This is a genomic window from Pseudomonas sp. P9_35, assembly GCF_034008205.1.
GTDB classification, from domain to species: Bacteria; Pseudomonadota; Gammaproteobacteria; order Pseudomonadales; family Pseudomonadaceae; genus Aquipseudomonas; species Aquipseudomonas kilonensis.
Genome location: NZ_CP125373.1, coordinates 2,624,035 through 2,681,705 on the forward strand (window position 1 = coordinate 2,624,035; position 57,671 = coordinate 2,681,705).

Annotated in this window: 45 protein-coding genes, 1 tRNA gene and 3 pseudogenes (2 of these 49 only partly in view); 30 read left to right on the forward strand and 19 right to left on the reverse strand. The window is 57.2% G+C overall.

What is annotated here, in order from left to right:
* Positions 1 to 156, reverse strand: partial view of a PAS domain-containing sensor histidine kinase gene (locus QMK47_RS11675; protein WP_320390222.1) — the beginning only. 2,382 nt of this gene lie to the left of the window's left edge; the window shows 156 of its 2,538 coding nt (coding positions 1–156); its start codon is at positions 154 to 156; its stop codon lies beyond the left edge, outside the window.
* Positions 157 to 288: 132 nt separating this feature from the next.
* Here QMK47_RS11675 and QMK47_RS11680 point away from each other — a divergent pair, with 132 nt between their 5' ends.
* A complete protein-coding gene (locus tag QMK47_RS11680; protein ID WP_258690831.1) occupies positions 289 to 1,407 on the forward strand; it encodes a PilT/PilU family type 4a pilus ATPase in 1,119 nt (372 codons plus the stop codon).
* A gap of 118 nt (positions 1,408 to 1,525) precedes the next feature.
* On the opposite strand, the gene QMK47_RS11685 is transcribed toward QMK47_RS11680, so the two are convergent.
* The 10 genes from QMK47_RS11685 to QMK47_RS11730 all read right to left on the reverse strand — a co-directional run bounded on the left by QMK47_RS11685 (position 1,526) and on the right by QMK47_RS11730 (position 14,738).
* Positions 1,526 to 3,481, reverse strand: coding sequence for an acetoacetate--CoA ligase (locus QMK47_RS11685; protein ID WP_320390223.1), 1,956 nt, complete (start codon positions 3,479 to 3,481; stop codon positions 1,526 to 1,528).
* Positions 3,482 to 3,639: 158 nt separating this feature from the next.
* Positions 3,640 to 4,416, reverse strand: coding sequence for a 3-hydroxybutyrate dehydrogenase (gene hbdH / locus QMK47_RS11690; RefSeq protein ID WP_063321984.1), 777 nt, complete (start codon positions 4,414 to 4,416; stop codon positions 3,640 to 3,642).
* A gap of 7 nt (positions 4,417 to 4,423) precedes the next feature.
* Positions 4,424 to 5,815, reverse strand: coding sequence for a GntP family permease (locus tag QMK47_RS11695; protein ID WP_253473456.1), 1,392 nt, complete (start codon positions 5,813 to 5,815; stop codon positions 4,424 to 4,426).
* Between the two features lie 301 nt (positions 5,816 to 6,116).
* Positions 6,117 to 7,532: a sigma-54 interaction domain-containing protein gene (locus QMK47_RS11700; RefSeq protein ID WP_253473459.1), complete on the reverse strand. Its 1,416-nt coding sequence runs from the start codon at positions 7,530 to 7,532 to the stop codon at positions 6,117 to 6,119.
* A gap of 144 nt (positions 7,533 to 7,676) precedes the next feature.
* A complete protein-coding gene (locus tag QMK47_RS11705; protein WP_253478483.1) occupies positions 7,677 to 9,257 on the reverse strand; it encodes an ABC transporter ATP-binding protein in 1,581 nt (526 codons plus the stop codon).
* Between the two features lie 25 nt (positions 9,258 to 9,282).
* Positions 9,283 to 10,305, reverse strand: a complete 1,023-nt coding sequence (locus QMK47_RS11710) for an ABC transporter permease (protein ID WP_214509108.1) — start codon at positions 10,303 to 10,305, stop codon at positions 9,283 to 9,285.
* Positions 10,305 to 11,363 (reverse strand): microcin C ABC transporter permease YejB, encoded by a 1,059-nt coding sequence (locus tag QMK47_RS11715; protein WP_253473465.1) that lies wholly within the window; start codon positions 11,361 to 11,363, stop codon positions 10,305 to 10,307. The genes QMK47_RS11710 and QMK47_RS11715 overlap by 1 nt, the downstream gene beginning before the upstream one ends.
* Positions 11,363 to 13,231: an extracellular solute-binding protein gene (locus QMK47_RS11720; protein ID WP_258690833.1), complete on the reverse strand. Its 1,869-nt coding sequence runs from the start codon at positions 13,229 to 13,231 to the stop codon at positions 11,363 to 11,365. The genes QMK47_RS11715 and QMK47_RS11720 overlap by 1 nt, the downstream gene beginning before the upstream one ends.
* A gap of 258 nt (positions 13,232 to 13,489) precedes the next feature.
* Positions 13,490 to 13,771, reverse strand: coding sequence for a peptidylprolyl isomerase (locus QMK47_RS11725; protein ID WP_003200262.1), 282 nt, complete (start codon positions 13,769 to 13,771; stop codon positions 13,490 to 13,492).
* 97 nt (positions 13,772 to 13,868) lie between these two features.
* Positions 13,869 to 14,738: an esterase/lipase family protein gene (locus QMK47_RS11730; protein WP_253473471.1), complete on the reverse strand. Its 870-nt coding sequence runs from the start codon at positions 14,736 to 14,738 to the stop codon at positions 13,869 to 13,871.
* A 410-nt stretch (positions 14,739 to 15,148) separates the two neighbouring features.
* On the opposite strand from QMK47_RS11730, the gene QMK47_RS11735 reads away from it, so the two are divergent.
* Positions 15,149 to 16,123, forward strand: a complete 975-nt coding sequence (locus QMK47_RS11735) for a hypothetical protein (protein WP_320390224.1) — start codon at positions 15,149 to 15,151, stop codon at positions 16,121 to 16,123.
* 155 nt (positions 16,124 to 16,278) lie between these two features.
* Here QMK47_RS11735 and QMK47_RS11740 read toward each other — a convergent pair whose 3' ends face one another.
* Complete coding sequence (locus tag QMK47_RS11740) at positions 16,279 to 17,349, reverse strand: 3-deoxy-7-phosphoheptulonate synthase (RefSeq protein WP_320390225.1); 1,071 nt, start codon at positions 17,347 to 17,349, stop codon at positions 16,279 to 16,281.
* 616 nt (positions 17,350 to 17,965) lie between these two features.
* Here QMK47_RS11740 and QMK47_RS11745 point away from each other — a divergent pair.
* From QMK47_RS11745 to QMK47_RS11775, 7 genes are all read left to right on the forward strand, one after another.
* Positions 17,966 to 18,727, forward strand: a complete 762-nt coding sequence (locus QMK47_RS11745; protein WP_258690837.1) for a carbon-nitrogen hydrolase family protein — start codon at positions 17,966 to 17,968, stop codon at positions 18,725 to 18,727.
* Positions 18,728 to 18,734: 7 nt separating this feature from the next.
* The gene (locus QMK47_RS11750; RefSeq protein ID WP_253473480.1) at positions 18,735 to 19,169 is read left to right on the forward strand and encodes a GNAT family N-acetyltransferase; all 435 of its coding nucleotides are present in this window, start codon (positions 18,735 to 18,737) and stop codon (positions 19,167 to 19,169) included.
* A gap of 127 nt (positions 19,170 to 19,296) precedes the next feature.
* The gene (uvrY, locus tag QMK47_RS11755) at positions 19,297 to 19,938 is read left to right on the forward strand and encodes a UvrY/SirA/GacA family response regulator transcription factor (protein WP_003200277.1); all 642 of its coding nucleotides are present in this window, start codon (positions 19,297 to 19,299) and stop codon (positions 19,936 to 19,938) included.
* A gap of 2 nt (positions 19,939 to 19,940) precedes the next feature.
* Entirely contained in the window at positions 19,941 to 21,764 is a 1,824-nt protein-coding gene (uvrC, locus tag QMK47_RS11760; protein WP_018608068.1) for an excinuclease ABC subunit UvrC, read from the forward strand.
* Positions 21,765 to 21,796: 32 nt separating this feature from the next.
* Positions 21,797 to 22,357: a CDP-diacylglycerol--glycerol-3-phosphate 3-phosphatidyltransferase gene (gene pgsA / locus QMK47_RS11765; RefSeq protein WP_003200282.1), complete on the forward strand. Its 561-nt coding sequence runs from the start codon at positions 21,797 to 21,799 to the stop codon at positions 22,355 to 22,357.
* A gap of 63 nt (positions 22,358 to 22,420) precedes the next feature.
* Positions 22,421 to 22,496, forward strand: a tRNA-Gly gene (locus tag QMK47_RS11770).
* Positions 22,497 to 22,721: 225 nt separating this feature from the next.
* A complete protein-coding gene (locus tag QMK47_RS11775) occupies positions 22,722 to 23,021 on the forward strand; it encodes an Arm DNA-binding domain-containing protein (protein WP_320390226.1) in 300 nt (99 codons plus the stop codon).
* 208 nt (positions 23,022 to 23,229) lie between these two features.
* Here QMK47_RS11775 and QMK47_RS11780 read toward each other — a convergent pair.
* Together QMK47_RS11780 and QMK47_RS11785 are read right to left on the reverse strand one after the other, a co-directional pair.
* Positions 23,230 to 23,560 (reverse strand): annotated as a pseudogene (locus QMK47_RS11780) (type II toxin-antitoxin system RelE/ParE family toxin).
* Positions 23,561 to 23,562: 2 nt separating this feature from the next.
* Positions 23,563 to 23,853: a type II toxin-antitoxin system ParD family antitoxin gene (locus QMK47_RS11785; RefSeq protein ID WP_320390227.1), complete on the reverse strand. Its 291-nt coding sequence runs from the start codon at positions 23,851 to 23,853 to the stop codon at positions 23,563 to 23,565.
* Between the two features lie 624 nt (positions 23,854 to 24,477).
* Here QMK47_RS11785 and QMK47_RS11790 point away from each other — a divergent pair.
* The 20 genes and pseudogenes from QMK47_RS11790 (at position 24,478) to uilS (ending at position 49,933) form a co-directional block, all read left to right on the forward strand.
* Positions 24,478 to 27,189 carry an Ig-like domain-containing protein gene (locus tag QMK47_RS11790; protein WP_320412953.1) on the forward strand — a complete coding sequence of 904 codons (2,712 nt, stop codon included), beginning with the start codon at positions 24,478 to 24,480 and terminating at the stop codon, positions 27,187 to 27,189.
* Positions 27,161 to 27,259 (forward strand): annotated as a pseudogene (locus QMK47_RS28700) (hypothetical protein); the annotation flags it as partial. The gene QMK47_RS11790 and the pseudogene QMK47_RS28700, both read left to right, overlap by 29 nt.
* A 9-nt stretch (positions 27,260 to 27,268) precedes the next feature.
* Positions 27,269 to 30,553 (forward strand): Ig-like domain-containing protein, encoded by a 3,285-nt coding sequence (locus tag QMK47_RS11795; RefSeq protein ID WP_320412954.1) that lies wholly within the window; start codon positions 27,269 to 27,271, stop codon positions 30,551 to 30,553.
* Between the two features lie 159 nt (positions 30,554 to 30,712).
* Positions 30,713 to 31,399, forward strand: coding sequence for a response regulator transcription factor (locus tag QMK47_RS11800; protein ID WP_320390229.1), 687 nt, complete (start codon positions 30,713 to 30,715; stop codon positions 31,397 to 31,399).
* Positions 31,400 to 31,975: 576 nt separating this feature from the next.
* Positions 31,976 to 34,267 (forward strand): type I secretion system permease/ATPase, encoded by a 2,292-nt coding sequence (locus QMK47_RS11805; protein WP_320390230.1) that lies wholly within the window; start codon positions 31,976 to 31,978, stop codon positions 34,265 to 34,267.
* Positions 34,264 to 35,535 carry an HlyD family type I secretion periplasmic adaptor subunit gene (locus tag QMK47_RS11810; RefSeq protein ID WP_413817774.1) on the forward strand — a complete coding sequence of 424 codons (1,272 nt, stop codon included), beginning with the start codon at positions 34,264 to 34,266 and terminating at the stop codon, positions 35,533 to 35,535. The genes QMK47_RS11805 and QMK47_RS11810 overlap by 4 nt, the downstream gene beginning before the upstream one ends.
* A 2-nt stretch (positions 35,536 to 35,537) precedes the next feature.
* Complete coding sequence (locus QMK47_RS11815; protein WP_320390231.1) at positions 35,538 to 36,980, forward strand: TolC family protein; 1,443 nt, start codon at positions 35,538 to 35,540, stop codon at positions 36,978 to 36,980.
* 304 nt (positions 36,981 to 37,284) lie between these two features.
* Positions 37,285 to 37,857 (forward strand): fimbrial protein, encoded by a 573-nt coding sequence (locus tag QMK47_RS11820; RefSeq protein WP_320390232.1) that lies wholly within the window; start codon positions 37,285 to 37,287, stop codon positions 37,855 to 37,857.
* 83 nt (positions 37,858 to 37,940) lie between these two features.
* Complete coding sequence (locus tag QMK47_RS11825; RefSeq protein ID WP_320390233.1) at positions 37,941 to 38,471, forward strand: fimbrial protein; 531 nt, start codon at positions 37,941 to 37,943, stop codon at positions 38,469 to 38,471.
* Positions 38,472 to 38,568: 97 nt separating this feature from the next.
* Positions 38,569 to 41,085 (forward strand): outer membrane usher protein, encoded by a 2,517-nt coding sequence (locus tag QMK47_RS11830; RefSeq protein ID WP_320390234.1) that lies wholly within the window; start codon positions 38,569 to 38,571, stop codon positions 41,083 to 41,085.
* Between the two features lie 91 nt (positions 41,086 to 41,176).
* Positions 41,177 to 41,929, forward strand: a complete 753-nt coding sequence (locus QMK47_RS11835; protein ID WP_413817775.1) for a fimbria/pilus periplasmic chaperone — start codon at positions 41,177 to 41,179, stop codon at positions 41,927 to 41,929.
* Between the two features lie 38 nt (positions 41,930 to 41,967).
* A complete protein-coding gene (locus QMK47_RS11840; protein ID WP_320390235.1) occupies positions 41,968 to 42,606 on the forward strand; it encodes a fimbrial protein in 639 nt (212 codons plus the stop codon).
* A gap of 9 nt (positions 42,607 to 42,615) precedes the next feature.
* A complete protein-coding gene (locus QMK47_RS11845) occupies positions 42,616 to 43,113 on the forward strand; it encodes a fimbrial protein (protein WP_320390236.1) in 498 nt (165 codons plus the stop codon).
* Positions 43,114 to 43,127: 14 nt separating this feature from the next.
* Positions 43,128 to 43,610 carry a fimbrial protein gene (locus QMK47_RS11850; protein ID WP_320390237.1) on the forward strand — a complete coding sequence of 161 codons (483 nt, stop codon included), beginning with the start codon at positions 43,128 to 43,130 and terminating at the stop codon, positions 43,608 to 43,610.
* The gene (locus QMK47_RS11855) at positions 43,607 to 44,098 is read left to right on the forward strand and encodes a fimbrial protein (protein ID WP_320390238.1); all 492 of its coding nucleotides are present in this window, start codon (positions 43,607 to 43,609) and stop codon (positions 44,096 to 44,098) included. Before QMK47_RS11850 ends, QMK47_RS11855 begins: the two co-directional genes overlap by 4 nt.
* Before the next feature lie 14 nt (positions 44,099 to 44,112).
* Positions 44,113 to 44,655: a fimbrial protein gene (locus QMK47_RS11860; protein ID WP_320390239.1), complete on the forward strand. Its 543-nt coding sequence runs from the start codon at positions 44,113 to 44,115 to the stop codon at positions 44,653 to 44,655.
* 35 nt (positions 44,656 to 44,690) lie between these two features.
* On the forward strand, positions 44,691 to 45,197 hold the full coding sequence (locus QMK47_RS11865) for a reverse transcriptase domain-containing protein (protein ID WP_320390240.1): 507 nt from the start codon (positions 44,691 to 44,693) through the stop codon (positions 45,195 to 45,197).
* A 119-nt stretch (positions 45,198 to 45,316) separates the two neighbouring features.
* Complete coding sequence (locus tag QMK47_RS11870; RefSeq protein ID WP_320390241.1) at positions 45,317 to 45,943, forward strand: response regulator transcription factor; 627 nt, start codon at positions 45,317 to 45,319, stop codon at positions 45,941 to 45,943.
* Positions 45,944 to 47,444: 1,501 nt separating this feature from the next.
* Complete coding sequence (locus QMK47_RS11875) at positions 47,445 to 48,119, forward strand: hypothetical protein (protein ID WP_320390242.1); 675 nt, start codon at positions 47,445 to 47,447, stop codon at positions 48,117 to 48,119.
* 944 nt (positions 48,120 to 49,063) lie between these two features.
* Positions 49,064 to 49,933: a UilS family quorum-quenching N-acyl-homoserine lactonase gene (gene uilS, locus QMK47_RS11880; protein ID WP_320390243.1), complete on the forward strand. Its 870-nt coding sequence runs from the start codon at positions 49,064 to 49,066 to the stop codon at positions 49,931 to 49,933.
* A 295-nt stretch (positions 49,934 to 50,228) separates the two neighbouring features.
* Here uilS and QMK47_RS11885 read toward each other — a convergent pair whose 3' ends face one another.
* From QMK47_RS11885 to QMK47_RS11900, 4 genes and pseudogenes are all read right to left on the reverse strand, one after another.
* Positions 50,229 to 53,825: a transporter substrate-binding domain-containing protein gene (locus QMK47_RS11885; protein WP_320390244.1), complete on the reverse strand. Its 3,597-nt coding sequence runs from the start codon at positions 53,823 to 53,825 to the stop codon at positions 50,229 to 50,231.
* Positions 53,826 to 53,906: 81 nt separating this feature from the next.
* A pseudogene (locus QMK47_RS11890) lies at positions 53,907 to 54,308 on the reverse strand (response regulator transcription factor); the annotation flags it as partial.
* A 140-nt stretch (positions 54,309 to 54,448) separates the two neighbouring features.
* Positions 54,449 to 55,222, reverse strand: coding sequence for an OmpA family protein (locus QMK47_RS11895; RefSeq protein WP_320390246.1), 774 nt, complete (start codon positions 55,220 to 55,222; stop codon positions 54,449 to 54,451).
* A gap of 11 nt (positions 55,223 to 55,233) precedes the next feature.
* A complete protein-coding gene (locus tag QMK47_RS11900; protein WP_320390247.1) occupies positions 55,234 to 55,650 on the reverse strand; it encodes a DUF4398 domain-containing protein in 417 nt (138 codons plus the stop codon).
* A 320-nt stretch (positions 55,651 to 55,970) separates the two neighbouring features.
* On the opposite strand from QMK47_RS11900, the gene QMK47_RS11905 reads away from it, so the two are divergent.
* Positions 55,971 to 57,164, forward strand: coding sequence for an EAL domain-containing response regulator (locus QMK47_RS11905; protein WP_320390248.1), 1,194 nt, complete (start codon positions 55,971 to 55,973; stop codon positions 57,162 to 57,164).
* Between the two features lie 252 nt (positions 57,165 to 57,416).
* Here the strand turns inward: QMK47_RS11905 and QMK47_RS11910 are convergent, their stop codons facing one another.
* On the reverse strand, positions 57,417 to 57,671 hold the 3' end of the coding sequence (locus QMK47_RS11910) for a hypothetical protein (RefSeq protein ID WP_253473487.1). It continues 1,017 nt past the right edge of the window; 255 of the gene's 1,272 nt are visible here — the last part of the coding sequence; the start codon falls outside the window, past its right edge — the gene reads right to left on this strand; the stop codon is at positions 57,417 to 57,419.

Here is a 57,671-nt window from a genome sequence, read left to right on the forward strand (position 1 = left end):
CCACAGCAAGGCCATCGCCATGGGCGAATGGAGCATGATGTCCACGGCGGTGCGCAGGCTCTGGGGCCAGTTCTGGGCAGCGCCCAGCGGGGTCAGGGCCCAGTCCATCTGGCTGATCAGGCGCTGTGTATCGCTGCCGGCGGGTGTCGCGTTCATCAGGCGACCCCTGGCTGTCGTGTCTGTGCCACGGCGTCGACTATCCTCAGAAGAGGGTACATGCGGGTGGGTCTGAAGGGGTTCATGTTCGGCTCAGCTTGTTTCATTGATGTCTCGCGGAAGTTTCAGTCCATGGAAATCGATCCGTTGTTGCGAATCCTGGCGAGCCAGAATGGTTCCGACCTTTACATGTCCACGGGTGCGCCACCGTGCGCGCGCTTCGAGGGGGTGATCAAGCCCTTGGGTAACGAGGCGTTCAAGGTCGGCGACATTGCCAGGCTCGCCGAGTCTCTGATGGACGCCGAACAGCGCCTTGAGTTCGATCGGGAGTTGGAAATGAACCTGGCGATCTCCCTGGCCGGTGTCGGGCGGTTCCGGGTCAATATCTTCAAGCAGCGCAATGACGTGTCCATGGTGATTCGCAACGTCAAGCTGGACATCCCGCGCTTCGAAGACCTGAAACTGCCTCGAGTGCTTTTAGACACCATCATGCAGAAACAGGGGCTGATGCTGTTCGTCGGTGCGACAGGCTCGGGCAAGTCGACCTCCCTGGCGGCGCTGATCGATTACCGCAATCGCAACAGCAGCGGCCACATCATCACCATCGAGGACCCGGTGGAGTATATCCATCGGCACAAGAAATCCATCATCAATCAACGGGAAGTCGGTGTCGACACCCGCAGTTTCCATGCAGCCCTGAAAAACACCCTGCGCCAGGCGCCGGACGTGGTGCTGATCGGCGAAATCCGCGACCGGGAAACCATGGAGCATGCCTTGGCGTTTGCCGACACCGGGCACCTGGTGATTTCCACCTTGCATGCCCATAACGCCAACCAGGCCCTGGACCGGGTGATCAATTTCTTCCCGGAAGAACGCCGGCCGCAGTTGCTCATTGACCTGGGCAACAACCTCAAGGCGTTCGTCTCCCAGCGCCTGGTGCGTACCCGCACCGGCCAGCGACGAGCGGCGGTGGAGGTCATGCTGGGCTCGCCGACGGTGGCCGACCTGATCCGGCGCAACGAGCTCGGCGAGCTCAAGGGCATCATGGAGAAGTCAGAGGAACTGGGGATGCAAACCTTTGATCACGCGCTGTTCAACCTGGTGGTCGAAGGCGCCATCGATGAGGAAGAAGCGCTGAAGAATGCCGACTCGGCGAACAACCTGCGGTTGCGGTTGAAGTTGCATAGCGAGTCGGGGGCGGCGGCGCCACCGGTCGATCCGGCGGCGGGTGAGTGGGGGTTGATGGATTGATTGTTTTAAAGGGAAACCGCGTTATCGTTCATCGCGAGCAAGCTCGCTCCCACAGTGGATCTGCGGTGATTGGCAGACCCATGTGGGAGCGAACTTGCTCGCGATGAGGCCCTGACGGTCAGCTCGCCAGCTCCGGCCGATCCCGAAACTGCTCCAAAGCCCCAGGGTTGGCCAAGGCATCGGTGTTCTTCACCACCTCGCCATGCACCACATTGCGCACCGCCAGCTCCACCACCTTGCCGCTGATGGTTCGCGGAATATCACTGACCGCGAGGATCTTCGCCGGTACATGACGCGGTGTGGTGTTGGCCCGGATAACCTGGCGGATCCGTTGCGCCAAGGCTTCATCCAGTGTCACGCCATCGCGCAGGCGCACGAACAGCACCACCCGGACATCGCCCTGCCATTGCTGGCCGATGGCGACGCAGTCCAGCACTTGCTCGACTTTTTCCACCTGCCGATAGATTTCCGCGGTGCCGATGCGCACGCCGCCAGGGTTGAGCACGGCATCGGAGCGGCCATGGATCAGGAAACCGCCGTGGGGCAGTTCCTCGGCGTAGTCGCCTTGGGCCCACACGCCGGGAAACTGGGCGAAGTAGGAGGCGCGAAGCTTTTCCTGCCGAGGGTCGTTCCACAAACCAATGGGCATCGCCGGGAAATGCCGGGTGCACACCAACTCACCTTTTTCACCAATGACCGGGTTGCCGGCCTCGTTCCAGACCTGCACGGCCATGCCCAGGCTCTTGCCCTGCATCTCGCCCCGGCGCACCGGCGACAGCGGGTTGCCGTTGACGAAGCACGACACAATGTCGGTGCCGCCAGACATCGAGGCCAGGCAGACATCGGCCTTGAGGTCGCGGTACACGTAATCGTAGCTATGGGGGGCCAGCGCCGAACCGGTGGAGAGCAGGGTTTTCAGACTGTCCAAACGGTGCGTCTGGCGTGGCTTGAGGCCCTCGCTTTCCAGGGCAGCGAGGAACTTGGGGCTGGTGCCGAAGACGCTGATGCGCTGCTGGTCGATCAGGTCCAGCAAGCGCTCGGGGCCGGGGTGGAACGGCGAACCATCGTAGAGCACCACCGTGCTGCCCACGGCGAGGGCCGACACCAGCCAGTTCCACATCATCCAACCGCAGGTCGTGTAGTAGAACAGCCGATCCTCGGGCCCGAGGTCGACATGCAGGCCATGTTCCTTGACGTGTTGCAGCAGCACGCCACCGGTGCCATGGACGATGCATTTCGGCACCCCGGTCGTGCCGCTGGAATACAGGATGTATAGAGGGTGATCGAAGGGCACGCTGACGAACGCCGGTTCGCCACCGCTTTGATAAAAGTCGCTCCACAAGGCGACAGCGGCCGGGGTCTTGAAGTCTTCGACGCGGGCGTCAGGCTGGGCATAAGGCAACACGATCAGTTGCTGCAGCGACGGTAGCCGTTCAAGGATTTCGTTGACCTTGGCTCGCTGGTCGATGACCTTGCCAGCATAGCGATAACCGGCGCAGGTGATCAGCACCTTGGGTTCGATCTGGCCGAACCGGTCGATGACGCCTTGGGTACCGAAGTCCGGTGACGAGCACGACCAGATAGCGCCCAGGCTGGTGGTGGCGAGCATGCCGACCAGGGTCTGCCAGGTGTTGGGCAGGCAAGCGGCAACTCGATCGCCCAGGGTGACGCCAGCGGCTTTCAGGCTTGTTTGCAGGCCAGCGACATGGGCGGCGAGTTCGGCCCAGGTCAGTTGTTCCTGGCCGCCGTTTTCGTCGAGCGCCACCACCGCGACGGCGTCATCGCGGCGGCGCAGCAGGTGCTCGGCGAAGTTCAGTGTGGCGCCAGGGAACCACTGGGCGCTGGGCATTTGCGAACCTTCCACCAACACCGCGTCGGGCGCTTGGTGAAAGCGAATCTCGAAGAAATCGACAATGGCCTGCCAGAAGGCTTCGCGCTGGTCGATGCTCCAGGCGTGCAGGGCCGGGTAGTCGTGCAGTTGCAGGTGATGTCGCGCGTTGACGAACTGGCGAAAGGCGTTCATGCGCGACTGGGCGATGCGTTCGGGGCTGGGTTGCCAGAGGATGTCGGACATGGGGTGCCTCTTATTCTTTTGTCGGGCCTGACGATCGTTCCTACGCTCTGCGTGGGAATGCCTCTGGGGACGCTCCGCGTTCCGTTCTTGGGACGCAGAGCGTCCCTGTCTGCATTCCCACGCAGAGCATGGGAACGATCAGTATCCAGTAGTGAGGGTTATTGAGCCAACCACCCACCATCGATATTCCACGCCGCGCCGCGCACCTGGCTGCCGGCTTCGCTGCACAGGAACAGCACCAGTTCCCCCAGTTGCGGCGGGGTGACGAATTCCAGGGACGGCTGTTTCTCGGCCAATAGATCGTGCTGTGCCTGTTGCGGATCGACGCCGGCGGCAATGCGATCGTCGATCTGTTTTTGCACCAGTGGCGTCAGCACCCAGCCCGGGCAAATGGCGTTGCAGGTCACGTTGCTGGTGGCGGTTTCCAGGCCGACCACCTTGGTCAAGCCGATCACCCCATGCTTGGCCGCGACATACGCCGCCTTGCCCACCGAGCCGACCTGGCCGTGCACCGAGGCGACGTTGATAATCCGCCCCCAGCCCTTGGCACGCATGCCCGGCAGGCTCAGGCGGGTGGCGTGGAACACCGAGGACAGGTTGATGGCAATGATCGAGTCCCAGCGCTCCACCGGGAAATCCTCCACGGCGGCCACGTGCTGGATTCCGGCGTTGTTCACCAGGATGTCCACGCCGCCGAACTCGCGCTCGGCGTAGGCGAGCATGTCGGCGATCTGCGCCGGGTCGCTGACATCGGCCGGATGATGACCGACCTTGCCACCGAACTGTTTCACCTCGGCGATCACCGCCGAGGCATCGCCAAAGCCGTTGAGGATCAGGTTGGCCCCGGCCTTGGCCAGGCTCAGGGCAATGCCCAGGCCGATGCCGCTGGTAGAGCCGGTGACCAGGGCGGTCTTGCCCGAAAGAGTGGTTGTCATGGGAACCTCACACAATGCCAGTGGCGTAGAACACACCGATCACCACGAAGACCGCGAGGGTCTTGATCAGCGTAATGCAGAAAATGTCTTTATAGGCTTCGCGGTGGGTCAGCCCGGTCACCGCCAGCAGGGTAATCACCGCGCCGTTGTGCGGCAGGGTGTCCATGCCGCCGCTGGCCATGGCCGCCACCCGGTGCAATACCTCCAGGGGAATGTTGGCGGCGTGGGCAGCGTTGATAAAGGTTTCGGACATCGCCGCCAAAGCGATGCTCATGCCTCCCGAGGCGGAGCCGGTGATGCCCGCCAGCAGCGTGACGGTCACTGCTTCGTTGACCAGTGGGTTGGGAATGCTCTTGAGCCAGTCGGCCAGCACCAGGAAACCCGGCAAGGATGCGATGACCGCGCCGAAGCCATATTCCGACGCAGTGTTCATCGCCGCCAGCAACGCGCCGCCCACGGCGCTCTTGCTGCCTTCGGCGAGTTTGCTGCGAATGGCCCGGAAACCGAACAGCAGGACCATGATGATGCCCACCAGCAACGCCGCCTGCACCGCCCAGATCGCGGTGAGCTTGGCGATGTCGCTGGTCACTGGCGTCGCCATGCCCGGCAGCGCCAGGCTGTGGGTCTTGCCATACCACTGGGGAATCCACTGGGTGAACAACAGGTTCATGAGCCCTACCGCCAGCAGTGGCGAAACGGCGATCCAGGGGTTCGGCAGCTTGATGTCTTCGGCGGTTTCCGGCTCGTTGCGCAACTCGGTGCCGTAGCCTTCGCCCACGCGCTGGGCCTTGTTGCGCTGGCGTTGCAGGAACAGCATGCCGAGGCTGAACACGAAGATCGTACCGATCACACCCAGCCACGGTGCGGCCCAGGCCGTGGTGTTGAAGAACGTGCTGGGGATGATGTTCTGGATCTGCGGCGTGCCGGGCAGGGCGTCCATGGTGAACGAGAACGCGCCGAGGGCGATGGTGGCCGGGATCAGGCGCTTGGGGATATTACTCTGGCGGAACATCTCGGCGGCGAACGGGTACACCGCGAACACCACGACGAACAGCGACACGCCGCCATAGGTCAGCAAGGCACAGACCAGCACGATCACCAGCATGGCCTGGCGCGTCCCCAGCAAGCGAATCGCCGCGGCGACGATGGAGCGGGAGAAGCCCGACAGCTCGATCAACTTGCCGAACACTGCGCCGAGCAGGAACACCGGGAAATACAGTTTGATGAAGCCGACCATTTTTTCCATGAACACCCCGGTGAAGGCGGGAGCTACGGCGGACGGGTCGGTGAGCAGGACGGCGCCGAGAGCGGCGATGGGGGCAAAGAGGATAACGCTGTAGCCACGGTAGGCGGCGACCATCAGCAGCGTGAGGGCTGCCAAGGCAATGATCACACTCATGGTGTGTCTCCTGGATTGTTATTGTTGTGGTGAAGCTGTGGAGGGGGCTTTAGCGAGTTTTGTGCCAGGTGTGTAACTGGCTGAAATATAAAGACTTTATTTGCTGTTTTAGGGTGAGGAGGGACTGTTTGTCTCTGTTTTGAGATTTTTTTGGGTGTGCAGGCCTCATCGCGAGCAGGCTCGCTCCCACAGTTGACCGCGTACTTCAGAAGAACCCCAATACCTGGTGGGAGCGAGCTTGCTCGCGATGAGCGCAAAGCGCTCCAAAAGCACAAGTCTATATTTTGAGAATTGAGTCTCTCTATTGAGACTCGGCAATCCCCAACGCCACCATCTTCTTGTACAACGTCGACCGTCCCAACCCCAACCGCTCGGCCGCTTCAACCACTTTGCCCCCGCATTGCGCAAGGGTGGTTTCGATCAACTGTCGGTCGAAGCGCGCCCGGGCCTGGCTGAAAGTTTCTTGCGGCAACGGTTCCAGGCTCGGGCTTGCCGTGTGGGTTACCGGTATGAACGTGCCGATGGCAGCGCGGATGTCTGGCGCCGTGAGCACCAGGTCATCACTGAGCAGCGCGGCCCGTTCCAGCACGTTGCGCAGTTCGCGGATGTTGCCCGGCCAGGCATGTTGCCGCAGCAGGTCGAGGGCGGCGTGGTTCAGTTCATGCTGGCTGCGCAGTTCTTCAAGGATCGCTTCGCTCAGGGCCGGCAAGTCCTCCAGGCGTTCGCGCAACGGCGGGACCTGGATCGGCAGCACGTTGAGGCGGTAATACAGGTCGGCGCGGAACTCTCCGCGCTTGATCGCCGCTTCCAGGTCCATGGAGGTGGCGGCGATTATGCGCACGTCGCTTTGCAGCACCTCGTTGGAGCCCACCGGTTCGTATTCCTTTTCCTGGAGCACGCGCAGCAGTTTGCTTTGCAGCGGCAGCGGCATGTCACCGATCTCGTCGAGGAACAGCGTACCGCCCTGGGCGATCTGCAGTTTGCCGGCGCGGCCCTTGCGGTCGGCCCCGGTAAACGCCCCTGGCGCGGTGCCGAAGAATTCGGCTTCCAGCAGCGATTCAGGAATCGCTGCGCTGTTGATGCTGACGAACGCCTTGTGGGCGCGCGGCGAAGCACTGTGGATGGCCTGGGCCAGCAGTTCCTTGCCGGTGCCGGTTTCGCCGAGCAGCAGCACCGGCGAATCGGCGCTGGCGCTGCGCCGGGCGCGACGCTTGACCTCAAGGCCGGCGTTGCTGGTGCCAATGAAATGGGCAAAGTTGTACTTGGTCTGGCGCGCCCGCAGCAGCGAGCGGGTGGAGGCCAGTTCTTCCTGCATGCTCAGGTAGCGCTTGAGCATCGGGGACAGGCTGCGCAACTCATCGAACAAGGCAAAGCCGATGGCACCGATCACCGCACCCGCGCTGTCGTGGATCGGCAGGCGCATCACCACCAGGGGTTCCTTGGGCGTGTCCTGCATGTCCAGCAGGATCGGGCGCCCGGTGCGCACCACTTCACGCAGCAGGCTGCCGGGAATCACGCTTTCGCACGCCCGGCCAATCGCCTCCTGCGCCGAGTTCAGGCCGAAGCGGCGGGCGTAGCGTTCGTTCATCCAGACGATATTCGCGTCACGATCGACAATCACCGTGCCTTCGCTGGACTGCTCGATGATTTCGAACAACGAACGGATCGCCAGCGTGCGGACGCGCTTGTAATCCTTGAGGCTTTCGGTGGGGTTCATGGTCGGGTCCGGATTGTGTGTTGCTTGTCAGGTCCTCATCGCGAGCAAGCTCGCTCCCACAGTTGATCTTCAGTGCGACGCAGACCACTGTGGGAGCGAGCTTGCTCGCGATGGGTGCGACACGAAGCTATGCCATGCGCCGCATTATGCCCACCCCGGATGCGCCGCCGCCAACAGCTCCTTCGTATAAGGATGCTGGGGCGAGTCGAACACGTCATGACTGGCGCCTTGTTCGACCACTTTGCCGTCCTTGATCACGATCATGTCGTGGGCCAAGGCACGGACCACCGCCAGGTCGTGGCTGATGAACAGGTAGGTCAAGTCGTACTTCTCCTGGAGCTGACGGAGCAGGGCGACGACTTGTTTCTGCACGGTGCGGTCCAGTGCCGAGGTGGGTTCGTCCAGCAGAATCAACGCTGGCTTGAGCACCAAGGCCCGGGCAATGGCGATGCGCTGGCGCTGGCCGCCGGAGAACTCGTGGGGGTAGCGATGACGGGTCGAAGGGTCGAGGCCGACCTCCTTGAGGGCCTGGATCACTCGGGCTTCACACTGTTCGGGGCTGGAAGGCTGGTGGACCTCCAGGCCCTCGCTGATGATCTGCTGCACCGACATGCGCGGGCTGAGGCTGCCGAACGGGTCCTGGAACACCACCTGCATCTGCTTGCGCCATGGCCGCAGCGCCTTGTGCGACAGCTGATCGAGGGCCTGGCCCTGGAAGTGGATGCTGCCTTCGGAGTCGATCAGCCGCAGGATCGCCTGGCCGAGCGTGGACTTGCCGGAACCGGACTCGCCGACGATACCCAGGGTCTTGCCGCGCTGGATGCTCAGGCTGATACCGTCCACGGCGCGCAAGTATTCCTTGCGCCGGAACAGCCCGCCGCCCAAGGGAAAGCTCACGCGCAGGTCCTGTACCTGCAACACGTTTTCGCGCTCGTCCCGGGGCAGGGCTTCGCCTTCCGGTTCGGCGTGCAGCAGTTCGCAGCTGTAGGGATGTTTCGGTGCGCTGAACAGGGTTTCGCAAGGCGCCTGTTCGACGATTTCTCCCGCCTTCATCACGCACACCCGTTGGGCGATGCTGCGCACCAGGTTGAGGTCGTGGCTGATCAGCAGCAAGGACATGCCGAGCCGTTGCTGCAACGACTTGAGCAGCAGCAGGATCTTGCGCTGCACGGTCACGTCCAGCGCGGTGGTCGGTTCGTCGGCGATCAACAGCTCCGGCTCGCAGGCCAGGGCCATGGCGATCATCACCCGTTGCCGCTGGCCGCCGGACAGTTGATGGGGATAGGCCTTGAGGCGTTCGGCTGGTTTCTGGATACCCACCAGGGCCAGCAGTTCCAGAATGCGCTGGCGCGCCGCCTTGCCGCCCAGGCCCCGGTGCAGCATCAGGGTTTCACCGATCTGCTTCTCGACGCTGTGCAGCGGGTTCAGCGAGGTCATCGGCTCCTGGAAGATCATCGCGATCCGGTTGCCGCGCAACTCCCGCAGCGTCTTGGCCTCGGCGCCCAGCAGTTCCTGGCCGCGATAGCGAATGCTGCCGGTGGTGCGGGCTTCTGTCTCGGGCAGCAATTGCAGGATCGAGTGGGCCGTCACCGACTTGCCGGAGCCGGACTCGCCCACCAGGGCCAGGCACTCGCCGGGGCGGATGTCCAGGCACAGGTTGCGCACCACCGTCTGGTCGTTGAAGGCCACGCTCAGGTCGCGGATTTCGATCAGGTTGTCGCTCATCTCAAGGTTCTGCTTCATGGCCGTTTCATGATCGTGGGTCGAACGCGTCTCGCAACGCCTCGCCGATAAACACCAGTAGAGAAAGAATCAGCGCCAGGGTGAAAAACGCCGTCAGCCCCAACCACGGCGCTTGCAGGTTTTGCTTGCCCTGGGCGATCAGTTCCCCCAGCGACGCGCTGCCGGCCGGCATGCCGAAGCCGAGGAAATCCAGGGCGGTGAGGGTGGAGATCGCCCCGGTGAGGATGAAGGGCAGATAGCTCAGGGTGGCGTTCATCGCGTTGGGCAGGATATGCCGCACGATCACCTTGCGGTCCGACAAGCCCAGGGCCCGGGCGGCTTTCACGTATTCCAGGTTGCGCCCGCGCAGGAACTCGGCGCGGACCACGTCCACCAGGGCCAGCCAGGAAAACAGCGCCATGATCCCCAGCAGCCACCAGAAGTTCGGCTCCACGAAGCCGGACAAGATGATCAGCAAGTAGAGCACCGGCAGCCCGGACCAGACTTCCAGCAAGCGTTGCCCGAGCAGATCCACCCAGCCACCGTAATACCCCTGCAACGCACCGGCGGCGATACCGATCAGCGTGCTGATGGCGGTCAGGGCCAGGGCGAACAGGATCGACACTCGCGCACCGAAGATCACCCGGGCCAGCACGTCCCGGGACTGGTCATCGGTGCCCAGCCAGTTCACGGTCGAGGGTGGGCTCGGGGCCGGCTGGTTGAGGTCGTAATTGGGTGTGTCGTCGCTGAACGGGATCGGTGGGAACCACAGCCAGCCGCCGTCCTTGTGGATCAGGTTCTGCACATAGCTGCTGCGGTAGTCGGCCTGGAACGGCAGCTGCCCACCAAATTCCTGTTCGGTATGGCGCTTGAACACCGGGAAATACAGCGAACCCTGGTAGCTGACCACCAGCGGCTTGTCATTGGCGATCAATTCGCCGCCCAGGCTCAGGATGAACAGGCCGATGAACAACCACAGCGACCACCAGCCCCGACGATTTTTCTTGAAACGTTCGAAGCGCCGACGGCCCAAGGGGGAAAACTTGAACATCAGGCGTTCCTCGCGGCGAAGTCGATGCGCGGGTCCACCAGGGTGTAGCAGAGGTCGCCGACGAGTTTGATCAGCAGGCCGAACAGCGTAAAGATGAACAACGAGCCGAACACCACCGGGTAGTCGCGAGACACTGCGGCCTCGTAGCTCATGCGGCCCAGGCCGTCGAGGGAGAAGATCACCTCGATCAGCAAGGAGCCGGCAAAGAACACGCTGATGAACGCCTGGGGAATGCCGGATACCACCAGCAGCATCGCATTGCGGAACACGTGACCGTAGAGCACCCGCTGTTCGCTCATGCCCTTGGCTCGCGCGGTGACCACGTACTGACGGGTGATTTCATTGAGGAACGAGTTCTTGGTCAGGATCGTCAGGGTGGCGAAGCCGCCGATCACCAGCGACGTGACCGGCAGCACCAGGTGCCAGAAGTAATCGGCGATCTTGCCCAGCGTCGACAGTGACTCGAAGTTATCCGACACCAGCCCGCGTACCGGAAACCAGTTCAGCGAGGTGCCGCCGGCGAACACCACGATCAGGAACATCGCGAAGAGGAACGCCGGCATCGCATAGCCAATGATGATCGCCGTGCTGCTCCACACATCGAATGCCGAGCCGTGACGCACCGCCTTGCGGATGCCCAGGGGGATCGACACCAGGTACGTGATCAGCGTCGCCCAGAGCCCGAGGGAAATGGTCACCGGCATCTTTTCCAGGATCAGGTCAGTGACCGTTGCGCCGCGGAAGAAACTCTTGCCGAAGTCCAGGCGAGCGTAGCTGCTGAGCATCAGCCACAGGCGTTCGTGAGCCGGTTTATCGAAGCCGTATTGTTTCTCGATGTCCTTGATCAGTTGCGGATCCAGGCCGCGACTGGCGCGGGAGCTGTTGGTCATGGTGTTGCCTGAACCGCCGACACTGGTGCCGCCGATGCCTTGCAGGTGGGCGATGGCCTGTTCCACCGGCCCACCGGGTGCGGCCTGCACGATAACGAAGTTCACCAGCAGGATAATCACCAGCGTGGGGATGATCAGCAGCAGGCGCCGCGCGATATAAGCCCACATCAATGCGGCCCTCCGGGTGTGCCGCGTTTGATGCGTTCGGCGCGCATCTGCTCGTTGGTCAATGGTGTGGTGCTCACTTCCCACCAGCTTTCGATGGCTTCGTCATTACTGGCCTGAACTTTCGGGATGCCGAAGCGGTTCCACCACACGGTCGAGCTGCCCGGCGGGTAATAGTTGGGGATCCAGTAGTAATTCCATTGCAGCACCCGGTCCAGGGCGTGGGCATGACGCAGCATGTCGGCTTGGGTGGTGGCCTTGACCAGCCCGTCGATCAGCGTGTCCACCGCCGGGTTCTGCAAGGCCATGTAGTTGTTGGCCCCCGGATCGTTGGCGGCCGCCGAGCCGAAGTAGTTGTAGAGTTCCATGCCCGGCGATGTGCTGACGGGGTAGCCGGTGATGATCATGTCGTAGTCGCGGCTCATGAGGCGATTGACGTACTGGGACGCGTCGATACGACGGATGCTCATGTCGATGCCGATTTGCGCCAGGGTTCGTTTATAGGGCAGCAGCAGGCGGTCGATACCGTTCTGGCTGTTCAGGAACGTGAAGCTCAGTGGCTCGCCCTCGGCATTCACCAAGCGGTCGCCGTCGGGTTTCCAGCCGGCCTGTTCCAGCAGCGCCAGGGCTTGCAGTTGCTTGTCGCGGATCACGCCGCTGCCGTCGGTTTTCGGGGCCTGGAAGACTTGGGTGAAGACTTCGTCGGGAATCTGTCCGCGCAACGGCTCGAGGATCGCCCGTTCGCCGGCATCGGGCAGTTCTCGAGCAGCGAGTTCAGTGTTGGAAAAGTAACTCTGCTGACGCACATAGACGTTGCGCATCATCTGGCGATTGCTCCATTCGAAATCCCAGAGCATCGCCAGGGCCTGGCGCACACGACGATCCTGGAACTGCGGTTTTTGCAGGTTGAAGACGAAACCCTGGGCGGTCTGGGGAGCCTCGGTGGCCAGGTGAGCCTTTTGCAGGCGACCGTCGTGCAGGGGCGGGCTGTCATAGCCGATGGCATAGCCGGTGGCGGAGAACTCGCGATTGTAGTCATAGGCGCCGCCGCGCAGCACCTGGCGGGCCACATCGGTGTCGCCAAAATACTCGATGCTGAAATGGTCGAAATTGTAGAGACCACGGCTGACCGGCAGGTCCTTGCCCCACCAATCGGCATTACGTTCGAAGGTAATGCTACGCCCGGAATCGACTTTGCTTACCCGGTAGGGGCCACTGCCCAGCGGGGCCTCGTAGCCGCCGCCGTTAGCGAAGTCGCGGGTCTTCCACCAATGTTCGGGAAAGACCGGCAAGGTAGCGATGTCCAGGGGCAGGGTGCGGCTTTCGTTGTTCTTGAAGTTGAAGCGCACGGTGCGCTCGTCCTCGACCACGACGTCCTTGACCGCCGCGAATTGGGTGCGATAGCGCAGGCTGCCCTGGGTCATCAACAGCTCGAAGCTGTAGCGCACGTCCTGGGCGGTAATGGGTTTGCCATCGGCGAAGCGCGCCTTCGGGTTCAGGTAGAAGCGCAGCGACAGGCCATCGTCGGCCCGCTCCATCTTCTGCGCCACCAGGCCGTAGACGGTATAGGGCTCATCCAGCGAGCGCTGGGCCAGTGGCGAATACAGCATCCCGTCGATCTGGCTGACGCCGATGCCTTTGTCGATGTAGGGCAGGATGTGGTCGAAGTGGCCGATCTCGACGGCCGAGCGGCGCAGGGTCCCGCCTTTGGGGGCCTGGGGATTGGTGTAGGCGAAGTGGCCGAAGCCTTCGGCGTATTTGGCCGGTTCGCCATAGACGGTCAGGGCATGTTGCGGTGCTGCATCGACGCCGACGGCGCCTGTCAGCAGGACCACGGCAGTCAATAGCAGGGAAGGGAACGCCAGTCGCATTGTCAGCCTTAAAGCCGGGTGATCGATGACACGATTTGTACGCGAGCGGCGCCTGGATCGCCAGCCCTTGTGGAGAAGGGATTTATCTGTGGGAGCAAGACCTGTGGGAGCAAGGCTTGCCCGCGATGGCCGCGCCACGGTCCAACAGCTAAGCCGCGTTATCGTTCATCGCGGGCAAGCCTTGCTCCCACAGCGGGGATAAATCCCCTCGCCATAATGAATCACATCACCCTTGAGTGAAGGGTATCTGTACCGGGATCAGTCCTGGCGGCTGGTGACTTCCAGCAGGTGGTAGCCGAACTGAGTCTTGACCGGGCCCTGGACCACATTGATCGGTGCGCTGAATACCACGGTGTCGAATTCCTTGACCATCTGGCCCGGGCCGAACGAACCCAGGTCGCCGCCCTGACGGCTGGACGGGCAGGAGGAGTTGGCCTTGGCAACTTCGGCGAAATCGGCGCCAGCTTCGATCTGGGCCTTGAGTTCGTTGCACTTGTCTTCGGTGGAAACCAGGATGTGGCGGGCAGTGGCTTTGGCCATGGGGGAAATTCCTTTCGCTGTAATTTAAAGGTGCTGAGCCTACCGGATTCATTGACGGGTTGTTGTCAAAATTGCGTCAAAACCATGGGCCCGGCGATCAAAGGCCGGCTTTGCGCAGGCGCTCGGCGTGGCGCAGGTAAAGCTCTGTGGGGTCTGTACCCTTGCGTGATGTGCCGGCTCCTGGGCTGATGGCCTCCATATGGTCCATTGGATAGTCGGAGCGAATGACCTTGCCCAGGTGCGAACTGAAGCGCCCGACCAGGCCGTCGTTCTGCTCGGCTTCGGTGATGAAGTAGTCGGAAAAGGCCCGGCAGAAACCCTGCAAAGGCTCCGATGCTTGCCCCGTAGCCTCGCGCAACGTACCGCTCCATGAGTAGTAGCGCACGCCATTGACCCGGTCCGGGCCGTTCCCACCCCAGCTCTTTGGCAGGCCTTGGGGGTATTTGTCGTTGAAGGCGCCCACGCCCTCAGTGGTCAACGTCGCCAGCGCCGCGACGGCGGCGGGCGATAGCTGCGCCTGCCCGTCAAGCAGCGAGATGAAATCGGCGAACAGTGTGGCGACGCCTCTTGCCACATGCCCTGGCAAGCGTCCGGGGATAAGGGCCGTGCGCAGGAAGTCGGCCAGTTCGGAACCATGGTTGGGACCGCTGACCGACGTGACCGAGGCCACTTTGTCGGGTGCCAGCGCGGCGGCATACCGGGCGGACAGCGCACCCTGGCTGTGGCCGATCAGGTTGACCCGGGCGGCACCGGTGCCGACCAGGACCCGATCGATTTGTGCCAGTAGTTGTTCGCCTCTGGCCTCGTTGCAATGGGTGGCCGACAGGTACGGGATGAACACCCGGGCACCGCCTGCGCGTAGGGCTTGTTTGATGCCATGGAAAAGTTCGAAACCGCCGATCCTGTCAAACCCGAACAACCCATGGACCAACAGGATGGGAAATTGAGTGGTTGCATTCCGTTGCATGTTCGTACCTTTTTCGAAGAGGTTCACGATGAATTTGCGACTTCACTCTAATCCAGGCCCGTAATGGGCGGTGTAGGAAGAAACCGCGCTGAACCGGGGAAACCGGAATAGAAAAAGTGGGAAGAATGGGAAATAGCCCGGCGCTGGCTAAAGGTGTAGGAGGTCTCCTATAACCCGAGTCGTTTGCAGCTACAGCTTTGAACGCCAGGGACCACCGCCGTTGTCGTCTTGTCTGGCTGTGGGTTTGGCGCGAGCGGGTTTTAATGGGGCCATCGAGCGCCGTTATGCAAACGGTGCCTTCATCCAAGGACTGGAGCCTGCACATGATCACTTATCCTTCTCTTCAACGATCCCGTTCAACCTCAGGAACAAGGCTGCCGCCACCGGTCCTGGCAGCAGCCAGGGACGGGGTGATCGACCCCGCTTGGCGCAAGGCCGTCGTTACCGTCAAGCCTTATCCAATGATGGCGTGCGGGGATGAGGTGCTGCTGCGTTGGCATGGGCTCAACAACGAGGGAGAGCCTTACCGACATGAAGTGGCCGGGTTCGTCACGGAGCGGCAAGTAGGGCGAGACGTCGTGTTTGTCGTGCGCGAACCGCATATCGCCGAGTTGGACGGTGGCTCGCTGGAGCTCTCCTACCAGGTGACGGGCAAACAGTTGCCGGCCATCCTGGTTTCGCAACACCTGCAACTGGACATCGGCGATGTATCACCGCAACTGCTGCCTGCCATTGCCAACGATGCGGTCGGTGGCAGCCTTGATCCGAGTCGGGTACCTGATGGAACGTGGGTGACGATTCGGCCCTACGCCAGGATGGCGGTCGGCGATCGGTTGATCCTGGCGGCCAGCAAGGACTCCAACGCGCTTTGGCGCGATGTGCTGGAGATAGAAGCCCATGCGGTTGGTCGTGAGGTGTTGCTCTGGGTCGATCATTCGCTGATCGCTCCCCATGTAGGACACAACCTGGCCTTGGCCTATGTCGTCAGGCGCGGACATTCGGTGCGCCGCGCCGAACCCTTGTCGTTGCACATCGGTCCTCTGCTGCGTCCTGCGTTGAAGGCACCCAGGATGCGGGAGATGAACGACGGGTGGCTGGATGTCGACGATTTGCAAGAGGGGGTGACGATTGTCATCGATGATCCCGGGCTTGAGGCGGGCGAGCTGGTCTGGTTGCAGTGCAACGGAAACTCGTCTTATGTCCTTGAACGCGAAATCACCGAGGCCACGGCAGGCCAACCGCTCGCTTTTGTGATTCCTGCGGTGTATTGGCAGGATCAAGGCGACAGGTCGGTGGCCGTGTTCTATCAGGTCGAGCGCCTGGATGACGTCAGCCAGCGTTCCGAGTGGGTGACGGTCCAGGTTCGTTCCAGTGCGCCAGGCTGAACGCAGCCTCTGTGGAAGTGAGCTTGTGTGGGAGCGAGCTTGCTCGCGATGACAGTGTGTCAGGCAACATTAATGTTGCCTGAACTGACGCCATCGCGAGCAAGCTCGCTCCCACAAGGGCCGTGCCGACCCCTGACGCCAGGGGAGGGGAACCGTCAGGCTGGCAATTGCAGCTTGCGATGGGCTTCGCGCAGCAATAGCTCGGTGGACTCCCAGCCCAGGCAACCGTCGGTGACCGAGACGCCGTAGCGCATCGACGGGCCCAGCGGCTGGCAGCCTTCGAACAGATGGCTTTCGAGCATCATGCCGACCAGGGAACGGTTTCCTTGCAGCCGTTGTTCCAGCACGTCATTGAACACCTGCGGTTGGCGCAACGGGTCTTTGCCGCTGTTGGCGTGGCTGCAGTCCACCATGATCCGGGCCGGTATCTTGAGGCGGGTCAGGTCGTGGTGTATCTGCGTGACGCTCTGCTGGTCGTAGTTCGGCCCGCGATGGCCGCCGCGCAGCACCAGGTGGGTGTCGGGGTTGCCCGGCGTCTGGATGATCGCCGGATGCCCCTGGCTGTCCACGCCGAAATGCCGATGGGGATGGGCGGCAGAGCGCATGGCATCGCAGGCGATGCCGACCCCGCCGTCCGTGCCGTTCTTGAACCCCACGGGCATGCCCAGGCCGCTGGCCATTTCCCGATGGATCTGCGATTCGGTGGTGCGCGCACCGATGGCGACCCAACTGAGCAGGTCGTCGAAGTAACTGGCGGCCATGGGTTGCAGCAGTTCGGTGGCGACGGGCAAGCCCAGTTGCAATATTTCGCGCATCAGTTCCCGGGACAAAGTCAGTCCGGCGGCCATGTCATCGCTGCCATCCAGACCAGGATCGTAGGCCAGGCCTTTCCAGCCAACGGTCGTGCGGGGCTTTTCCACGTAGGCGCGCATGACCAGCAGCATGCTGTCGCTCACTTCATGGGCCACGCGAGCCAGGTTGGCGGCGTATTCGAGGGCGGATTTCGGGTCGTGGATCGAGCAGGGGCCGACGATGACCAGCAGGCGGGAGTCCTCACCGTCGAGGATCGCGCGGATGGCCTGGCGATGGGCGCTCACTTGGTGGCTCAACGCGGTGCTGAGCGGCAATTGGTGCTTGAGTTGCACCGAGCTCGGCAGGCGCAGGGTCAGGGCTTCGTTGGCTGGGTTGAGCGTGGACAGCGGCAAAGCGGAGACGGACGAATTCATGATCTGGCTTCCTGGACGGGCAGCGGGTTCATTCCCGCGCGCCGGTCCTAGTGGGGTGTTCGACAATTGGCCGGATTGGCCCGCAATTGAGGCTTGCCACCGGTAGGTGACCGATCGGAGGCGGCAGGCTGTCCCGAGCGGTGGCTGGTAAATCGCCAGGCGGAAAAACTGTCGTAACGGTAATAAGTGGCGTAGTTCATGGCTCAATCCTCAAGTTGTCTGGTGCTGCAAATGTGTGGGGCCTGAAAAAACAAAACCCCCGGTCGGGAGGCCGACCGGGGGTTTGGAAAACTCAGGAAGGCGACCCGTTTAAAGTGGGCGCCGGTTGGGTATCAGGCGCGCCAGTGGCTAAACCAATACCCAAAATAAAAGCTGACCGGAGTTTGAACACTGTTCGCCCGGGCAGCCGCAACCGAGCGCGGGGCGCTGGCGGTTTGAAGCGGTGAGAGGGCGTTGAACATGGTCTGTCTCCGATGAATGGCCCTGAGCTTACTTGAGGACGGGGCGCCGGTTCAATCAGAAAATTCTATCGAGGGCATGCAATGGTTCGCCCCGGCTTGAGTCCGCTGGGCTTTGTGACAAACTTCAGGTTTGCAGCGCCTCCCAAGGATGACCCATGACCGCTCCAGCCTTCGCCGCCGCCCAGTCGATCTCCATCGCGGGGGACGTTCGCGCCAACCTCCTGCGTCATCAGCATTTCATGCAGGCGGCCGCTGAGCAGGGCGTGCAGTTGCTAGTGTTTCCTGAGTTGTCACTCACCGGCTACGAACGCGGCCTGGCGGCGGATCTGGCCATCCTGCCGGAGGATGCCGTATTACAACCGCTGCGCGACTTGGCCCAAGAACTCGGCCTGACCGCCGTGGTGGGCATGCCCATTCGACTGTCGGCCGACGCTCCGGTGTTGATCGGCGCGTTGGTCCTCGGTGCCGATGGCTCCCTCGGGGTGTACAGCAAGCAGCATCTGCACCCAGGGGAAGAAGTCGCCTTCGCCCCGGGCCATGGCGGCTCGATGCTGACGATGGGGCAGGATCGCATCGCGCTGGCGGTGTGTGCCGATTTCTCCCACGCCAGCCATGCTGCCGCGGCAGCCGGGCAGGGCGCTACGCTGTATGCAGCAGGCGTGTTGATTACCGAAGGTGGCTACGTGCCCGATACGACCTTGCTACAAGGCTATGCCCGGCAGCATGCCATGACCGTGCTGATGGCCAATCATGGCGGCGCCACCGGAGGCTGGGAATCGGCTGGTCGCAGTGCCATCTGGGGGCCCGGCGGTTCGCTGCTCGCGGCAGCGCCTGGCACGGGCGAGCTGTTGGTGATCGCCCGCCGCGACGTCAACGGTTGGGTAGGGCAAGTCGTGCCGGTGGCAGTGCTTGGATGAGGTGTTCATGAGCTTCGAGTGGCGTGCGGCAACGGCAGGGGACATCGACTTCGCCCGGCAGCTGACCTGCGACAACATGCTTGCTTATTACCTCAAGCATGATTTGCTCTGGCAGGACGAAGCGTTCGACTTGGCCTGGATCATTCGCCAGAACTGGATAATCAGTCGTGCCGGCCAGGCACTGGGCTTTGTCAGTCTCAGTCGTGACGCCCGGGCGTTGTATATCCGGGAGTTGCAGATCGACGAGGTGTTTCGCGGGCAGGGCGCCGGGACCTGGGCGATCGGACAGGTTTGGGACCTGGTGGGCCTGGAGCGTCGCCCGGCGCTGCGCCTGACGGTGTTCAAGGATAATCCGGCCAGGGCGTTGTACGAACGCATGGGCCTGCGTGTCGTGGGCGAGGATGAATGTTTCCTGAGGATGCAGCGAGACGCCGGTGCTTGACGCCTCGGATGTCGTGTTGATAAAGATGTGTTGTAACTTTTATCTGTCCCTTTGCGCTAGGTCTGCGGGATGCTTTTTTGCTAAGGTGTTGTGCAATCCAAATAAGACCAAATCGTGAGGTGTCTGCTTGATTAGGGTGTTAGTGGTCGATGACCATGATCTCGTCCGTACGGGCATTACACGAATGCTGGCTGACATCGACGGCCTGCAGGTAGTTGGCCAGGCTGAATCCGGGGAAGAATCCCTGATCAAGGCGCGTGAATTGAAGCCCGACGTGGTGTTGATGGACGTCAAGATGCCTGGCATCGGCGGCCTTGAGGCCACGCGCAAACTGCTGCGCAGTCACCCGGACATCAAGGTGGTCGCGGTGACCGTGTGCGAAGAGGATCCGTTTCCCACCCGGCTGTTGCAGGCGGGCGCGGCGGGCTACCTCACCAAGGGTGCTGGCTTGAACGAGATGGTCCAGGCCATTCGTCTGGTTTTTGCCGGGCAACGCTACATCAGCCCGCAAATCGCCCAGCAATTGGCGATCAAGTCGTTCCAGCCAACCAACGATTCTCCCTTCGACGCACTGTCGGAGCGGGAAATCCAGATTGCGCTGATGATTGTCGGTTGCCAGAAGGTGCAGATCATCTCCGACAAGCTGTGCCTGTCGCCAAAAACCGTCAACACCTACCGCTATCGTATCTTCGAGAAGCTTTCGATCAGCAGTGATGTCGAATTGACACTGTTGGCGGTGCGCCACGGCATGGTCGATGCCAGCGCCTGAAAATGACTGATTTGTTTGATCCAAGCGCGTTCCTGTCCACTTGCAGCGGTCGCCCTGGCGTGTACCGCATGTTCGACGGCGACGCACGCCTGCTGTATGTCGGCAAGGCCAAGAACCTCAAGAAGCGCCTGGCCAGTTACTTTCGCAAGACCGGCCTCGCCCCGAAGACCGCCGCCCTGGTGGGGCGCATCGCGCAAATCGAAACGACGATCACCGCCAATGAAACCGAGGCGCTGCTGCTTGAGCAGACGCTGATCAAGGAATGGCGCCCGCCGTACAACATCCTGCTACGCGACGACAAATCCTACCCCTACGTGTTTCTGTCCGACGGGGCCTTTCCGCGCCTGAGCATTCATCGGGGTGCCAAAAAGGCCAAGGGTCGGTATTTCGGTCCTTACCCCAGCGCCGGGGCGATTCGTGAAAGCCTCAGCCTGCTGCAGAAGACCTTCTTCGTTCGCCAGTGTGAAGACAGCTACTACAAGAACCGCACCCGGCCCTGCCTGCAATACCAGATCAAGCGCTGCAAGGCGCCTTGCGTGGGGTTTGTCGAGCCGCAGGTCTACGCGGAGGACGTGCGTCACTCGGTGATGTTCCTGGAGGGCCGCAGCAATGCGCTGACCGATGAACTGTCGGCAGCCATGGAAGACGCGGCGGTCAACCTTGAGTTCGAACGGGCCGCCGAGCTGCGCGACCAGATTGGCCTGCTGCGCCGCGTGCAGGACCAGCAAAGCATGGAAGGGGGCAGCGGTGATGTCGATGTGATCGCCGCGTTCATCAACCCGGGCGGCGCTTGCGTGCATTTGATCAGCGTGCGCGGCGGTCGCGTGCTGGGCAGCAAGAACTTCTTTCCCCAAGTGGGCATCGAGGAAGACGTGGCCGAGGTCATGGCGGCGTTTCTGGGCCAGTACTACATCAGCAGCCCGGAACGCGACTTGCCTGCCGAGTTGATCGTCAACGTGGTCCACGAGGATTTCCCGGCCCTGATCGAAGCCATCGACAAGCTTCGCGGTCGTGAACTGACCATCAGCCACCGCGTTCGCGGCACCCGTGCCCGTTGGCAGCAACTGGCCGTGACCAACGCCGAACAGGCCCTGGGCGCGCGCCTGGCCAACCGTCAGCACGTGGCGGCGCGGTTCGATGCCTTGGCGGATGTTCTCAACCTGGACGAGCCGCCGCAGCGGCTGGAGTGCTACGACATCAGCCATTCCAGTGGCGAGGCAACGGTGGCGTCCTGCGTGGTATTCGGTCCGGAAGGCCCGATCAAGTCCGATTATCGCCGGTACAACATCGAAGGCGTCACCCCCGGCGATGACTACGCGGCGATGCATCAGGCGTTGATGCGGCGTTTCGGCAAGCTGAAGGACGGGGAGGGCAAGTTGCCGGACATCCTCTTGGTGGACGGCGGCAAGGGGCAGTTGTCCATGGCCCGCGATGTGCTCAATGAACTGATGGTGCCCGACCTGATCCTGCTGGGCGTGGCCAAGGGTGCGACACGCAAGGCCGGTTTCGAGACCTTGTACCTGAACGACGCCGCCCATGAGTTCACCCTCAAGGGCGATTCACCGGCGTTGCACCTGATCCAGCAGATCCGCGACGAAGCCCACCGTTTTGCCATCACCGGACACCGTGCCCGCCGTGGCAAAACGCGCCGGACGTCTACACTGGAAGGTGTGGCAGGCGTCGGCCCGACGCGCCGTCGCGACTTGTTGAAACATTTTGGTGGATTGCAGGAACTGTCTCGTGCCAGCATCGAGGAGATAGCCAAAGCACCCGGTATCAGTAAAAAGCTCGCAGAGTCGATTTATGCAAACCTGCACAGCGAGTAGAATGCCCGTCAACCTTGTAGCCAGTTGTGCCGATGAATATCCCAAATCTGATTACCGTCCTACGCGTCCTGCTCATCCCGATCTTCATTTTGCTGTTCTATTTGCCGTACCACTGGAGCTACATGGCCTCCGCTTCGGTCTTCGCCTTCGCCGCCGCGACGGACTGGCTGGATGGTTACTTGGCTCGACGCTTGGAGCAGAGCACGCCGTTCGGCGCGTTCCTCGACCCGGTGGCCGACAAGCTGATGGTCGCGGTGGCCTTGGTGCTGCTGGTACAGGAACACGGCAACCTCTGGCTCACGTTGCCGGCGGCGGTGATCATTGGCCGCGAAATCGTCGTCTCGGCGCTGCGTGAGTGGATGGCCGAGCTGGGCGCCCGCGCTCAGGTCGCTGTGTCGAACCTCGGCAAATGGAAAACCGCCGCGCAGATGCTCGCGCTGGTGATCCTGCTGGCCAACCCTTCGGACTTCAGCTTCTGGGTGCTGTTGGGTTACGCACTGCTGCTGGTTTCCGCCGGCCTGACGCTGTGGTCGATGGTCCAATACCTACGCGCCGCCTGGCCGCATCTGCGGACGGATGTAGAGCCTAAATAAAACTTTTTTGAATCAAGGGGTTGACGGCGTAATCTGAATCTATAGAATGCGCCACACCAAGACGCGGGAATAGCTCAGTTGGTAGAGCACGACCTTGCCAAGGTCGGGGTCGCGAGTTCGAGTCTCGTTTCCCGCTCCAATTATTTTTCTATAGACTTCCATTGAAGTATGTAGAAACCAAAAAAAGAGGCTTCGGCCTCTTTTTTTATTCCAGTAAAGTCCATTCTGATACATCAATAGCCACGATTTTTTAGTACATTATTTAGTACATCAATTCGGCATTTGGTATATCGCTTTTTCGTGGTACTCACCTCACTGAAAACCGTACAAATCTCCTCTATTCAAACGAGACGGAGATTGTAAGATGGCTCTCACCGACACTGCAGTCCGGCATGCCAAACCCCGTGCAAAGGACTACACCCTCCCTGACTACAACGGCCTTGCCCTTTTCGTAAATACCAACGGCGCCAAGTGCTGGCACTTCCGCTTTTCCTGGGCGGATAAGCAACCCCGTATTTCGCTCGGTACCTATCCTGAAGTTAGCTTGCGAAATGCTCGTGCGCTGCGTGATGTTGCGCGGGCACAGGTCGCCAGGGGTATTGATCCGCGAGTCCATCGGCAGTTGGAGCGTAATGCCAGGCGCCTGGCCACGGAGAACGCCTAAGAAACGGTTGTTCAGCATTGAAAGTGGTACACAAAATTGAACATCGTGTTTGTGGTCGTGGGTCTCGACAGGTCGGTCGGACCCAGAACCTCCCACTTCAATTGGCCGCCGAATCGGCTGACAGCGAGGGCGCTCAGGTTGAGGTGTAGAGGGCGACGCCTTACCTTCGTCGTTTATGGTCAGTTAAACCGTTGGGCCAGGTCGGTAATCAGTCGTTGGGCTGGTGCAACTGGACCTCCATGGCGTCATGAATCGTTTGCCACACGATAGAACACGATATGGCGTGGGCTTTTGGCCGTCCCATGGCGGTGTTTGGCCTGCTGGCGTGAATCGATGAGATGATAGCTGCGAAGGCCCGGTGCAAGCTCATCGCGTTTGAGGCTGCCAATGCGATAAGGCGTGTCGGCAAGAGCTTGCAGCGCCGCGAGGATCAGTGTCTGGTAGCGCTAGCGTGCTTGATTGCCGAACTGCATCCGGGAGAGTTTGAGGATGTCGACAATGTCGGCGCGCGCCGCATTGGAAATCCGATATTGCGGCATGCTCAGTGTTTCTCGCGCGCGGGGAGGGTGGCCGCCTGGCTCAATACCTCAAGGAAATGCTCCAGATCCTCTTCGTTCAACTGAGTGAATCGCCCGAGCTCAAGATCCATGATGCCGATCGAGGTCGCCTGACGCAGGGCCTCAATTTTGGCGGTGTCTTCGGCAGCGCGCTGTTCCAATAGACGCAAACCTTCTCGCATCACTTCGCCGGCATTCTGATAGCGGCCGGACTGCACCAGATCATGGATAACCTGTTCCTGGTGAGGGGTGAGTACAACGTTTCGCGTCGCCATAATTAACTCCATCTCTGGGCAAGCAGGTTCTTTCGATAATTGGCATGTTATGCCATTTGCCTGCGAGCACATCGTTTGGGATTTGTATCTTACGATCCGTGTCGTACGGGATCATTCTTTGCGCCGAACAGGGCGTGCTGACCCGGACTGCATGTGCGCACAAATCCAAACAAGGCTGTTGCAGTCGGAACGTAATGGACGGCTTGATGAGTGGGGGCCTTGGGCCTTCACTGCCCCCCCCCGCACGGCTGGCTTGAAAGGTTTCAAGTGCTTCGACAGAGGCAAGCTGAAGGGGCAGATGTATTTTCCGTCCAGGTTAGCCAGCCCCTGCACCTCGTTGATCTGCCCAGTCTATCTCCCCGCTTTTATGCATCTACCCATTAATGCCGGTCTTGCCGATTAGCCTCGATGATCCTCTCCAGCCGTCGCGTGCGAAACATTTCCACACGTAAGCGGTATGACAGTGAGGCACGAAGTTTCGAGCATGGAGTTGCTGTTTTTAAGACCAGTCTCATCGCCTCGATGATATTTATATGTGAAGGTTAATGCAGTTGGAATGAGCTAATCCCTGCGGGCTCGCTTATTTATTGTAAATCTTTGTGGTGGTGTGTATTGGAGTTGCGCGTGGCATCAACTGTGAATATTACTGCTGTTCAGAATGGCACTGTGGTCTCTGACGCAGCGCGTCCATCTGAAAGTCATAAGCAGGCAGCGCGCCTCAAGGCAGTGCGCGGCGGTAAGTATGTTCTCAGTGATATCGAAAAAGGGCTTGCTCCGCCAGACATAATAATCAAACGAGTTGGCAAGGATCTGCATGTTGGCCTAGAAGATGATTTCAGCTGGCCGGATCTAGTGATTGAAGGCTTCTTTGAATACGGCGGGCGGTTATTCGGTCTGGCGGCTGATGGTGAATATCATGAGTTTCTCTCGATAACGCCTGGCGAGGATATGGAAGCTGCGTTTCTCCCCAATGGCCAAAGTTCAAAGCTGGAACTCGATTCAAGAGCATTGATCGGTTTCGAGGATGGGGGGCTAAGTAAAAACAGTGCGATAGATTTCAATAGCCCCTCTTTGCTGATGCCCGGTTTGCTCGGGTTAGGTATAGCGGGCGCTGTATTGGCTGTTTCAAATGACAAGAACGAGCACAGTAGTCAGGCGGGCGGCTTGGATACCTCCGTTCCCACAGGCAAGGCTTCAATTGATCGGGTGGAGGACTCGGTCGGTAGTCAGGTGGGCGACGTTGAGGCGGGAGGAGTGACCGATGACAAGACTCCCTCATTTAGCGGCACGGGTACGCCAGGTTCGACGGTCGTCATTATCGATAACGGCAAAAATATTGGTCAGGTGTTGGTGGGGGCGGATGGAAGTTGGGTGTTTGTAGTTACCCAGCCACTGGCTGAAGGTGTACATACTATTGTAGTGGCGGAAAAGGGAAAAAATGGAAATCTTGGTGAGTTATCGCAGGCTTTCGGTTTTATAGTCGATACTGTCGCGCCCGGTAAGCCTACTATTGATAGCGTTATTGATGATGCTGGCGAAACACTCGTTCCTGACAATGGTTCTACAAAGAACGATAGACCTACTCTTTCAGGGAAGGGAGAGGTCGGGGCTCTCATCGAAATTTATGCCAATGGTGAGAAGTTGGGTGAAACCCATGTAGATTCTGATGGGACGTGGTCATTTACTCCGGATCAAGGTATCGGCGACGGTGAATATGTATTAACCGCTGTGGCCACGGATGTAGCGGGTAATGTTGGACTCCCATCTGACTCCTTCACCATCACGATAGAGACCACGGCGCCTGCGCCATCTACGATTGACGCTGTTATCGATCACCAAGGCAACTCCCCTTCAAACGTATTGTCAGGTGGGGCTGCGGATAACGAGCAGCCGAATTTTAAGAACATGAATGGTATCCACCATTTTGCTGATGCCGATATGCGCCAGGCTTTTGATATCAGTCTGGACAAAAAATCGGTTAATTTCACTGTTGGAGTCACTTCTATGGTTGTTAAACCTATTATTTCTCATGTGAACAATGGTTCAGGCGTTGGCGGGAGCGAAGTAGCGCTTGGCGGCGTTACCAATAACACCCGTCCGTCAATTAGCGGTACTGGCCCAGCCAATAGTTGGATCACGCTTTATAGCGATGGTGTAGAGATAGGTCAGGTTTGGGCGGGCGCCGGTGGAGTATGGAGCATTACTCCGAACTATCCGCTTGCTGAAGGCCATCACGATCTCACTGTCACAGCGACAGACGGCAAAGGCAATGTCAGCGACCCATCGGATGCGTTTTCGTTCACCTTGGACACGACGCCGGTCAAGGATGCGCAATGGGAGCTCTCGCTGGAAAACGGGACCATTACAGCCGAACGTTCGCCCACTTTCTCCGGCAAGACCGAAGCCAACAGCACTGTGATCATCTACAACAAGGGCGTGGAATTTGCCCGGGTGGCCGTTGACGAGAAGGGCAATTGGACGTTTACACCCGATTCGGAGCTTGCGGATGGCAAGTACAGTTTCACCACGGCCGTGGTCGATCAGGCAGGTAATATCGGTCCGAAGAGCGACGCGATTGGTTTTGCTGTAAATGGCGACTCTGTTCCAGTCATCACCCATGTCAGCGGTAGCGCGGGTGAGGTGGCACAGGATGGCATCACCAATTCCCCCCATCCTGTACTGAGCGGCACTGGCCCAGCCAACAGTTGGATCGCCCTCTACAGCAATGGCGTGGAAATTGGACAGGCGTGGGCGGGTAGCAACGGGGTATGGAGTATCACCGTACAGCATCCATTGGCAGAAGGTCATAACGATATCACGGTCGTAGCGACTGACGGCATGGGCAATGTCAGTGCCCCTTCGGACGCGTTTTCGCTCACCCTGGACACGACGCCCCCTAGCGATTCGCAATGGGAGGCCTCGCTGGAAAACGGGGCCATTACAGCGGAGCGTCTGCCGACTTTCTCCGGTAAAGCCGAAGCCAACAGCACTGTGATCATCTACAACAAGGGCGTGGAATTTGCCCGGGTGGCCGTTGACGAGAAGGGCAATTGGACGTTTACACCCGATTCAGAGCTTGCGGATGGCAAGTACAGTTTCACCACGGCCGTGGTCGATCAGGCAGGTAATATCGGTCCGAAGAGCGACGCGATTGGTTTTGCTGTAAATGGCGCCTCTGTTCCAGCCATCACCCATGTCAGCGGTAGCGCGGGTGAGGTGGCACAGGATGGCATCACCAATACCCCCCCATCCTGTACTGAGCGGCACTGGCCCGGCCAACAGTTGGATCGCCGTCTACAGCAATGGCGTGGAAATTGGACAGGCGTGGGCGGGTAGTAATGGGGTGTGGAGTATCACCGTACAGCATCCATTGGCAGAAGGTCATAACGATATCACGGTCGTAGCGACTGACGGCATGGGCAATGTCAGTGCCCCTTCGGACGCGTTTTCGCTCACCCTGGACACGACGCCCCCTAGCGATTCGCAATGGGAGGCCTCGCTGGAAAACGGGACCATTACAGCGGAGCGTTCGCCCACTTTCTCCGGTAAGACTGAAGCCAACAGCACTGTGATTCTCTACAACAAGGGTGTGGAGTTTGCCCGGGTGGCCGTTGATGAGAAGGGCAACTGGACGTTCACACCAAACTCGCCACTGGTGGACGGTCAGTACAGCTTCACCATGGTTGTGGTCGACCAGGCAGGTAATACCGGTCCGAAAAGCGACGCGATTGGTTTTGCTGTGAGTGATACTCCAGCTCCGACCATCACCAACGTAAGCAGTGCAGCAGGTGACGTGGCGCTGGATGGCGTCACCAACGGCACTCGTCCAACACTGAGCGGTACTGGCAAAGCCAATAGCTGGATCACCCTGTACAACGATGGTGTGGAAATTGGCAAGACTTGGGCGGGTGTCGGTGGAGTATGGAGTTTTACTCCAAGCTCGCCGCTGGCCGAAGGTGATTACAGCATCACCGTCGTAGCAACTGATGGACTGGGCAATGTCAGTACGCCGTCGGATGTATTTTCGTTCACCTTGGACACAACCCCCCCTAGTGATTCGCAATGGGAGCTCTCGCTGGAAAATGGCGCCATTACAGCGGAACGTCTGCCGACTTTCTCCGGTAAGGCCGAAGCCAACAGCACCGTGATCATCTACAACAAGGGCGTGGAGTTTGCCCGCGTGACCGTTGACGATCAGGGTAACTGGACGTTCACGCCAGACTTGCCGCTGGTGGATGGTCAGTACAGTTTCACTACGGTCGTGGTGGACCAGGCCGGTAATACCAGCCCAGAAAGCGACGCGATTGGTTTCACCGTTGACGGCAGTACCGCGATTGACAAGCCTGTCATCTCCGAAGTTCGTGATGACAGTGGTGCGAGCGAAGTAGGGCTGGACGGTTTTACTAATAACCCACGCCCTGTGATCAGTGGTACCGCTGAAGCGGGCGCCATTGTCACCCTTTACAATCATGGCCAGGTGATCGGTACGGTTAAGGCTGATGCCAATGGGCAATGGAGCTTTACTCCGACTGCTGATCTGGTTGAAGGGCAGAATAGTCTCACCGCCACTGCAACCGATGACGCCGGCAATATCAGTGCTCCGTCGGGTGACTATTCATTCACCGTGGATACCATTCCGCCATCCGACTCACAATGGCAGATGTCGGTCGAGGATGGTGATGTGACGGCGGACCGCTTGCCTGCGTTCTCCGGCCAGACAGAGCCCAACAGCACGGTGATCATTTATAACAACGGCGTGGAATTCGGTCGGGTGACCGTTGACGCCCAAGGCAACTGGATGTTCACGCCAGACTCGCCGCTGGTGGATGGTCAGTACGATTTCACGACGGTTGTGGTAGACCAGGCGGGTAATGTCGGTCCCGAAAGCGATTCGATTGGGTTCACCGTTGAGCCTGCTCCAGTTCCAGAAAAACCCGTTATCGACGATATCACTTATGATTTCGGCGGCTCGGGATCGGTCCCTGATGGGGCGCTGATCAGGGATAATACTCCGACGCTTCAAGGCAGCAACTTGCGGCCAGGCGACACGGTTCATATTTATGATGGTAAGAATCGAATCGGTACCGCTACTGTCGCTGAGGATGGTTCTTGGAGCTTCACGCCAAAACCGTTGGCAGACGCAGACCACAGCTTCAGTATCGTTGTAGAAGGCTCCGATGGGGAAAGGAGCGAGCCCTCGGATTCCTGGGCGGTGAGCATCAACACGGTACTCCCGGATATCATCATCAGTGAAATAGGCAAGACGACTGGAGCCCCAGGTCAGCACATCACCGATGATGGTTCCGCCGGTCGTTTGGTCCAGGGGATCTATATCTCACCGCTCGCAGTGGGTGAAAGAATCGAAGTCTCCACTGACGGTGGCATCACTTGGTCGGAGGCCGTGATTTCCGACGACATGAGATGGTCGTTTGTTGATACAGCAGAGCACGCGAGCAGTTGGAGTGTGCAGGCGCGTGTTATCGACGCGGCGGGTAACTCAAAAACCGCGACTGAGTACGTCTCTCTTCATGAGGCGGATGTCAAGGGCCCTGAGTCCGTAGTGGTTGAAGGTTCAGAAGTTACCGTGAGCTTTGATCCTGACGCAAAGCTTGCCGCGGGAGACACGCTTGTCGTGCTTGTCGGAAAATTCCGGTTAAGTCACATGCTGACGAGCGATGAGGTGGCTGCCGGTAAGGTCGTCATTGCTACCGATGCGCTTGATCTGGGGCTGAATGTGAGCGCGTACGTGATTGATAAGGTGGGTAATGCCTCGGATATCCGACACGCTGCATTTAACGTTATCGAGGACTTTAGTTTGTTCTCCGGGCTGGCCGTGGGTGACAGCAGAGAGTTTCCGGCGTTTGTGCTTACTAATATCTCCGGTGGCGTGGTGGATGGGCTCGGTAGTCTGACCTTGGGTGGTGCGACGCAGGAAAACAGCATCGTTTCACTTGATTTGACGTCTGTCGCATCGAGCATTGCCTTCTCTCTGGCTAACGTAGATACCTCGGAGAATCTGGTTAGGATTTACGATGCCGCTGGGGAGCTGATTTCCGTCCAATCTATTGGTAAGGGTGCGGAAAGCTTCTCTTACGATGCGCCACCTGGCATCTTGATTGGAAAAGTCGAAATAGAAACCGCTGCGGGTGAAGGGCAAGTCGTGATCGATGATTTCGCTCTGAGCCGTGACGAAGGGATGACAGTTCCTCAGTCGAACACCCAAGTGATTACTGGATTCGGGCCCTACCATGGTACTGACGCTGATGATGTGTTCCTTATAGAAAATGTTGACTTGATCAGTCTGATTACACCGGTTGACGGTCATGCGGGTCTGGATACATTGAAGTTGACAGGGTCGGGTCAGGTGTTGGATATGACGGTCGCTGGGGCAGCTCTTTCGTCCCTAGAAATCATTGATATTACCGGCGCGGGTGACAACACCCTGAAACTGTCACTCAATGATGTGCTAAACCAAGGGGCGGTAGACTTGTTTCATGAGTCTGGTTTGGTTCAGATGATGATCAAGGGTGATGTTGGGGATGTAGTGGATCTTCAGGGTTTGCTGAACTTCAACGATCCAGGAGAGTGGGGCGCTTTGGGTCAGGTAACTGTTGCCGGGACTGTCTATGATGTCTATCAGCACTCAGGGCTAGGTGCCGAGTTGCTGGTGCAGAATGGAGTGGAACTGCATCTGAGTTAATGGCGACGAGAGAGGCGGGAAGAAATTCCCGCCTTTTTTAAACCAAAATAGGGGCTTGGTCATTCTATTAGAGTGAATTTCTTAAATTTTTTGAGCTTGAAGGCTTGATTGCGGAATTGGTAAGCTTGTTGATTGCTTTATAGCCTCTTGGAGGTCTCCATGAAAACATCAAGGTTTTCCCCTTTACGCGTTGCTCTGCTGGATGATCATGCGCTAATCAGGTTGGCGGTCGAGGCTCGATTATCGCGAGAAGAGGATATGTATGTTGCGGCTCTCTATAAAAATGGCGGTGAGCTATTTGAGTCGTTAGGCGGGGATGCTATAGATTTTTTAATATTGGATTTTTGGTTGTCAAACAATGATGTTGACGGTCTTCGATTGATGCGCTCAATACGTGACCGCTATCCAGACCTGCCGATTCTGGTTTCTTCTTCTGAAGAAAACCAGGCGATGATCCAGCTTATGAGGCGCTGTGGCGTCAATGGGTTTTGTGGAAAGTCCCAGGAAATTGACGATTTAGTGAGGGCAATCAGAGTGATTGCAGCTGGACGTAGCTATTTCCCGCAATTGGGGGCAGAGGGGCAGGAGCCTCGAGCAATGGCTGACATGGTGTGTCTGGCAGGGGATTCCAACCAATCTATTTGTATGAGTGCATTGTTGAACAACCCGGCTCTTAGCGCTCGAGAGCAGGAGGTCCTACGTTGTTTTCTTGAGGGCGTGAGTGTGTCGCAGATGGCAGTCAGGTTTTCTCGCAGCCATAAAACGATCAGTGCTCAGAAACAGGCGGGGTTGAGAAAGCTTGGGATTAGCTCCGATCAGGAATTGTTCAAAATGTGTCGCATTTGACAGTGTGCTGCCCGGAGCGCATAAGAATGAGATTAATTTGAAAGTTCTTGTTGTGTTGTAGAAATTTCGTGCAGACAGAAAGAGGGTGAGGAGTTACGATTTTTTCGTCAATCAAAACGGCGAGAAATATGATGGATAATACAAAGGATGAGGTTTCTCTGTGTTTGCCCCCAGCCTTGTTTCGGTTACTCGTCATGAAGGCGTGGGACAACAATCACTGTTTGGCCAGTGAAATTGTCTTGAGGATCAAGCGCTCATTGGAGCTTGAGGCTAAAGCCGTAGAGCATTCGCGTTCGCTGATGCGTCTCCAGCGGCGTTTAAAAAGCGTTGAAGGTAAACTGGATGAACTCGGGCCCTCTCCAGAATTTTGGTCGTGCCACCCAGCTCATTTTGAGCGCGAGTGAGTCAAATTCTTTCTTATCTCAGTAGTACTGGCTGTTCAATAATACTCTCGATTTGACCTGGACTATTGGGTTGAGGTTTGTTGGGAAGCATTATTGGGCTGTTTTGTCTGCCCTTCTTTTTTTGATGCGTGTTCTTCCTGAGCGGCGTATCAATCTTCCTTGGATTATATCAATGCTTGCTGAACTGTCCGTCGATGCCGACGCGGCAAAGGCTTTGCCTGTGTCGAAAACACGTATACCCGATACGCTTTTAGACAGTGTTTCTTGGGTGTGCGAATATTATGGTCGCGGTAAAACAACAGATGTTTTAACTGCTGGGTTACCAAAAGCTGGTCTGCTTTCGCCGTCACTTGCTCTCGCCGCACTCTCTAATGCCGGTTTATCCGCTGGATTGGTGGAGCGAAAAGCCCAAGCGCTTCCTGAACAACTAACGCCCATTATATTGTTGTGTAAAGGGCAGGGCGGTTGCGTGTTGTTGGGCCGTCGTATAGATCCCCGGGATGAGGCTCATCGAAGCTACCTGTACCGTTTACACCTGCCGGAACTTGGCGCCGAACCGGTCGAAATGACGCAGGAGGAAATGGATGAAATGTACGCAGGGCATGCAATTCTACTCAAGCCCCGCGCCAAAATGGATGAGAGAGCTGGGATCCAGGTTATTCGATCTCCGGGTCATTGGTTGTTCGGAACGCTGTGGCGCTATCGCCGTTATTATCGCAGTGCGGCGATTGCCAGTGTTTTGATTAACGTGCTCGCCTTGGCCAGCGTGTTTTTTACCATGAACGTTTATGATCGCGTCGTTCCCAATCAGGCGTTCGTGACGCTGTGGTCCTTGGCCATCGGGGTCGCATTGGCGATGATATTCGAAGCGATCGCTCGTTTTATACGTGCTCAATTACTGGATATGGCCGGCAAGAAGGCTGATCTGGTGTTGGGAAGTATGCTGTTTCAGCAGGCACTGTCGATCCAGATGGAGCACAAGCCAAGTTCTTCCGGGTCGTTTGCCAACCAACTACGCGAGTTTGAATCGGTACGAGATTTTATCACTTCGGCCACCCTGGCCACGATTTCCGATTTGCCGTTTGTTATATTGTTTGTGGCTGTCATTTTTACCGTTGGCGGCGCGTTGGGCTGGGTGCCGCTGTTAATTATTCCGTTAATCTTGATCGTCAGCGTAATTATTCAGTGGCCGTTGATGCGGACCATGAAAGAAAACTTGCGTGAGTCGTCCCTCAAGCAAGGCGTGTTGATTGAATCCATCGAAGGGTTGGAAACGCTCAAGTCGGTAGGTGGCGAGGCTTATATGCAACGTCGCTGGGAGGCGTTCAGTGCGTTGGCGGCGGCCACTTCAATGAAGTCGCGAAGGTTATCGAGCCTGGCGATGGGCTCGGTGACGCTCCTGCAGCAATTGCAAACGGTGGTGCTGATTGTCATCGGCGTGTACTTGATCAACGACGGTGATCTCACCATGGGCGGGCTGATTGCGTCTGTGATGTTGGCTGGGCGGACCACGGCGCCGTTGAGCCAAGTCATCGGGCTTGCGGTACGCTTCCAGCAAGCGCGTGCCGCCATGCAATCGTTGAACAAGCTGATGGCGACCCCGACCGATCGTGATGACAGTCGTGAGTATATGGCTAAGCCCGAGATGTCCGGCCAGATCGTTCTGAAAGGTGTGGAGTTTTCCTATCCCGCGCCGCCCATGCAGCCCACTCCGCTGGTGCTCCAGGGTATTGATCTACAGATCAACCAAGGTGAGCGAGTGGCGATCCTTGGTCGTATTGGCAGTGGTAAGTCGACGTTGTTACGGGTTATGGCCCGTCGCTATCTACCGGTCAAAGGTCAGATGTTTACCGATGGACTTGATGTCAACCAGATTGACCCGGCCGACTGGAGAAGTGTCGTGAGCTATGTCGGTCAAGACGCTCGACTGTTTTATGGTTCGCTGCGCGAAAACATCATGATGGGGCGTCAAGACGCGACGGCCGATGAGTTCTTGCGGGTATTGCGACTTACCGGGTTGGACCATGTTGCCGCCAGGCATCCACAAGGAATAAATTTGCCGATTGGCGAAATGGGCGAAGGCTTGTCGGGTGGGCAGCGGCAATTAGTGTCCTTGGCGCGAAGCCTGATATCGCGACCCAAATTGCTGCTGCTCGATGAGCCTACCAGCGCGATGGATACGCAGACGGAATCGGTGTTTATCCAGCACCTCAAACGCGCCACTGAGGGGCAGACGCTGGTGGTGGTTACACACCGGCCTTCATTGTTGGACCTGGTGGATCGGATTGTGCTGGTGGACGGCGGCAAGATTGTCGCGGATGGGCCCAAGGCGCATGTCTTGGCTCGCCTGGCTCAAGGTGCTGCCGCTGGGCCGAAATCACCCGTGGGCCCACCGGGAGTAGGAGCTGCCAACAAGCGCGAGGATCGGCCTGGCTCACCTGCAGCGGAGGAGAGCCCCCAGTGACGTGGCGACAGATCATCGCGACGCCGGTAACGCTGGTTCGCTCAATATTTGCCCGCCAAACCGTCATGCGGCCCGGTGATGCCGCCTTCATGAATGACGTGCAGGAGTCGTTACTGAGTCAGACGACGCCGGGCTCGAATCGGGTGTTGTACTTAATGGCCTTGGTGTTTGTGGCAAGCCTGATATGGGCTGGCTTTGCTCGTGTGGAAGAAATCACCCAGGGCGAGGCGAAGATTATTTCCCTGAGTCGAGAGCAGATCATCCAGAGTCTGGAAGGCGGAATCTTAATGGAAATGGAGGTGCAAGAAGGCGACGTGGTGGAGCGAGGGCAGGTTCTGCTGAAAATCGATCCGACCCGCGCACACTCCAGCTATCGCGAGTTTTTTTCCAAGGCCCTTGGTTTAAAGGCGGCGATTGTTCGATTGAAGGCGGAAGCGTTCGACCTGCCGTTGGAGTTCGATGACATGGTCAGGAAAGAGCCAGAGATCATTGCCCAGGAAACTCGAACTTATCAGGCCCATAAACAGGCGCTGCGAGAAAGCCTGGATGCCCTCGATCGTAGCTATAAGCTCTCCGAACGGGAGATTTCCTTGGCCAAACCGTTGGTGGCCCAGGGCCTGATGTCCGAGGTTGAGATGCTGCGCATGGAGCGTCAGGCCAACGAAATAAAATCGCAGATGATTGAGCGCAGGAACAAGTTTCGTGCAGATGCAAATGCCGAACTTACCCGCTTTGAAATGGAATTGTCCCAAGTCACCGAGAACCTGGTGGGGCGTGCCGATGTGGTTGATCGCACCACCCTCACCGCACCAGTACGGGGGACGGTAAAAAACGTGCGGGTCAACACCATTGGCGGCGTCATCCAGCCGGGTGAGCACATTCTCGAGATCGTCCCGTTGGAAGAGCAGCTACTGATCGAGGGGAAGATCAAGCCCTCCGATGTGGCGTTTCTGCGTCCGGGCTTACCGGCGATGGTAAAGATCACCGCTTACGATTTCAGTGTCTACGGGGGGCTGCAGGGGCAAGTTCAGTACGTCAGTCCGGACACCCTTAAAGACGAACAGAAGGCCGCTGCCGGCCGGCAGGATGACACTTATTACCGGGTGTTGGTGCTGACTGATAACAGCACGCTGGACGTGGGCGAGAAAAAGCTGCCCATCATCCCGGGAATGGTTGCCACGGTAGAGATTCGTACCGGCGAAAAAACCATTCTGGATTACCTGCTTAAACCCGTGCTTAAAGCGCGTGAGGCGTTTCGGGAGCGATAACCATGTTTGAGTTCAATCGGTGCTCACGGTCTATGGACTGTGGGCCTAAGCACGTCCTGGTTTTTTTTATCGTGCTGATCGGCGTTGTTCCGACAGTGATTGCAGGCGAATGGCAATCAACGTCTGCGGTGAGTCCGGTGTCTGCCAAGGCGGATGATGCTCGCGACCTCGGCGTGTCTGCACTTGCACTGGGGCGAACGACTGGTGCCTTGAACAGGCAGGCGGGCCCGTCTGAAATGGAGCTGCGCGCGATGTTTCTCAAAGCCGTGCGCGCGGCCGATGGGCGCAGCCCTGACATCCGAATGGCACAGGCAGGGTTTCAAGCCTCACAAGCAGACATAGAAGAGGCCAAGGGCCAGCGTTGGCCGCAGGTGGATTTAGGCTCTCATTCCAAGCCAATCAAATGGGGGGGCGCGAGGGAGTATGAAGACAACAGTACCGCCGGCGTCGATCTCAGTATCAGCACCTCTCTCTATGACTGGGGGCGGGTGGCCAAGACCATTGACAGTCGCAAGCAGTCCGCTGAGGCCGCTCGCTCGGCAATTGCGACTGAAAGAGAAGGCGTCGCATACCAGGTGGTTTTCAACATTATCGAGTTGAGCAAGCAGCGCATCATCGTTGACGTGAGTCAGCGATTTGTCGATCGAATGGAGGAGTTGGTTGGCATGTTGGCGGGTATCGTTGCCGTGGATAAAGGCCGCGAAAGTGAACTGACCCAGGCCAAGGCGCGGCTGTTGCAGGCGTTGAGTGCGAGGGACAGTGCCCAAACCCGGGCGGGGGATGCTGAAATCAACTTGCGTAAGTTGGTCGGGGATGGGCCGTTGTTGGTTCCGCGAACGCATGAATGGAATTTACACCTGCCCAACATGGATGCGCTGCTGGCCAAGGTGGACGATCATCCGAGCATTCGGCAGGGGCATGCCCAGGTCCAATCCGCCGAGTTGCAAGCAGAGGTTGTCCGGGCCTCTTCGTTACCTCAGTTGAGCTGGGTGGTCAGCAAAACCACCGCAGACGACTCTCTTGGTCGAAAGCAGCCTTGGCAGACATCCTTGGCGATGACCTGGGGCGCGTTTCGCGGAGGCTCGGTTCGCGCCGCCGAGCGGGCTGTTCTGCAACGTGGTGAAGCGGCTCGGCAGCATACAGAGCAGCAGCGATTGGATCTGGAGTATCAAATACGCACCGCCGAACATGAGGCGCGCACTTCGCTTGAGCGTGCCGAGCTGTACCGTAATTTGTCGATGGAGTCCGAACGTATCCGCTTGGCGTTTTACCAACAGTGGTATCACTTGGGTAAGCGCACCCTGCTGGACGTCTTGATCGCAGAAAATGATCACTACAGTAACCGTGTTGGCGAAGTCAGTAATCGTTTTGACGGTTATCAAGCGATCATTCGCCAGTATGCCGGTGCGGGCTCGCTGGTCGGGTGGTTGGCGGGATCCAGTTAATGTGCGGCGCGAGCTATTGATAGGGTGAGGCTCTATCGACAATCACTGTCAGTGCCGATATCGCTATAAGTGACGTATGTACTCCAGCCTTCCCGCTGATCCTTTCAGGGGGCTGATATTTCTTTTGCGGATGTGGAAATTTCGCACGCTGCTATCGAATTAACTCGCAGAAGCCTGGTGAGTTATTCTGAATAATATGCTTCAGTTGCCTGGCGATGGATTGAAATAAAACTTATGCAGGGATATTCAATTTTTTGTCTTGGTGATTGGTTCTAATTAAACTGAAATGTAAGGAGCTGTGAAGGTGAAGTTGAATAAGTTGATGATGGCGGTTGCGCTTACCTTGGGTTCGGTGTCGTTTGCCCATGCTGCTGATGAGGTTCCGCCTGTGAAGCCGCCTGCGGGTATTGTTACGGCGGATCAGGGGCATGGTAGCGTAACCTTCGCTGGTTCAATCATTGATGCGCCATGCTCTATTGCACCTGAATCCATTGATCAGGTTGTCGAGTTGGGTCAGATTTCCAATGCTGTGCTCGCAGATCTTGATGGTAAGGGTGCTTCCAAGCCGAAATTTTTCTCGATTAAGCTTGAAGGTTGCGCACTGACTACTGCCAAAACAGTTAAAACTACTTTTACTGGTGCGGCAGGTAAGGATAATCGTCTGGGTGTCACAGGTGGTGCGAAGGGTGCGAGTATCGTTATTACTGATGGTTCTGGCCAGCCGATCCAGTTGGGCCAGCCTACAACGCCTCATGCGCTTCAGAATGGTGATAACGAGCTGACGTTCTCTGCCTTTATGCAGGGCGATGGTAATGCGGACGCAATTGTTCCGGGCGAATTCAAGGGTGTTGTAGACTTTAGTCTGGCTTATCAATAAGTTTAAATTCGTTTCTGGGGTGTGTGCAGTTTTTTTTGTACGCACCCCGGCTTGTGTCACGAGAATTTTCTGGGGCGTATTTTATGTTCCGAAGCGCTCGATATGTGCCTCTTTCTTCTTTGGTGCTCTTCTTTATAGGGGCTGAAGCGCTTGCGCAAGACGTAGGGCGGGTCGATATGCGTGGCTCGATTGTCGAAACGGCCTGTGCGATAGATATCTCAAGTCGTGATCAGGCCATTGATATGGCCACAATACCTCTAAGTCAAATTATTAGAGATGGAAGTGGAGTTGATCAGCCTTTTTCGGTCAGACTTGTTAGCTGTGTGCTACCTCGACTTGGTTCCGGGTTGGCCGCGTGGCGACAGTTTCAGGTCACCTTTGATGGGCGCGCTGATAGCGGTTTTTTTGGTGTGGATGGTAATGCTCGTGGCGTTGCTTTGATGATTGCAGACAGTCATGGAAGCATTGCTGTTCCTGGGGCGCCTTTGCCGTTGGCTGATTTGGTGCCCGGGGATAAGGTGCTGAATTACTCAATGCGCTTAGTGGGTAATAATCAGGCGCTACGTTCCGGCAATTACTATTCGACGATACGCTTTAAGATAGATTATTACTGATACCTTCTTCGGTGGTTAGTAACTCCTTATACAGGCGATGTATCGGCTTTGAAGCGGTTGCATTGCGCATGGTTAAAAATAAAGAAGTCTGAGGCTTATGATGTTCCCAGTGTCGGGCTTGTCATGTTTTCGTTTGCGACCTTTGGTCCTGCCTGTGATGGCTTTGCTCGTGGGTGGCTCATCTGTTGTCTGCGCAGATAATATTGAATTCAATAGCGATGTGCTCGACTTAGCGGATCGCGCAAACTTTGATCTGGGACAGTTTGCTCGAAGTGGTTACATCATGCCGGGCACTTATGTCATGACCGTGCATGTCAACAAGCAAGAGCTGCCGGAGCAGTCAATTGCGTTTTATCCACCTGAAGATGATCCTGATGGCAGTGAAGCCTGTATCAGTCCGGAACTGGTTGAGCAATTTGGATTAAAGCCTGACGCGAAAAAACAGTTGGTATGGTGGCATCAAGGAGAATGTTTGTTCATTGGCAGTCTCCAGGGTATGTCCAGTCGAGGTGAGTTGGGCAGTGCTTCGCTGTATGTCGGTATTCCGCAAGCATTCCTCGAATACACATCTGATAACTGGGATCCACCCTCGCGCTGGGATGAGGGTATTTCCGGTGTCATCTTCGACTACAACTTGAATGCCCAGACCCGGCATCAGCAGCGCCAGGGCGGCCAGGCTAATAGCCTCAGTGGTAACGGCGTTGTGGGGGCTAACCTGGGGGCGTGGCGGTTGCGTGCGGACTGGCAGGCTCGGTACGACGATCAGGCGGGCTCAGGCTCCTCGCCGCAGAAAAGTCTGGATTGGAGCCGTTACTACGCCTATCGCGCGATTCCTGAGCTGGGCGCCAAGTTAACGGTGGGTGAGGACTATCTGAGTACCTCCCTTTTCGACAACTTTCGTTTCGCCGGCGCTAGTTTGGTCAGTGATGACCAGATGTTACCTCCCAACCTGCGGGGCTACGCTCCGGAAGTGACTGGAGTGGCTGGTTCAAACGCAACAGTGACGGTCAGTCAGCAGGGGCGGGTGCTGTATGAAACCCAGGTCGCCGCCGGCCCGTTTCGTATTCAGGATATCAACGGCGCTGTGTCGGGGGAGTTGGACGTCAGGGTTGAGGAGCAGGATGGGAGTGTCCAGGCGTTCACGATTAACACTGCGAATATTCCCTATCTGGCGCGTCCCGGCTCTGTCCGTTACAAGGTTTCGGCCGGTCGCCCGTCCGATTGGCAGCATCAAGCCAACGGCCCGGTCTTTGGGGCTGGGGAGTTTTCCTGGGGGGTGAGCAATGGCTGGTCGCTGTTCGGTGGTGGGATGGCCGGTGGTGATTATGCCGCTGCGGCTGTCGGTATCGGGCGTGACCTGATGCAGTTCGGTGCTGTATCGCTTGACGTCACCCAGTCGTTTGCCACCGTGCCAGAAGAAGGTCGTTTATCCGGAAGGTCTTATCGTCTGAACTATTCGAAGAATTTCGATGAGTTTGACAGTCAGGTGACGTTCGCGGGTTATCGATTTTCAGATCAAGACTTCATGAGTATGAGCGAGTATCTGGATGCGCAAACCTTTGGTCAGCGTACGCAGAGCAGTAAGGAGATGTACACCGCCACCTTCAACAAGCAGTTTCGCGAATCGGGGCTGAGCGCCTATGTGAACTATACGCATCAGACGTATTGGGGAAGCCCGGACAGTGATCGTTATAACCTGACCCTGTCGCGTTACTTCGATGCAGGGCGGTTTAAAAATCTAAGCGTTTCGTTCACGGCCTATCGCAGTCTCTATAACAACGTTACCGATGACGGCATGTATTTATCGTTGTCGATGCCTTGGGATGGAGCAGGTTCGATCAGCTACAACAATTCGTGGAATCGCAATAATACGAATCATCAGGTCGGCTACTACAACCGACTGGGCGATCATGACAGCTACAGCCTAAATGTCGGGCAGGGCAGCAGTGGTTCGACGGCTAGCGGCTACCTCAGCCATCGGGGGGATGTGGCGCAGGTTAATGCCAGCGCGAGCTATCAAGAGGGTAGCTATTCTTCGGTTGGCATGTCGTTGCAAGGCGGGGCGACCGTCACGGCGCAGGGCGGTGCACTTCATCGTTCCGGTGTTCAGGGTGGTACCCGGATTCTGTTGGACACGGACGGCGTTCCAGACATACCGGTTCGCGGTTACGGAGCGACCAGCAACACCAACCGGTTCGGCAAGGCTGTCGTGGCGGATGTGAGCAGCTACTACCGCAACAAGGTGAGCATTGATCTCAATGCGCTGCCCGATAACGCTGAAGCGACGCGCTCGGTGGCTCAGGCAACACTCACGGAAGGTGCGATCGGGTATCGGCGATTCGATGTAGTGGCGGGTGAAAAAGCCATGGCAGTGATCCGCATGGCAGATGGTACTACACCGCCGTTCGGCGCCACGGTACTGAACAGCAAGAAACAGGAAGTGGGGATAGTGAACGATGGCGGGAGCATCTACTTGAGCGGCATTAAGCCCAATGAGCAGATGACCGTCACCTGGAATGGAAGTGCGCAATGCGTGCTGGCCTTACCGAAGACGCTTCCGAACAGTGATACGGACCTGCTGCTGCCGTGCCGAATCCTGGCAGAAGGAGCATAACCCGGCTGCGCCAAAGCGGATGAGGGGGCAAGGCCTCCCTCTGCTTGTGGCAGGCGGCCGCCGACGAAGACTTATACAAAGGTACAAAGCGATGACATTGAATATGAAATGGATAATGACGTGGGGTGTGCTGCTGTCAACTTTCGCCAGCCAATATTCCAACGCGGCAATTGCCCTGGACCGTACCCGGGTCATCTTCAGCGGGGCGGACAAATCCGTGAGCTTGAACATCAGCAACGAAAATAAACAGTTGCCCTACCTCGCCCAAGGTTGGATCGAAGATGCCGATGGCAACAAGATCACCTCACCCTTGGTCGTGTTGCCGCCCGTACAGCGGGTTGAGCCAGGGGCTAAAAGCCAAATCAAAGTTCAAGGCTTGCCGGCGGTGACTCGGCTGCCACAGGACAGAGAGTCGATTTTTTACTTCAATCTGCGCGAAATTCCACCTCGCAGTGACAAGCCGAACACGCTGCAGATTGCGCTGCAAACACGTATCAAAATGTTCTATCGCCCAAAGGCCATTACTCCCACCAAAGGCGAGTCGGTAGCGCCATGGCAAGAGCAGCTGACATTGACGCGCAAGGGCGATCAATACCAGGTCAACAATCCGACGCCTTATTACGTGACGATCGTGGATGCCGTGAGCACGGTAAAAGGCAAAACAGCGGATGGCTTTGAGCCGTTGATGATCGCACCCAAGAGCCAGGACATGCTCAAGGCCAAGGCCGGCTTACTGGGTAACACCCCGGTGCTTACTTATGTCAATGACTACGGTGGTCGTCCGCAATTGCAGTTCAACTGCACCGCCAATGAATGCAAAGCGACGCCTGTTAAAAATCAGTAGTGGCCACGGCAAGTAGCCCGAGTAGTTAGGAGCAGTGCATGCATCAGATGTCCAGACGACATAAGTCAATTGAGCTTCCTGGTTCAGATTGGCGGCACCGGTTATTGAGGCTGACGTTACTGATTGGGGCGATGGCGATGCTGGCTCCAACTGCGCGGGCCACAGACAACTGGAACGTGGACGGAGCCAATGGCGTGCTGCGTGTACGCGGTGAATTGACCGAGAGTGCCTGCCGACTCGATATGCAGTCTGCCCGACAAGACGTGTGGTTGGGGGGGGCGGGAACCGGCCACTTGCAACGGGCGGGTGACCGCGCCACGCCGGTGGTCGTAAGTTTGATGCTGCGTGACTGCTTGCGCAGTGCTTCGCGCAATCGTGATGCACGTACTGGCAACTTGCTATGGAGTGCCAGCCAGCCAGCCGTTTCGGTGAGCTTTGTGGCGCCTGCCGATGTTGATAATCCGCAACTGGTTGCTGTTCGCGGTGTTTCCGGTTTGGCGCTGAGGCTGACCGATGAGGCGCAGCGAGATGTGCGTCTGGGCAGTCGCGGGGCGCCTTTACTGCTCACACCTGGGCAAAACGAGTTGGTCTACACCGTGACGCCCGAGCGCACTAGTGCGCCTTTGCAGCCTGGCGCCTATTGGGCTCAGGTGGATTTTCGTCTTGATTATGAGTAGGGAGAGGCTATGACTGCCAAGCGAGGATCCTCCGTTTGCCAGCTGCTCGTGGGAGGGCTGTGGCTGCTGGGCAGTGCGCTGGCGGACGCAGCTCCGGCGACGACCACCATCAATGTGACTGTTACGGTCATTGCACCAACGTGCGTGATTAATGACGGGCGAGTTATTGAGGTGGACTTCGGCAATAACGTCATGACCACCCGTGTCGATGGTAGCAATTATATGAAAACAGTGAACTACACCCTCAATTGCGACAGCGGCCAGGGCAACGCCATGAAAATGCAAATCCAAGGCGCGGCCGCTGATAAGAATCTGCTGAGTACGAACAAGAGTGGCCTGGCGATCGCCTTTCTCAAAAACGGCGAGCCTGTGCCCATGAACACTTGGTTCAATTTTAGCAGGCTGAACAAGCCGATCCTGCAGGCTGTGCCTGTGAAAAGTGGCAGCCAGGTACTGACCGGTGGCGAGTTTTCGGCGGCGGCCACGATGATGGTGGACTACCAGTAAGCGGGAGCAAGTTGATGAAACAACAGTTGGCGTTGACCGTTCTGCTGGCGTTGATGTTGCCGCAAGCAATGCTGCGGGCAGAAGAAAATATGCACCTTCACGGCACATTGGTTGAACCGCCAGCGTGCGTGATCAATGGTGATCAACCGATTGACGTGGACTTTGGTAAAGAAGTCATGACCACGCGAGTAGACGGCACTAATTACCGACAACCATTGAGGTACAGCCTGGAATGCGCCGATGGCGTACCTACCGCGCTGAAGCTGCAAATTCAGGGGAGTGGAGCAGGCTTTGACAAAGAGGCGCTGCTGACCAATAAGGGCGATCTGGGCATTGCCTTGTTGAGCAACGGATCCCGTTTCCCCCTGAATACCTGGGTCAATATGACTTACCCAAATACACCCCAGCTACAGGCGGTGCCCATCAAACGTGACGGTTCGACATTGACCGGAGGCGACTTCTCCGCTGGGGCCACAATGATGGTGGATTACCAATGAACAGCGGTACCGGACTGATCGCTCTATTGTTGACCGGAATGTTTGCCCGTGAGCCGCTGCTGGCCGCTGAAAACACCCATTTTCAAGGTTCGTTAATCGAGCCGCCGCCCTGCACCATTAATGACGGCCAGACCATTGATGTCGATTTTGGTGATCGTTTGGGGATTAACAAAATTGATGGCATTAATTACCTCCAGTCAGTGAACTATACGGTGAAGTGCGAAGAAGGCGCTGGTGCCTGGGACATGAGCTTGACGGTGAGCGGGGTCGCGACTTCATTCGATGATGCCGCCGTGCAAACCAACAAAAAACAGTTGGGGCTTCGACTGCTCCAGGACGGCAAGCCGTTTATTCTGGACACTCCGATTCCTATAGATCCTGAGCACTTGCCGGTGCTTGAAGTAGTACCAGTGCAGCAGCCGGACGCCGGTGCATTAACTGAAGGGGCGTTTGAGGCGACGGCGACCTTGCAGACCGATTACCAGTAAGGAAAGGCGGGCCGATGCAACACACTAACGGAATTTTTCTCGGGCGCTGTTTGGTCCTGGCTGGAGCACTGCTGCTCAGCCTGTGCGCCCACGCGGCGGACAATATGCGCTTTCATGGCGCCCTGGTGGCTGAGCCTTGTGTAATTCCGCCGGGCGAAGAAAACATCAAGCTGGATTTCGGTACGGTTATCGATAAGTACCTGTACTTGAACCAGCGTACCCATGGGCAGTCGTTCCAACTGCACCTGACAGAATGTGATCTCAGTCTGGGCAATATGCTGAAAATTACGTTCAGTGGCGTGGAAAGCCCGGCATTACCGGGGCTGCTGGCGCTGGATGGCGCCAGCCAGGCCTCGGGTATCGCGATAGGCATGGAAACCGCCGATGGCCGTGCCTTGCCGCTGAACAAGAGCGGGCAAGGTTACCCATTGTTGGCCGGGGATAATGTGATCGAGCTCAAAGCCTATGTTCAAGGTGAGCCGCAGGCGTTAGCTAATCAAAGTATTGAAAAAGGGACTTTTCAGGCGGTGGCCATGTTCAGCCTGGAATATGAATAAGGCTCGGAAGAACTGGCAGTTGGCTGTATTACAGTGTGGAAGACGCTGGCGAGTTCCATACGCCAGTGTTCGGTATCTGTCGGGGATGTGCGTTGAGCCCTCTGATCGGTGCTAGCTTGTTGTATCACGTGGACTGCCATTTCGGGGCGTTGGACGGGAGCTTCTATGCCCGCTATATGGATGACTTTTTGGTGCTTACCCATAAGCGCTGGCATTTGCGGCGGGCCATCAAGCGACTGCATGGCTATTTTAATCAGGGCGGCTTTGAGACTCACCCAGATAAAACCCAATTGGGTCGTGTCGCCAGGGGATTCGACTGGCTGGGTGTTTGGTTTACCCCTGACGGCGTCTCTATCGCGCCCCGAGCTTTAGCGAACCGTCTTGCGAAGCGAGAAGCGCTTTTCGCACGGGGTTGTGCGCAGGGGCTGACGAAGGCGGCCATCGAAGAAAGAATGCAGTTATACGATGCTCGATGGAGTCTTTGGGCAGAGGGGCTTATCAAGGGGTTGCCTGCGGTATCTTCGGTGAGCGCCCGTGTCTGAGCACTGCAATTGCTGCTGAGCCAAGGGGCGGCTTGAAACATGGCTGTTGAGTCAAGCGGATCGCCTGCCGGGAATGTAAGATATGGTCCTGAATCATCAAACCTGAAAGGCATTGTCCCATGGGAAAAATCTTAATCGTCGATGACCATCCGATTGTTCGCTTGGCCGGGCGCTTGTTGTTGGAGCGGGATGGTCATGAAGTCGTGGGTGAGGCAGATAACGGGGTTGATGCGGTCAGCATGGCGCGTGACTTGCAGCCGGACGTCATGTTGCTTGATCTGGACATTCCCAAGCTGGGGGGGCTGGAAGTCATCGCCCGTGTCCAGACGCTGCCCGCTCCTCCGAGGGTGTTGGTGCTGAGCAGTCAGGACCCGGCTTTTTTTTCCGGGCGATGCATGCGTGCAGGGGCTCATGGGTATGTTTACAAGCAGGAGAACACAGCGGAACTGCTTGCCGGTATTAAAGCGGTGCTCTCGGGCTATGGCTTTTTTCCGAATCAGGCGCTGAAATCCATTCGTAACAACAGCCAGGACCGTGATGAGTCTCAACTGTTGGAGTCTTTGTCTGATCGTGAATTGACAGTTCTTCGGTATCTGGCTTTGGGGTATACCAATAAGCAGATTGCTGATGAGTTTTTAATTAATAACAAGACTGTAAGCTCTTATAAAAAGCGCCTGCAGGATAAGTTGGGTGAAAGCAGTGTTGTTGGGTTGAGTGGGTTTGCGAAACGGAATTTGGTTGTTTGATGGGTTGAGCTAACATTGGGTTTTTTATTGGATGTTGGCTGGCATATTTTTGATGGTCTGCGTGTGAAGTTCGCAACTTTAAAATAAGGCTAAGACTAAGACTAAGGGTATGGTAAATGGTACTAGCTCAGCAACTATTTAACTGGTAGGCCTGAAAAATCTGGCCTTGGTCTACGGTGATAGTTGCGAATAAACATCGATCAAGCAATGACTCGGACCGAGTGAATCGTAAAAAATCAGATGTTGAATCTGCCTGAGCTGATTGCCCAGAAATCTGTTGGAAGGCGCGCTGGCAGGATTGGGCCGCGTGCTATGAAACGATAGACTAATAAGCCTTACCCCATGCTGATGCACGTTGCTAAGCAAGGACTGAGGTCAGGAGGAATCGACATCCGGGGAAGGTTAAGTAAGTGCGAGTCAGGCTAGTTATTTTGTTCAAATGCCCGAATCTTGTACACCTTTGGAGAGCACTGTAGTGCGTGAGACTCCGAATTTTCGAGGGCTTCGCTGTTAATTTCAATGCCAGCTAACTTTCGAAATCACGATTCTTGCTGGCAATTATGCAGCTATACCATGGCGTGGTTGCTGCTAGCAAGAAATAGGTGAATACAGGCGTGTGGCTTTTTTTCGATGCTATAGACAACTTGAATGGGGAGTTAAAGGTCATCAGCAGAGTGTTACGAGTTTTCTAATATGCGGCTTATGTTGCGCGTGCCGCCGAGCAGGGGTGGCTCAAAGTGTTGCTCCAACCTAGTTCGATAAATTTTGTGGTGTTGTTTTTTGGTTATTTATATTCGTAATGTATATGTTTTTCTGGTCGGGTTTTTGTGGTGCGGATGTTTTTAGTTCGGTTTACTGTATGAGCCCTGAGGGCTGAATAAATATTGGGGGAGGGCGTACTGTATATGCTTCATTTAGCGGGTATAAGTGGAGGTCTTTTTTGTGTGAGAAAATTCTATGTGGGATATGGAAATATCTGTCGGAAGAGCTGATGCGTCCTGCGGCTTTTTTTCTTTCGTCAAAAGATACTGTTTCCTGTTTTTCAGGAAAGTATTCCCACGAGAACTGTTGCCCTTTGGATCGATAGGATTCGTTTTATGACAAGCCCCTGCGAGACGAAGGACTGATGTTCTACGTGGATAAATCGAGGCGTTAGCGAAGCTTTACGAGCACGCCCCCCCAACACAACTTGTCTATCGCGGGGGGGGGAGCTGCGCGACTAAGATGCTCCGGCCTGGTCATGTGTCGCCACCGTGCGGCGGCGACCGGGGCCGGGGATACGGAGGCAGATATGATCTCGCTACAAACTGTGCTCGCCCTCACTGTGAGCGTCGCCGCCGTCGGGTGGGGAGGGTCGGCTGAATCTGCGCCGGAACCTCTGCGCCCTGTGCTCTACTGGCCGTTCGGTGGTTGGGCGCCGGAGTACCGCCAATGCGGCGGGACGGGTTGGTCACCCTGCATGGCATCGGCCGCGGGGGAGGTGGCGACTGGACAGGGGCAGATGCCCATCGGACGCGGGCAGACCCGGGCTATGTATTTCGTGACGTGTACTCGCAGCCCGAGCGGCGTTATAGAGCTGATCCGGTACTCCTCCGAACCGATCGGCGACGCGAAAGACATGCCGGGGGCAACAACCTATGACCGGGCAATGGCGAAAGCCCTTAGCGTCGGGGGTGTGCCGCTCAAACCGTGGATACCGGAGTCCAGTCCGAAGACATGCGACTACAAGACCGGAATGTACGTGCTAGGCGGGGAAGTGGCCGAGGACGGTCGGAACATGGCGGGGGTATCGATCGTCGGGGATACCGGCTCGCCGATTCCTCAATCGTGCTCCGTGAACGCTACCGACATAACCGTGGGGCATGTTGATTCCGTGTCGGTGTCTGGAGCACGGGGTAGGGGGGAGATCACTGTGATGTGCGTGCCGAACACCTCTGCCGTAAGGGTCACCGCCGTAGGGTTCGGAGAAGGGGGGACGGTCTCGTTCGATCGTGCGTTCGGGCTGAAAGGGAAGATGACAGTGGATGGGGTGGACGGGGTTGGCGGGATCCGAGCATTGGTGGGCCCCGCTGGGGGGGCATACCAAACCGAAGTTGAGCTAGACGACACCGGGTCGGAGCGAATTCCGGGTGGAGAATATGTCGGTACCGCCGTCGTGACGGTAACTCCTGAATGATCCTTGCTGAACCGGACACGGGCCCGGGCTTCCGCGTACGAACGTGAACTGTGCATCGAGCCGCGAAAGGATCGTCACCCGCAGCGGCGTAGCACGATACCTTCGGGGCCCGCACAAATGGGCGGGGCCCTCGCACTTAAGTACATCGTTAAGGGGGCAGAGGTGGACGGAGACACGTCCTAGCCGCAAACGCACGATAACGATGAGGACGTAGTCGTAACCAGCTCCATGACTGCCCGAGTGCGAATCGGCGGCGGTGCGCTGTGCCATATATATGTATCGCCCGGATTATCGGGGGGGGGGCGTGCGGGATCGCAAGATGAACCACGCCCCCTGTGGGCGGTGCATGTGTTTGGTGAGATATCTCCTCCTCCGCTTCTGGCGCATCTGCCCGGGCGTAGTCGCCGATGGTTACCGTGGAAGGACGTTTTGGATTGAGCATTTAATAGGGCGCGGGCTACTGGGGGGTAAGTGGCTAAGGCCAAACTGCCGGAACAATTCCGGCGTCGCACTACGCGGCACCCGGGGATAAGCGTGGGAATAACCAATCAATGGCGGTATTAGTAATGCAAAGTTGAGCCATGGGGGCTCGCCGCATGGCTGGTAATTGGGGCAACCCGAAACTATGGTCTGTGAAGGTACGCCCCCAATAGGTCCGACGCTGTCTACTGGCTAACTGACTAGTGTTGACGCCTCAAATATTGAGGGTCGCAGGGAGTGCTGAACTAATAGGATCGTCGTTAAAATATTTTTTGTGTATTTAAACTTCAATCACGGTCGCATCCGTATCCGAAGAAAATGCACTAAGAGGTCACAATTGATGACCATCACAATTCCTTTATGTGTGCGGAAGCCCCCTTTATGCGCCTGTAATGGATACAGGCGTCCGGCGGATTATAAGCATATTAAATATCAAGCATGAAATTAACCGCAGGTATAGAGCAATGACACGATGTCAACATATCGAAATCCCCCACCTCCCACTCGCCCTAGCCGGGCGAGTTTATCGAACCTCGTCTCTCTATCCCGCCCCAGTCATAATCCTCTGCCACGGATTTTGTGGCATCCAACAAATCCTTCTACCGGCTTTCGCCCAGGCGTTTGCCGATGCCGGTTTCTGCGCAGTCACCTTCGACTACCGAAGTTTCGGCGCAAGTGAAGGCGAGCCCGGCCGATTGGTGCCTGCCGCACAGGTAGAAGATGTCCTGGCGGTGATTGAGTGGGTAAAACGGCAACCTCAATTCGATGCAGAGCGTATCGGGTTGTGGGGTACCTCGCTGGGCGGTTGTCATGCCATAAGTGCGGCCGCTGGTAATGGCGACGTGAAGTGCGTGGTCAGTCAACTACCGTTTGCCGATGGTGAATCATTAATAACCGGTGAAATGGGTGAGGAAGAAAAACAGAAGTTCCTGTCTTCTTTGGAAACCATGCAGCAAAAAAAGGAAACCTCGGGCCGGGAGTTGTTCGTTCCCATTCCCAAGGTCATGAGTGACAGCGACTCTCGCGCATTTTTTAACAAGTACAAAGATGACTTTCCTCAGTTAAACGTCAAGATCCCTTATTTAACGGTCCGGGAAATGCTCAATTACAAGCCGATTAACGCGGCGGCGCGGGTGACCCAGCCGACGCTTATTGTCGCGGCGGAGCTGGATGAGGTTAATCCGCCCAGTCAGGCAGAGGACCTTTACGAGGCGCTTGCGGGTGATAAAGCGTTTTATCTGGTTAACCAGGCTCGACACTATGATGTTTACGAGGGGGATATGTTTTCTGCCGTGATCGGTCGTCAGATTGAGTGGTTCAGGCAGTTCCTTTAATGGCGAATTGGCTGTTGTGGTGAGCGGGCTTGTCGAATTGTCGCACCGCCTGTGCTGGGTCGCGGAGCGGCCCCTCTCTTTGTTTACAACGAATGGGACTGCTGCGCAGTCCAACGGGAGCAAGCTCCCTCGCCACAAGTACAGTGTTCGCCCTTGACTGACTGGCATTGGGGCCAGTCCGCTCACCACGGGTGGCAGCTTTTAGAAGTTGTGTAGATACCTAGGCTCTTGGCGTTGAGGCCTGGGTTCTCACACCTTCAACGCATCACTTCACAATTGTTCCTGCTCGCCTCTGTCATGTCTGCTGATCAAGCAATTCACTTTCAAGCTCGACCATCGATTGCTCTAGATTGATGAGTATGGCTTTAACTTGCGCAAACTCGGCCGACTGCCGGCACACCTGCTCCAGCTGCTCACAATGCCCAATCAATGCGCGTGCCTTGATAATGCGAGCCGCGCCTTTGACTCTGTGGGCCAGCTCCAGCGCACCGCGGCTGCTGTCGCTACTGAGCACGGCCCTGAGTTGCGCGAGATCCTGTCTGTTACTCTCCAGTAACCCTTGCAGCACCCGTTGAATAGTCTGCGGATCGCCGCCAGTGAGGTGGTCGAGCTCGTCGGCGTCAAAATGCTCCGGCTGCGTGGATGGCTTGGACAAACGGGGCAGAGGCGATAGCTGGTCGAGGCGTCGCTCCAGGGCGGACAGTTCAATCGGTTTGAAAATGCAGCCATCCATGCCCGCGTTTTCACAGCGTTGGTGTTCTTCCTGCATGACGTTGGCGGTGAAGCCAAACACAGGCGTATGGGCGCGACCTTCTTCTCGTTCGATCTGCCGAATCTGCCGGGCCAGGTCATACCCGCTCATGACGGGCATATTGCAGTCGGTGATGACCACGTCGAAGACTCCCTGTCGCCACGCCTGCAATCCTTGCGCGCCGTCTTCCGCCTGGGCCAAGGAGTGGTTGAGAAATTTCAACTGCTCACCCAGTAGTTGACGGTTGGCTTGGTTGTCGTCCACCACCAATACATGCAGTGAGGATTTATGGGTGGGTTGCGCAGGGGAGGCGGTGAGCTGCATGGGCATTGACACGGGCTCGAGCGTGTTCAGCAGGAGTTGGATATCAATGCAGGTGCCTGCCCCTGGCTGGCTTTCAAGTGTCAGCTTCCCGCCCATCATTTCACATAGGGTCTTGGATATCACCAGGCCGAGACCGGTCCCCGAGCGGGCCTGCTGACCGTTGTCAGCCACCTGACTGAAAGGCTGGAACAGGCGCTGTTGATCTTCGACTGAGATACCTATCCCGTCGTCCTGTATTGAGAGCGACACCTGTAGTTTTTCGTGATCGACAGGTTGAGCCAGAAGCGACACCTGAACCCTGCCGTGCGCGGTGAATTTAATTGCGTTACTGATCAGGTTGGACAGCACTTGCTTGAAGCGTAGAGGGTCGACCAACACATCGCAATTGGCGTGGTTGTCGATCTCCAGCACCAGGTGCAGACCTTTCTGCCTGGCCAGTCCGTCGAATACACGAATGACCGATTCCATCAGTTCGCGCAGATTGGCACGTTCCGGGCTCAGGCTAAGGTGCCCGCTCTCGATGCGGGCGATGTCCAGGATATCGCCGATCAAATCCAACAGACTGCGCGCGGAGCGATAGGCGACCTCAATGGATGGGCGGTCGAGTTGGCCCTGGTCGGCGCGTTTGAGGGTCAGTTCGAGCATGCCGATAACGGCGCTCATGGGGGTGCGGATTTCATGGCTCATGGTCGCCAGAAAGGTCGTTTTGGCGTGACTGGCGTCAACGGCATCTTCCTTGGCCTGGCGCAGTTCCTCGAGCAGAAGTTCGCGCTCGCTGATGTCCAGCCAGCCGCCGATGATGCCTTGAATAGCGCCTTCCTCGTCACGAAAGGGGACCAGCCAGTGATAGATGCTCAGGCGCTTTCCGTTGATATGAATTTCGCGGTCCTGCAAAAGCGAATCGCCGCCGGCCAGGATAGCTTGGTAGGCCGCGTCAATGGAGGCAGTTTTCTTTAATCCGGTTTGATCGATGGTTTTTCCGATCACGCTCTCGCGGTCGGCATTCAACACTTGGAGATAGCTGTCGTTGCAAATCAATAGACGCCGGTTCAGGTCGCGGACATAGATCGGGTGCGGCGTGCCGTTAATCAAGGCATCCATCAGCCGTATTTGATGACTCAGTGCGCGCTTGGCTTGCTTGCGCTGACTGATTTGGTTGCGCATGTATGCGCCCCAGGCCAGTGCAATCAACAACAGGGCTGCCGAGCCGGCAACGATGGGGTAAATCACGTCGCGATAGTCTCGCCACGACGGCGGCACTATTTCTCCGTTGGTGCGCCAGCGACTGGTCAGTTCCTTGATTGCATCAGGAGGAATGCTACGTAGGGTTTTATCCAAAATGCTGTGCAGTTCAATCTGGTCGCGGCGGGTAGCGAATGCGGCTGTCGCAACTTGCGATTCGATGGAAAAAGCGACTTTAAGCTTGTCTTCTTCTATGCGTGGCAAATTATAGTTTGCGAGCATTGCTGATTGAAGGGTGGCATCCGACTCCCTGTTTTTTGTGTGAGCTAAACCTTCTGCGTTACTCCGAACCTCCAATAGCTTGATTTCGGGAAACTTTTCTCGAAAAAACGGAATCAGTGGGTGATCGGCGGTAATGCTCAAGGTCTTCCCGCTCATGGCATTAAGGCTTTGTGGGGGCGATGGCTGATCCTGCGTAATGAGTACAAAAGGCGAAAACATGTAAGGGCGAGTGAACAGTAAAAAGGAACTGCGCTCCGGAGTCAGTAGTGAGTCCGCTACGACTTGCACTTCATTACGCTGTATGGCCTCGTATTTTTCCTTCTCGCTTGAGAACGGCTCGATTTTGAAATCCAGGCCTGTCTTCGCTTTGATGATCGAGAGTAATTCGGGAGTCACCCCCAGGTAATTCCCGTTGGCATCGAAATAGGAAAGCGGTGCCAGGTAGCGGTTCACGGCAATAGTGACGCTTGGGTGCTGCTTGATCCAAAGTTCTTCACCGCTCGTCAACTCGGTTTTATCAAGGCTGAGCAACAACTTATCGCCCCAGCGACGCAGGATGCTTTGAGTCTGGCTTTTGGGAATCGCATCCAGCGCCACGTTCAGAATATGTTGCAAGCGCTGATTATCTTTGCGTACGGCGAAGCTAAACCCCGATGACGTCGGCTCACCCGTGTGAACGATTTGAGCGTAATTTGAATAAGTGTTGGATATCAGGAATTGCGCGGATACCGCCTCGTTCAATGAGACGTCCGCTTGGCCGAAGGCAGCCGCCGCTAAAGCGCTTTCTTCCGAGGGGTAAGTTTGAATGATCGCTTGCGGATACAGGCGTTGCACCTCGTCTCGATGGAGGTAGTCCTGCCGGATGGCCAGTCGTTGTCCCTTGAGTTTCTCGGTGAGTGGCGGGGTTTCTCCAATACGCGAAACCAGTGTTGGTCGGCCAATCACATAGTTTTTGCTCAACAGCAGGTCGGTGTGGCTTTCGTCTTGCTCAACGCTATTGATCAGATCCACTTCCCCTTTGGCTAGTGCGTCGAGGAGTTGCAAGTGGTCGGGATAGCGGCGCACCCGAACGCTTGCTCCCAACGAGTGGGCAACGGTGCTGATGTAGTCTGCCGTTATGCCTTCGTAGTCATGGGTACTATTGGTCATTTCGAACGGTGGATAGTCCGGAATGGCGGTGCCGATCACCAGCTCGCGCTTCCATCGCAGCCATCGCCAATCGTCCTCGCTGAGTTTCAGTTCCTCAAAATGGGGAAGGGCGTGACTGAGTAGACTCAGCGTTTCGCCGGGTGCGCTGTGGGCAGGAGCGACCGCAATCAATAGAGACCACAAAATGAGTGACAGGCGGGGCATCAAGGCTCCAGAGTTAACATTGCGTGCAATGCAGCGCAGTTTCGGGGCGGGGAGGAAAGCGTGGGAGGTCTAGAGGCGTTTTAGCAGTTGACCGGGGAAATAGCTATAGCCCTGCAGGATGGCGTTAATCGCGCTCAGCAACTCGCGCAGTTCAGCCTGCTTGCTCACAAAGCCAGCGGCCCCTAGGGCCGAGCAACGGATTGCATAATCATCGTTTACGAAATCACTGAATACCAAAATTGCCGCCTGAACCGGCAGGGATTGTAAAAGATCTAATGCCGAAAGTCCGTGTGGGTGCGGTGTATTCAAATCAAGAATGATGATGTCGGGAGCATGGATTCGGGCCAGTTGAAACGTTTCGATGCTGTTATCGGTTTCGGCGACTACGATGTGCCCGTGTCGGGTCATTAGGGCGCGAATGGCGAGGCGGATAATGGGGTGGTTATCGGCAATTATGGCAGTGTAAGGAGCAGCCCCAAGCATAAGATAGCGGTTCCAGGTTTTTGGTTGGGAAGAGGCCGCACGCCTGCGGCAGGCTGTTGGGGTTCGCTGGGAAAGTGCAATCTCTTGGAAACCAGGGGGATGGCCTTGATGGGCGCTCCCCTTGGTTGACGCTGCATCAATCAGATGCGCGCGCGGACCTTATCGGAACCGTTGGAAATGATGACCTCAACCCGCCGGTTTAATTGGCGTGCCTGGGCGGTACCATTATCGGTAATCGGGAATTCCATGCCGTAGCCTTTGATAGATATACGTTCAGCACCAATACCTTGTTTCTCCAGTGCGCGGGACACGGCAGCGGCACGTTGTTCGGACAAGCGCAGGTTAAGCAGTTCGCCACCGGTATTATCGGTAAATCCCTCGACGCGTACTTTGCGCTCAGGGTTTTCGTTGAGGAAGCTGGCCAGTTGTTGGATGTCTCGCTGGCTTGTGTACTTGAGTACGGACTTGCCCGTGTCAAATAGAACATCACCAAACGTGACAACGTGCCCACGATCAGACGGCTTTGCCTTCATGGCTTGCATGGCTTTCAACTGTTGGGTTCGGACATCGAGCTGAACCTGGATGCGTTCTGCATCGATGGCTTTCAAGCCGGCTTCGGCTTGGCGGCCAAGAATAGTCTGCTCGGCAAGGGCCGCTTTTTGGCTGGCGATGTAAGCGAGCTGGTCGATGTCTGGCGAGGTGCGATTCTGGTTGGACGCCAAGTCGGCTTTGGCGACAGCGTCGAAAGCAGCCTTGGTTTCGATGGGGGCCATTGTGTTTGATTCAGGCTTCGACAGAAGTGATGCAAGCGCGCCGCGGGCCTGGAGCAGGTTTTCGTTTTCAGGTGTTGCGGCGCAGCCGGCCAGCAGCATGGCCAATGCCGAAACCATCGGCAGGGTCAGTTTAGGATGCATGAAAGGGCCTTTTAGTGAGAGTCAGTTGGCGAGAAGCCAGTAACGGAGTCGGGATTTTCAAGCATCTCTTTTTTGAGCACTTGGATGCCGTTCTTGGATTGTTTCAGCAGCTGAGCTTGCTTGGCGGCATAGGCCTTTCGCTCGGCGAGATTGGCGTCAACTTCTGCTTGTTCGGCCAGCAGGCGGGCAGCAACCGCGTTTCTTTCGCCTGCCGCGCGTTCCATCTGGAACAACTTGTCTTGCGCGGACTTCATCTCCAGCGGTGCGTATTGAGTCGCTTCGGCGGAGACGGCGCGATTCACTGCGTCCCGGGACATCGACATTTGCTGATCGGGGAGGGGAAGTTCAGCGCATGCGCCAATGGTCACCAATGCACTTGCCAGAAAAGTGCCGCGAAGAGCACGGCGGTATACAGGTTGAAAATACATTGAATGCTCCAATGTTTAACGGGGGTTAGTTTTGTTCAATAATTATTCAGCGCTGCTTTGGCTTCAGAATATATTTCCCGTCAAATTGTGGATGCAGGGTTTTTCAATAAAGCGATGAGAAATTTCCCACAAGCGTGTCGCGCTCATTCTTGGGGGCAACTACAGCCAGGGCTGTTGAGAGAACGCGTGATATTCGCGCTTGCCAGGCTTCCTTGGGTGTGAAAACGTAATGCAGGAATTTGATGTGTACGTTTATATTCTTGGTGTTAGTCGGTCCGATTCTTAAATATGCCCATCACCCATGATCCAGGAGTTCACCCGTGGATACGCTAAGTGTCATCGTGTTAGAGGACCATTTTGCTCAGCGTGTTCTGGCCGTGGAGCAGTTGCGGTCGCTGGGGTGCGTGGATGTGCTTGCGGCTCAGGACGGAGGCAGCGCTTTGCAACTGCTCCGCACCCAAGGTCCCGTAGACATCGTAGTGTGTGACTTGCAAATGCCGGGCATGGACGGGCTCGAGTTCTTGCGCCATGCCAGCCAGGAGGGTTTGATTCACGCTGTGATCCTGTACAGCGCCGTAGACGCGGAGCTGCGTCGAGCCGTTCAGCAGATGGCGCATTGGCAGGGCCTGCTTGTGCTGGGCGACATGGGAAAACCGGCGCAATTGCAGGTGTTGCGCCCCATGCTCGAAGCGTATCTGGCGCACCAGCAGCCGAAGGCGACGGCTTTATCGCGCACGCCAGAGCCGCTCGGTATGGATGACATCAGGAGGGGCGTACGCGATGCGGAGTTCGTTGCGTTCTATCAGCCCAAATTTCGTCTGGATACTAAAACCTGCAGCGGTGCCGAGGTACTGGTGAGGTGGCGCCATCCAGATCGGGGAACGCTTGCGCCCGCCGCGTTTCTTTCTGCTCTTGAGAGTGATGGGTTGCTCGATGAGGTTTTCTTTCAACTGCTCGAGCAAGGAATGAAACTGCAAAAGCAGTTGCTGGAGCAGGGGGAATCGCTGGAGTTGGCATTCAATCTTTCGCCGGCCCAACTGGGCTCGAGTGAGATCGTTGGCAATATTAAACAAGCGCTGGAAGATCATCAGATCCCTTCCAGTCTGTTAACGATCGAAATCACTGAAACCGGGTTGGTCGAAGCCTCCGCCACATGCCTCGAAAACCTCGTACGCCTGCGTATGATGGGCTGCAATCTGGCCATTGATGATTTCGGCGCGGGGTACTCTTCGTTGCAGCGCCTTTGCGAGTTGCCGTTCAATCAGATCAAGCTCGATGGACACTTTACCCGGGCTCTGATGAGCCAGCCGCGATGTCGCGCTGTTGTTCGCGCGTCGCTGGCTCTGGCGCAGAGCCTGGATATGAGCTTGGTTGTTGAGGGGATCGAGACAGAGGAGCAATTGCTCATGCTGTTAGAGATGCAATGCGCTTTGGGGCAGGGCTACTGGTACGCCCGACCGATGGGGGAGGCGGATTTTCTCGGCTGGATAAAGGCGGCGGGACTTGCCCTGTGACTGGATTTTTTGTCTCTTGATACACCCCAAAAACAAGTCCAGAATTAAGTCTTTTCCTGCCCCGGCAAGAAAAGAAACCCCTTATATTTCAATGAGTCGGACGCCAGATACGAATCTCGTTTCCCGCTCCAAGATTTAGAAAAAAGCCACTCAGATGAGTGGCTTTTTTTTGTGCCTGTGAAATGTTTGCACTCATGTCGACTAGCTGCTTTCGGCCGAAAGCTGTCTTGGCCGCTACGTGTCGTCTTCGCATCAAGGCCGTTTTTGATTGATCAGCGAGAAGACCGCGGCCTGCCAATCCTTGTTGTGCTGTTTGTAGTAGGCCAGTAGCAGCGAGAGGTGCGAGTTGAAGACCTTGTGGAGGCTAACCTCGCGTAACTGTTCCACTGGGGGACGGTGCAGCCAGAATCCGCATGGGAAGGTGAAGCGAAAATCCCAGGCGTGCTCGGGATCTGTGAGACTTAAGCCATCTAGCTTGTAGGCCCGGCTGAATCGCAAGGTATTGAC

What these genes read in the sequence shown, in the direction of transcription:
- QMK47_RS11680 (WP_258690831.1), top strand. Translation starts at nt 289, where the DNA reads ATGGAAATCGATCCGTTGTTGCGAATCCTGGCGAGCCAGAATGGTTCC.
- QMK47_RS11685 (WP_320390223.1), bottom strand. Translation starts at nt 3,481, where the DNA reads ATGTCCGACATCCTCTGGCAACCCAGCCCCGAACGCATCGCCCAGTCG.
- hbdH (WP_063321984.1), bottom strand. Translation starts at nt 4,416, where the DNA reads ATGACAACCACTCTTTCGGGCAAGACCGCCCTGGTCACCGGCTCTACC.
- QMK47_RS11695 (WP_253473456.1), bottom strand. Translation starts at nt 5,815, where the DNA reads ATGAGTGTGATCATTGCCTTGGCAGCCCTCACGCTGCTGATGGTCGCC.
- QMK47_RS11700 (WP_253473459.1), bottom strand. Translation starts at nt 7,532, where the DNA reads ATGAACCCCACCGAAAGCCTCAAGGATTACAAGCGCGTCCGCACGCTG.
- QMK47_RS11705 (WP_253478483.1), bottom strand. Translation starts at nt 9,257, where the DNA reads ATGAGCGACAACCTGATCGAAATCCGCGACCTGAGCGTGGCCTTCAAC.
- QMK47_RS11710 (WP_214509108.1), bottom strand. Translation starts at nt 10,305, where the DNA reads ATGTTCAAGTTTTCCCCCTTGGGCCGTCGGCGCTTCGAACGTTTCAAG.
- QMK47_RS11715 (WP_253473465.1), bottom strand. Translation starts at nt 11,363, where the DNA reads ATGTGGGCTTATATCGCGCGGCGCCTGCTGCTGATCATCCCCACGCTG.
- QMK47_RS11720 (WP_258690833.1), bottom strand. Translation starts at nt 13,231, where the DNA reads ATGCGACTGGCGTTCCCTTCCCTGCTATTGACTGCCGTGGTCCTGCTG.
- QMK47_RS11725 (WP_003200262.1), bottom strand. Translation starts at nt 13,771, where the DNA reads ATGGCCAAAGCCACTGCCCGCCACATCCTGGTTTCCACCGAAGACAAG.
- QMK47_RS11730 (WP_253473471.1), bottom strand. Translation starts at nt 14,738, where the DNA reads ATGCAACGGAATGCAACCACTCAATTTCCCATCCTGTTGGTCCATGGG.
- QMK47_RS11740 (WP_320390225.1), bottom strand. Translation starts at nt 17,349, where the DNA reads ATGAATTCGTCCGTCTCCGCTTTGCCGCTGTCCACGCTCAACCCAGCC.
- QMK47_RS11745 (WP_258690837.1), top strand. Translation starts at nt 17,966, where the DNA reads ATGACCGCTCCAGCCTTCGCCGCCGCCCAGTCGATCTCCATCGCGGGG.
- QMK47_RS11750 (WP_253473480.1), top strand. Translation starts at nt 18,735, where the DNA reads ATGAGCTTCGAGTGGCGTGCGGCAACGGCAGGGGACATCGACTTCGCC.
- uvrC (WP_018608068.1), top strand. Translation starts at nt 19,941, where the DNA reads ATGACTGATTTGTTTGATCCAAGCGCGTTCCTGTCCACTTGCAGCGGT.
- pgsA (WP_003200282.1), top strand. Translation starts at nt 21,797, where the DNA reads ATGAATATCCCAAATCTGATTACCGTCCTACGCGTCCTGCTCATCCCG.
- QMK47_RS11775 (WP_320390226.1), top strand. Translation starts at nt 22,722, where the DNA reads ATGGCTCTCACCGACACTGCAGTCCGGCATGCCAAACCCCGTGCAAAG.
- QMK47_RS11785 (WP_320390227.1), bottom strand. Translation starts at nt 23,853, where the DNA reads ATGGCGACGCGAAACGTTGTACTCACCCCTCACCAGGAACAGGTTATC.
- QMK47_RS11795 (WP_320412954.1), top strand. Translation starts at nt 27,269, where the DNA reads ATGGGCAATGTCAGTGCCCCTTCGGACGCGTTTTCGCTCACCCTGGAC.
- QMK47_RS11800 (WP_320390229.1), top strand. Translation starts at nt 30,713, where the DNA reads ATGAAAACATCAAGGTTTTCCCCTTTACGCGTTGCTCTGCTGGATGAT.
- QMK47_RS11805 (WP_320390230.1), top strand. Translation starts at nt 31,976, where the DNA reads ATGCTTGCTGAACTGTCCGTCGATGCCGACGCGGCAAAGGCTTTGCCT.
- QMK47_RS11815 (WP_320390231.1), top strand. Translation starts at nt 35,538, where the DNA reads ATGTTTGAGTTCAATCGGTGCTCACGGTCTATGGACTGTGGGCCTAAG.
- QMK47_RS11825 (WP_320390233.1), top strand. Translation starts at nt 37,941, where the DNA reads ATGTTCCGAAGCGCTCGATATGTGCCTCTTTCTTCTTTGGTGCTCTTC.
- QMK47_RS11830 (WP_320390234.1), top strand. Translation starts at nt 38,569, where the DNA reads ATGATGTTCCCAGTGTCGGGCTTGTCATGTTTTCGTTTGCGACCTTTG.
- QMK47_RS11835 (WP_413817775.1), top strand. Translation starts at nt 41,177, where the DNA reads ATGACATTGAATATGAAATGGATAATGACGTGGGGTGTGCTGCTGTCA.
- QMK47_RS11840 (WP_320390235.1), top strand. Translation starts at nt 41,968, where the DNA reads ATGCATCAGATGTCCAGACGACATAAGTCAATTGAGCTTCCTGGTTCA.
- QMK47_RS11845 (WP_320390236.1), top strand. Translation starts at nt 42,616, where the DNA reads ATGACTGCCAAGCGAGGATCCTCCGTTTGCCAGCTGCTCGTGGGAGGG.
- QMK47_RS11850 (WP_320390237.1), top strand. Translation starts at nt 43,128, where the DNA reads ATGAAACAACAGTTGGCGTTGACCGTTCTGCTGGCGTTGATGTTGCCG.
- QMK47_RS11855 (WP_320390238.1), top strand. Translation starts at nt 43,607, where the DNA reads ATGAACAGCGGTACCGGACTGATCGCTCTATTGTTGACCGGAATGTTT.
- QMK47_RS11860 (WP_320390239.1), top strand. Translation starts at nt 44,113, where the DNA reads ATGCAACACACTAACGGAATTTTTCTCGGGCGCTGTTTGGTCCTGGCT.
- QMK47_RS11870 (WP_320390241.1), top strand. Translation starts at nt 45,317, where the DNA reads ATGGGAAAAATCTTAATCGTCGATGACCATCCGATTGTTCGCTTGGCC.
- QMK47_RS11875 (WP_320390242.1), top strand. Translation starts at nt 47,445, where the DNA reads ATGCCCATCGGACGCGGGCAGACCCGGGCTATGTATTTCGTGACGTGT.
- uilS (WP_320390243.1), top strand. Translation starts at nt 49,064, where the DNA reads ATGACACGATGTCAACATATCGAAATCCCCCACCTCCCACTCGCCCTA.
- QMK47_RS11885 (WP_320390244.1), bottom strand. Translation starts at nt 53,825, where the DNA reads ATGCCCCGCCTGTCACTCATTTTGTGGTCTCTATTGATTGCGGTCGCT.
- QMK47_RS11895 (WP_320390246.1), bottom strand. Translation starts at nt 55,222, where the DNA reads ATGCATCCTAAACTGACCCTGCCGATGGTTTCGGCATTGGCCATGCTG.
- QMK47_RS11900 (WP_320390247.1), bottom strand. Translation starts at nt 55,650, where the DNA reads ATGTATTTTCAACCTGTATACCGCCGTGCTCTTCGCGGCACTTTTCTG.